The organism is Halomonas sp. LC1, from assembly GCF_030247125.1.
In the GTDB taxonomy this organism is placed as follows: Bacteria; Pseudomonadota; Gammaproteobacteria; order Pseudomonadales; family Halomonadaceae; genus Vreelandella.
In genome coordinates, this window is sequence record NZ_JASSPG010000002.1 from 1 (window position 1) to 55,711 (window position 55,711).

Annotated in this window: 54 protein-coding genes, 3 tRNA genes and 1 pseudogene (1 of these 58 cut by a window edge); 30 read left to right on the forward strand and 28 right to left on the reverse strand. The window is 59.1% G+C overall.

The window, feature by feature from the left end:
* Positions 1–232: 232 nt before the first annotated feature.
* Complete coding sequence (hisC, locus tag QIT27_RS02880; RefSeq protein ID WP_285262840.1) at positions 233–1,294, reverse strand: histidinol-phosphate transaminase; 1,062 nt, start codon at positions 1,292–1,294, stop codon at positions 233–235.
* Between the two features lie 183 nt (positions 1,295–1,477).
* Between hisC and QIT27_RS02885 the strand changes: the two genes are divergently transcribed.
* The 4 genes from QIT27_RS02885 (at position 1,478) to mnmH (ending at position 5,559) form a co-directional block, all read left to right on the forward strand.
* A complete protein-coding gene (locus tag QIT27_RS02885; RefSeq protein ID WP_044630451.1) occupies positions 1,478–1,927 on the forward strand; it encodes a copper resistance protein NlpE N-terminal domain-containing protein in 450 nt (149 codons plus the stop codon).
* A gap of 101 nt (positions 1,928–2,028) precedes the next feature.
* On the forward strand, positions 2,029–3,402 hold the full coding sequence (gene radA, locus QIT27_RS02890) for a DNA repair protein RadA (RefSeq protein ID WP_285262841.1): 1,374 nt from the start codon (positions 2,029–2,031) through the stop codon (positions 3,400–3,402).
* A gap of 31 nt (positions 3,403–3,433) precedes the next feature.
* Positions 3,434–4,474 carry a selenide, water dikinase SelD gene (gene selD / locus QIT27_RS02895; protein WP_502875177.1) on the forward strand — a complete coding sequence of 347 codons (1,041 nt, stop codon included), beginning with the start codon at positions 3,434–3,436 and terminating at the stop codon, positions 4,472–4,474.
* Positions 4,471–5,559, forward strand: coding sequence for a tRNA 2-selenouridine(34) synthase MnmH (gene mnmH / locus QIT27_RS02900; protein ID WP_285262843.1), 1,089 nt, complete (start codon positions 4,471–4,473; stop codon positions 5,557–5,559). The genes selD and mnmH overlap by 4 nt, the downstream gene beginning before the upstream one ends.
* 19 nt (positions 5,560–5,578) lie before the next feature.
* Here mnmH and QIT27_RS02905 read toward each other — a convergent pair whose 3' ends face one another.
* Positions 5,579–6,271, reverse strand: a complete 693-nt coding sequence (locus QIT27_RS02905) for a type 1 glutamine amidotransferase (RefSeq protein WP_159343229.1) — start codon at positions 6,269–6,271, stop codon at positions 5,579–5,581.
* Positions 6,272–6,412: 141 nt separating this feature from the next.
* Between QIT27_RS02905 and QIT27_RS02910 the strand changes: the two genes are divergently transcribed.
* Positions 6,413–7,021 carry a YjaG family protein gene (locus QIT27_RS02910; RefSeq protein WP_253017410.1) on the forward strand — a complete coding sequence of 203 codons (609 nt, stop codon included), beginning with the start codon at positions 6,413–6,415 and terminating at the stop codon, positions 7,019–7,021.
* Between the two features lie 26 nt (positions 7,022–7,047).
* Here QIT27_RS02910 and hisF read toward each other — a convergent pair whose 3' ends face one another.
* The 4 genes from hisF to hisB form a co-directional block, all read right to left on the reverse strand.
* The gene (gene hisF / locus QIT27_RS02915) at positions 7,048–7,821 is read right to left on the reverse strand and encodes an imidazole glycerol phosphate synthase subunit HisF (protein WP_253017411.1); all 774 of its coding nucleotides are present in this window, start codon (positions 7,819–7,821) and stop codon (positions 7,048–7,050) included.
* On the reverse strand, positions 7,818–8,564 hold the full coding sequence (gene hisA / locus QIT27_RS02920; protein WP_285262844.1) for a 1-(5-phosphoribosyl)-5-[(5-phosphoribosylamino)methylideneamino]imidazole-4-carboxamide isomerase: 747 nt from the start codon (positions 8,562–8,564) through the stop codon (positions 7,818–7,820). Before hisA ends, hisF begins: the two co-directional genes overlap by 4 nt.
* Positions 8,565–8,575: 11 nt before the next feature.
* Positions 8,576–9,217, reverse strand: a complete 642-nt coding sequence (gene hisH, locus QIT27_RS02925; protein ID WP_285262845.1) for an imidazole glycerol phosphate synthase subunit HisH — start codon at positions 9,215–9,217, stop codon at positions 8,576–8,578.
* 79 nt (positions 9,218–9,296) lie between these two features.
* Positions 9,297–9,890, reverse strand: a complete 594-nt coding sequence (hisB, locus tag QIT27_RS02930) for an imidazoleglycerol-phosphate dehydratase HisB (RefSeq protein WP_159343224.1) — start codon at positions 9,888–9,890, stop codon at positions 9,297–9,299.
* Positions 9,891–10,063: 173 nt separating this feature from the next.
* On the opposite strand from hisB, the gene QIT27_RS02935 reads away from it, so the two are divergent.
* The 7 genes from QIT27_RS02935 (at position 10,064) to QIT27_RS02965 (ending at position 14,854) form a co-directional block, all read left to right on the forward strand.
* Positions 10,064–10,543 (forward strand): acetyl-CoA sensor PanZ family protein, encoded by a 480-nt coding sequence (locus QIT27_RS02935; RefSeq protein WP_159343223.1) that lies wholly within the window; start codon positions 10,064–10,066, stop codon positions 10,541–10,543.
* Complete coding sequence (locus tag QIT27_RS02940) at positions 10,544–12,877, forward strand: AsmA family protein (RefSeq protein WP_253017414.1); 2,334 nt, start codon at positions 10,544–10,546, stop codon at positions 12,875–12,877.
* 103 nt (positions 12,878–12,980) lie between these two features.
* Positions 12,981–14,072: an A/G-specific adenine glycosylase gene (gene mutY, locus QIT27_RS02945; RefSeq protein ID WP_285262846.1), complete on the forward strand. Its 1,092-nt coding sequence runs from the start codon at positions 12,981–12,983 to the stop codon at positions 14,070–14,072.
* Positions 14,073–14,121: 49 nt separating this feature from the next.
* Positions 14,122–14,397 carry an oxidative damage protection protein gene (locus tag QIT27_RS02950; protein WP_159343220.1) on the forward strand — a complete coding sequence of 92 codons (276 nt, stop codon included), beginning with the start codon at positions 14,122–14,124 and terminating at the stop codon, positions 14,395–14,397.
* A 152-nt stretch (positions 14,398–14,549) separates the two neighbouring features.
* Positions 14,550–14,625, forward strand: a tRNA-Phe gene (locus QIT27_RS02955).
* 6 nt (positions 14,626–14,631) lie between these two features.
* Positions 14,632–14,706, forward strand: a tRNA-Gln gene (locus tag QIT27_RS02960).
* Positions 14,707–14,778: 72 nt separating this feature from the next.
* Positions 14,779–14,854, forward strand: a tRNA-Thr gene (locus QIT27_RS02965).
* A gap of 115 nt (positions 14,855–14,969) precedes the next feature.
* Here QIT27_RS02965 and QIT27_RS02970 read toward each other — a convergent pair.
* From QIT27_RS02970 to QIT27_RS02980, 3 genes and pseudogenes are all read right to left on the reverse strand, one after another.
* Positions 14,970–15,209, reverse strand: a pseudogene (locus QIT27_RS02970) (tyrosine-type recombinase/integrase); the annotation flags it as partial.
* Positions 15,210–15,295: 86 nt separating this feature from the next.
* Positions 15,296–15,622 carry a DUF4124 domain-containing protein gene (locus QIT27_RS02975; protein ID WP_285262847.1) on the reverse strand — a complete coding sequence of 109 codons (327 nt, stop codon included), beginning with the start codon at positions 15,620–15,622 and terminating at the stop codon, positions 15,296–15,298.
* A gap of 176 nt (positions 15,623–15,798) precedes the next feature.
* On the reverse strand, positions 15,799–16,245 hold the full coding sequence (locus tag QIT27_RS02980; protein WP_285262848.1) for an META domain-containing protein: 447 nt from the start codon (positions 16,243–16,245) through the stop codon (positions 15,799–15,801).
* A gap of 274 nt (positions 16,246–16,519) precedes the next feature.
* Between QIT27_RS02980 and QIT27_RS17020 the strand changes: the two genes are divergently transcribed.
* The 4 genes from QIT27_RS17020 (at position 16,520) to QIT27_RS03005 (ending at position 18,521) form a co-directional block, all read left to right on the forward strand.
* On the forward strand, positions 16,520–16,801 hold the full coding sequence (locus QIT27_RS17020) for a con-10 family general stress protein (RefSeq protein ID WP_159343217.1): 282 nt from the start codon (positions 16,520–16,522) through the stop codon (positions 16,799–16,801).
* Between the two features lie 81 nt (positions 16,802–16,882).
* Entirely contained in the window at positions 16,883–17,086 is a 204-nt protein-coding gene (locus QIT27_RS02995; RefSeq protein WP_159343216.1) for a hypothetical protein, read from the forward strand.
* Positions 17,087–17,138: 52 nt separating this feature from the next.
* On the forward strand, positions 17,139–17,975 hold the full coding sequence (locus QIT27_RS03000; protein WP_159343215.1) for a manganese catalase family protein: 837 nt from the start codon (positions 17,139–17,141) through the stop codon (positions 17,973–17,975).
* A 42-nt stretch (positions 17,976–18,017) separates the two neighbouring features.
* The gene (locus QIT27_RS03005; protein ID WP_159343214.1) at positions 18,018–18,521 is read left to right on the forward strand and encodes a ferritin-like domain-containing protein; all 504 of its coding nucleotides are present in this window, start codon (positions 18,018–18,020) and stop codon (positions 18,519–18,521) included.
* A gap of 153 nt (positions 18,522–18,674) precedes the next feature.
* On the opposite strand, the gene QIT27_RS03010 is transcribed toward QIT27_RS03005, so the two are convergent.
* Together QIT27_RS03010 and QIT27_RS03015 are read right to left on the reverse strand one after the other, a co-directional pair.
* Positions 18,675–20,699 carry a CocE/NonD family hydrolase gene (locus QIT27_RS03010; protein WP_285262849.1) on the reverse strand — a complete coding sequence of 675 codons (2,025 nt, stop codon included), beginning with the start codon at positions 20,697–20,699 and terminating at the stop codon, positions 18,675–18,677.
* A gap of 10 nt (positions 20,700–20,709) precedes the next feature.
* Positions 20,710–22,002, reverse strand: a complete 1,293-nt coding sequence (locus QIT27_RS03015; protein WP_285262850.1) for an ATP-grasp domain-containing protein — start codon at positions 22,000–22,002, stop codon at positions 20,710–20,712.
* Between the two features lie 428 nt (positions 22,003–22,430).
* Here QIT27_RS03015 and QIT27_RS03020 point away from each other — a divergent pair, with 428 nt between their 5' ends.
* The 3 genes from QIT27_RS03020 (at position 22,431) to QIT27_RS03030 (ending at position 25,333) form a co-directional block, all read left to right on the forward strand.
* Entirely contained in the window at positions 22,431–23,234 is an 804-nt protein-coding gene (locus tag QIT27_RS03020; protein WP_285262851.1) for a Crp/Fnr family transcriptional regulator, read from the forward strand.
* A gap of 322 nt (positions 23,235–23,556) precedes the next feature.
* Positions 23,557–24,540, forward strand: a complete 984-nt coding sequence (gene thpD, locus QIT27_RS03025) for an ectoine hydroxylase (RefSeq protein ID WP_285262852.1) — start codon at positions 23,557–23,559, stop codon at positions 24,538–24,540.
* Between the two features lie 127 nt (positions 24,541–24,667).
* Positions 24,668–25,333, forward strand: a complete 666-nt coding sequence (locus tag QIT27_RS03030) for a fumarylacetoacetate hydrolase family protein (protein WP_253017430.1) — start codon at positions 24,668–24,670, stop codon at positions 25,331–25,333.
* Positions 25,334–25,414: 81 nt separating this feature from the next.
* Here the strand turns inward: QIT27_RS03030 and speA are convergent, their stop codons facing one another.
* Complete coding sequence (gene speA, locus QIT27_RS03035; protein ID WP_285262853.1) at positions 25,415–27,337, reverse strand: biosynthetic arginine decarboxylase; 1,923 nt, start codon at positions 27,335–27,337, stop codon at positions 25,415–25,417.
* Positions 27,334–28,293, reverse strand: coding sequence for a homoserine kinase (locus tag QIT27_RS03040; protein WP_159343208.1), 960 nt, complete (start codon positions 28,291–28,293; stop codon positions 27,334–27,336). The genes speA and QIT27_RS03040 overlap by 4 nt, the downstream gene beginning before the upstream one ends.
* Before the next feature lie 173 nt (positions 28,294–28,466).
* Between QIT27_RS03040 and polA the strand changes: the two genes are divergently transcribed.
* On the forward strand, positions 28,467–31,232 hold the full coding sequence (polA, locus tag QIT27_RS03045; protein WP_285262854.1) for a DNA polymerase I: 2,766 nt from the start codon (positions 28,467–28,469) through the stop codon (positions 31,230–31,232).
* A 112-nt stretch (positions 31,233–31,344) separates the two neighbouring features.
* Here the strand turns inward: polA and QIT27_RS03050 are convergent, their stop codons facing one another.
* Complete coding sequence (locus tag QIT27_RS03050; protein WP_253017436.1) at positions 31,345–32,370, reverse strand: Fe(3+) ABC transporter substrate-binding protein; 1,026 nt, start codon at positions 32,368–32,370, stop codon at positions 31,345–31,347.
* 239 nt (positions 32,371–32,609) lie between these two features.
* Here QIT27_RS03050 and QIT27_RS03055 point away from each other — a divergent pair, with 239 nt between their 5' ends.
* On the forward strand, positions 32,610–33,707 hold the full coding sequence (locus QIT27_RS03055) for an ABC transporter ATP-binding protein (RefSeq protein ID WP_285262855.1): 1,098 nt from the start codon (positions 32,610–32,612) through the stop codon (positions 33,705–33,707).
* Positions 33,708–33,732: 25 nt separating this feature from the next.
* Here the strand turns inward: QIT27_RS03055 and QIT27_RS03060 are convergent, their stop codons facing one another.
* The 4 genes from QIT27_RS03060 to dctP form a co-directional block, all read right to left on the reverse strand.
* Positions 33,733–35,433, reverse strand: coding sequence for an ABC transporter permease (locus QIT27_RS03060; RefSeq protein ID WP_285262856.1), 1,701 nt, complete (start codon positions 35,431–35,433; stop codon positions 33,733–33,735).
* A 162-nt stretch (positions 35,434–35,595) separates the two neighbouring features.
* Entirely contained in the window at positions 35,596–36,924 is a 1,329-nt protein-coding gene (locus QIT27_RS03065) for a TRAP transporter large permease (RefSeq protein ID WP_159343203.1), read from the reverse strand.
* Positions 36,921–37,424 carry a TRAP transporter small permease subunit gene (locus QIT27_RS03070; RefSeq protein WP_159343202.1) on the reverse strand — a complete coding sequence of 168 codons (504 nt, stop codon included), beginning with the start codon at positions 37,422–37,424 and terminating at the stop codon, positions 36,921–36,923. The genes QIT27_RS03065 and QIT27_RS03070 overlap by 4 nt, the downstream gene beginning before the upstream one ends.
* A gap of 77 nt (positions 37,425–37,501) precedes the next feature.
* Positions 37,502–38,605, reverse strand: a complete 1,104-nt coding sequence (dctP, locus tag QIT27_RS03075) for a TRAP transporter substrate-binding protein DctP (RefSeq protein ID WP_139526297.1) — start codon at positions 38,603–38,605, stop codon at positions 37,502–37,504.
* Positions 38,606–38,937: 332 nt separating this feature from the next.
* Between dctP and QIT27_RS03080 the strand changes: the two genes are divergently transcribed.
* Both QIT27_RS03080 and QIT27_RS03085 read left to right on the forward strand, forming a co-directional pair.
* The gene (locus tag QIT27_RS03080; RefSeq protein WP_285262857.1) at positions 38,938–41,139 is read left to right on the forward strand and encodes a tRNA(Met) cytidine acetyltransferase TmcA; all 2,202 of its coding nucleotides are present in this window, start codon (positions 38,938–38,940) and stop codon (positions 41,137–41,139) included.
* 32 nt (positions 41,140–41,171) lie between these two features.
* Complete coding sequence (locus tag QIT27_RS03085; RefSeq protein WP_285262858.1) at positions 41,172–42,629, forward strand: aminoacyl-histidine dipeptidase; 1,458 nt, start codon at positions 41,172–41,174, stop codon at positions 42,627–42,629.
* Positions 42,630–42,730: 101 nt separating this feature from the next.
* Here QIT27_RS03085 and QIT27_RS03090 read toward each other — a convergent pair whose 3' ends face one another.
* Positions 42,731–43,207, reverse strand: a complete 477-nt coding sequence (locus tag QIT27_RS03090; protein WP_159343198.1) for a Dps family protein — start codon at positions 43,205–43,207, stop codon at positions 42,731–42,733.
* Between the two features lie 247 nt (positions 43,208–43,454).
* The gene (locus QIT27_RS03095; RefSeq protein WP_253017448.1) at positions 43,455–44,588 is read right to left on the reverse strand and encodes a glycerate kinase; all 1,134 of its coding nucleotides are present in this window, start codon (positions 44,586–44,588) and stop codon (positions 43,455–43,457) included.
* A 117-nt stretch (positions 44,589–44,705) separates the two neighbouring features.
* Here QIT27_RS03095 and QIT27_RS03100 point away from each other — a divergent pair, with 117 nt between their 5' ends.
* Genes QIT27_RS03100 through QIT27_RS03115 form a run of 4 tightly spaced genes read left to right on the forward strand, consistent with a single transcriptional unit; the run spans position 44,706 to position 47,361 of the window.
* A complete protein-coding gene (locus QIT27_RS03100) occupies positions 44,706–45,269 on the forward strand; it encodes a hypothetical protein (RefSeq protein WP_285262859.1) in 564 nt (187 codons plus the stop codon).
* Positions 45,266–45,640: a hypothetical protein gene (locus tag QIT27_RS03105; RefSeq protein ID WP_285262860.1), complete on the forward strand. Its 375-nt coding sequence runs from the start codon at positions 45,266–45,268 to the stop codon at positions 45,638–45,640. Before QIT27_RS03100 ends, QIT27_RS03105 begins: the two co-directional genes overlap by 4 nt.
* Positions 45,640–46,311 (forward strand): DUF1007 family protein, encoded by a 672-nt coding sequence (locus tag QIT27_RS03110; protein ID WP_159343194.1) that lies wholly within the window; start codon positions 45,640–45,642, stop codon positions 46,309–46,311. The genes QIT27_RS03105 and QIT27_RS03110 overlap by 1 nt, the downstream gene beginning before the upstream one ends.
* A 57-nt stretch (positions 46,312–46,368) precedes the next feature.
* Positions 46,369–47,361: a nickel/cobalt transporter gene (locus QIT27_RS03115; protein ID WP_285262861.1), complete on the forward strand. Its 993-nt coding sequence runs from the start codon at positions 46,369–46,371 to the stop codon at positions 47,359–47,361.
* A 2-nt stretch (positions 47,362–47,363) separates the two neighbouring features.
* On the opposite strand, the gene QIT27_RS03120 is transcribed toward QIT27_RS03115, so the two are convergent.
* Positions 47,364–47,783, reverse strand: coding sequence for an HIT domain-containing protein (locus tag QIT27_RS03120; protein WP_285262862.1), 420 nt, complete (start codon positions 47,781–47,783; stop codon positions 47,364–47,366).
* A gap of 166 nt (positions 47,784–47,949) precedes the next feature.
* On the opposite strand from QIT27_RS03120, the gene QIT27_RS03125 reads away from it, so the two are divergent.
* A complete protein-coding gene (locus QIT27_RS03125; RefSeq protein WP_044630151.1) occupies positions 47,950–48,081 on the forward strand; it encodes an entericidin A/B family lipoprotein in 132 nt (43 codons plus the stop codon).
* Between the two features lie 117 nt (positions 48,082–48,198).
* Entirely contained in the window at positions 48,199–48,558 is a 360-nt protein-coding gene (locus QIT27_RS03130) for an I78 family peptidase inhibitor (protein WP_254436402.1), read from the forward strand.
* On the opposite strand, the gene QIT27_RS03135 is transcribed toward QIT27_RS03130, so the two are convergent.
* Complete coding sequence (locus QIT27_RS03135; RefSeq protein ID WP_159343191.1) at positions 48,555–49,160, reverse strand: LysE family translocator; 606 nt, start codon at positions 49,158–49,160, stop codon at positions 48,555–48,557. The two genes, QIT27_RS03130 and QIT27_RS03135, sit on opposite strands and share 4 nt — an antisense overlap.
* Positions 49,161–49,256: 96 nt before the next feature.
* Between QIT27_RS03135 and QIT27_RS03140 the strand changes: the two genes are divergently transcribed.
* Positions 49,257–50,651, forward strand: coding sequence for an aminotransferase-like domain-containing protein (locus QIT27_RS03140; RefSeq protein ID WP_285262863.1), 1,395 nt, complete (start codon positions 49,257–49,259; stop codon positions 50,649–50,651).
* Here the strand turns inward: QIT27_RS03140 and QIT27_RS03145 are convergent, their stop codons facing one another.
* The 6 genes from QIT27_RS03145 to coaD all read right to left on the reverse strand — a co-directional run.
* Entirely contained in the window at positions 50,652–51,656 is a 1,005-nt protein-coding gene (locus QIT27_RS03145; RefSeq protein ID WP_285262864.1) for an ion transporter, read from the reverse strand.
* Positions 51,657–51,689: 33 nt separating this feature from the next.
* A complete protein-coding gene (locus QIT27_RS03150) occupies positions 51,690–52,208 on the reverse strand; it encodes an acyl-CoA thioesterase (RefSeq protein WP_285262865.1) in 519 nt (172 codons plus the stop codon).
* An 80-nt stretch (positions 52,209–52,288) separates the two neighbouring features.
* Entirely contained in the window at positions 52,289–53,599 is a 1,311-nt protein-coding gene (locus QIT27_RS03155) for a short-chain fatty acid transporter (RefSeq protein ID WP_285262866.1), read from the reverse strand.
* A 166-nt stretch (positions 53,600–53,765) separates the two neighbouring features.
* Positions 53,766–55,079, reverse strand: a complete 1,314-nt coding sequence (locus QIT27_RS03160) for an MATE family efflux transporter (protein ID WP_285262867.1) — start codon at positions 55,077–55,079, stop codon at positions 53,766–53,768.
* Positions 55,080–55,131: 52 nt separating this feature from the next.
* Positions 55,132–55,380, reverse strand: coding sequence for a YfhL family 4Fe-4S dicluster ferredoxin (locus QIT27_RS03165; protein WP_039182874.1), 249 nt, complete (start codon positions 55,378–55,380; stop codon positions 55,132–55,134).
* A gap of 72 nt (positions 55,381–55,452) precedes the next feature.
* A protein-coding gene (gene coaD / locus QIT27_RS03170) for a pantetheine-phosphate adenylyltransferase (protein ID WP_285262868.1) crosses the window boundary here: on the reverse strand, positions 55,453–55,711 show its 3' portion. It continues 236 nt past the right edge of the window; only the last 259 of its 495 coding nucleotides appear in the window; its start codon lies off the right edge, out of view; its stop codon occupies positions 55,453–55,455.

Consider the following 55,711-nt stretch of genomic DNA (forward strand, 5'->3'; position numbering starts at 1 on the left):
AGAGTAGGTCATTGTCAGGCACTTATACCGCAAAGAACCCAGCCAAACGGCTGGGTTTTTTGTTGCGCGCTCGAAAGCGTGCCATGACCAGCCCCGGGCACCCTGTGCTCGGGGCTTTTGGGTTGTGTGAATGCCGCGTCAAACAGAAAATGTGTACCGCTCAATAAAAACCCAGCCACATGGCTGGGTTTTTGCGTTCAAGCACTCAGTGCACCAGCAGTATGGTGAGCTATTAACCGCAAAAAGCTTCAAGCGCTTCGATAAAGCTATCCATCTCGTCATCGGTGCCGATGGAGATGCGCAGGAAGTTGTTGAGTAGCTCGGTATTGAAGTGGCGTACCAAAATACCTCGCTCACGAAGCCCTGCAAACAGCTGCCCTCCGGCAACATCGGGGTGTTGGGCTAGCAGGAAGTTAGCCTTAGAGGGGAGTACTTCGAATCCAAGGGCTTCCAAGCGCTGACGTGTGCGCTCCCGGGTGGTGATTACGTTGTTTCGGCAGGCGTCGAAGTGTTGGGTATCCTTTAGTGCTTCGATACCTACGATGCTGGCTAGACTGTCGACTGGGTAGGAGTTGAACGAGTCCTTCACTCGCTGTAAGCCCTCGATCAGCTCTGGCGAGCCAATTGCGTAGCCCAGGCGAAGCCCGGCCAAGCTGCGTGACTTTGAAAACGTACCGGTGACCAGCAGGTTGGGATAACGCTCGACCAGTGCCACCGCGCTCTCTGCGCCAAAATCGACGTAAGCTTCGTCGACCAGCACCACGCGATCCGTCACGCGTTTCAGCAGCGCTTCGATATTGGCGAGGGGGTGGGCGTGCCCGGTCGGTGCATTAGGGTTAGCGAAAATCACTCCGGCACGCTCGGAGGCGCTCGCCAAAGCTTCTAAGTCGACTTCCCACTGGTCGTTGAGGGCGTGCTTACGCAACGCCACACCGTACAGATTGGCATAGACCGGGTAGAAGCTGTAAGTGATCGACGGCACATCCAGTGGAGCGCCTTGGCAGAAAAAAGCCTGAAAAGCGAAGGCCAACACCTCGTCGGAGCCATTCCCGACGAAGGTTTCCGCTACGCTGACGCCATACGTCTCTGCCAACGTTTCTCGCAACGCCAGCGAGGTGGGATCAGGGTAAAGGCGCAGATGATCGGTGGCATAATGGCGCAGCGCATCACTTACCCCGGGAGCGGGCGGGTAAGGGTTTTCGTTGGTGTTGAGTTTGATAACGCGTTCGCGGGGCTGTTCACCCGGCACGTAAGGCGTCAGTTCCCTAACGGCAGGGCTCCAATATTGGCTCATGAGCGTAACCTGATTATCCTAACGGTAATCGCACCATGGTCGCCTGATGGCCGCAAGAGCGCAAGCATTCCCATGAGCTAGACGATAACTGTTTGCGTAGGGGTGGGCGTCGCACCTTGTAGCGGTTATGCTGTCATAAGCGCGCGAAAGAAATGTATGTCCAACACGATAAGGAGACACCCAATGCAATTCAGGAGTTTGCTAGCCGGTTCGGCTATGTTGGCACTGTTGGCGGGCTGTGCAGCTGGACCAACGGATCAGCGCGAAGATGCAGGTATGACCGCATCACAGGCTAACTATCAAGGCACACTGCCTTGCCGTAACTGTGACGGCATTGACCTGGATGTCACGTTGGTAGGCGAAGAGATGAGTGCTCCAGAAGAGCGTACGTTCACCCTGGATGCCACCTACCGTAATCACCCCCAGACACCGCCGGACGAGAACTATGCCGGTAACTGGGAAGTGTTGACCGGTACGCCCTCTGACCCCGATGCGACGGTCTACGAGCTGACGCCGAACGGCGACGGCCAAATCTACTACTTCCAGCGTATCGATGAGCGTACCTTGGAGCTGATCGACCCTGAGCGCCGCCGTTTCGAAAATGGCGAGATGCTGCAGCTACAGCGTCAGTAAGACCTTACGCGACGCTCGAAGGCGGCCACTGGCCGCCTTTTGCATTTCTGAGCACTCTTCTAGCCTTTAGTACGTGACGCAAGAGAAGGAGCAAACAGGCAGTGGCAAAAGCGAAAAGTGCCTTTGTCTGCACCGAATGCGGTGCAGAGTATCGTAAATGGCAGGGCCAGTGTACGAGCTGCCAAGAGTGGAATACGCTGACAGAGGTCAAGCTGACAAGCGCCCGGCCGGGTAGTGGCACCTCGACGGCGGGAAGAGCCGGTTACGCAGGCGACCTTTCCCGAGACGTGGTGGATCTTAGCAATGTCGATTTAAGCGAAGTTCCCAGGCTGACCTCCACCTTTGCTGAGTTCGACCGAGTACTCGGCGGTGGTTTGGTGCCTGGGTCTGCGGTGCTTCTGGGTGGTAACCCCGGAGCTGGTAAATCGACCCTGCTGCTGCAAACTGCCTGCAAGCTTGCCCAGCAGCGGCGTATTCTCTACGTCACGGGGGAAGAGTCGCTGTCGCAGGTCGCCATGCGCGCCCACCGCTTGCAGCTTCCCTCCCACGGATTGAAGATGCTGGCAGAAACCAGCGTCGAGACGATCCTCGCGGTGGCCGAGCGGGAAAAGCCGGAGATATTGGTCATCGACTCCATTCAAACCATGCATTTGGAAGATATTAGCTCGGCTCCTGGCGGCGTTGCCCAGGTGCGCGAGTCTGCTGCGGCACTGACGCGCTTTGCCAAGCAGACCAATACCGTTCTGTTGCTGGTGGGGCACGTTACCAAAGATGGCACGCTGGCGGGCCCTAAGGTGCTCGAACATATGATCGACGCTTCGCTGCTGCTGGAAGGCGGTGCCGATTCTCGCTTTCGTACGCTACGTGGCCAGAAGAACCGTTTTGGCGCGGTCAATGAGCTGGGTGTGTTTGCCATGCTCGAGCAGGGGCTCAAAGAGGTCAAAAACCCCAGCGCGATCTTCCTTTCGCGCCAAGAGGAGCAGGCGCCAGGCAGCCTCGTCATGGTGGTGTGGGAAGGCACTCGGCCGATTCTGGTGGAGGTGCAGGCGCTGGTGGATGAATCAGCGCTGGGCAACCCGCGCCGCGTGGCCGTTGGTGTCGATCAGAACCGCTTAGCGATGCTGCTTGCCGTCTTAAACCGTCACGGTGGGCTGTTTACCGGTGACCAGGATGTGTTCCTCAACGTCGTGGGCGGTGTCAAAGTGCTGGAGACCAGTGCCGATCTCGCCGTGCTCTTGGCGGTCGTGTCGAGTCTGCAAAACCGCGCTTTACCGAAAGAGCTCGTGGTGTTTGGGGAAGTGGGTTTGTCCGGCGAGATTCGTCCGGTACCCAGTGGGCAAGAGCGTATTGCAGAAGCTGCCAAACACGGTTTTCTTCGCGCCATCGTACCGCGTGCCAACGCTCCCAAGCAGGCACCCAAAGGCATGGAAGTGATCCCCGTGGACAAATTGAGCGATGCGCTAGAAGCGCTGTAACTTCGGCTATGCTTATCTAAAAAGGAGAGGGATGATGAGTTCGATTCGATTAACCCAATATAGCCACGGAGCGGGCTGCGGCTGCAAGATCGCCCCGGATATTCTCGATGGCATTCTCGCCAAAGCCGGACCGGCAGCCGGGCACCAGCGGCTGATCGTGGGCAATCAAGGCCGTGAAGATGCCGCCGTCTATGACTTGGGCGATGGTCGCGGCATGATTGCGACTACCGACTTCTTCATGCCCATCGTCGACGACCCCTTTGATTTTGGCCGCATCGCCGCGACCAATGCCATTAGCGATGTGTACGCCATGGGAGGCACGCCGGTCATGGCGCTCGGCATTTTGGGCTGGCCGCTGGATAAACTTGGCCCAGAAATCGCCGGTGATGTGGTAGCGGGTGCCCAAGCCGTCTGCCGCGAGCTGGGTATTGCCTTGGCCGGCGGTCACTCCATCGATGCCCCTGAGCCGATGTTTGGCTTAGCCGTGAACGGGTTGGTGGATCTCGAGCATTTGAAGCTCAACAGCCAAGCCAAGCCCGGCGATCTGCTGTTTCTCACCAAGCCGCTTGGTGTCGGGATGCTCACTACGGCCGAAAAGCGCGGCTTGCTGGACGCCGGGCACCATGGTCTCGCCCGGGAAACCATGCTCAAACCCAACGCCATCGGGGTTGCACTCGCGAAAGTGAAGGGCGTCAACGCCATGACGGATGTTACCGGCTTTGGTTTGGCCGGCCATCTCACCGAAATGTGCAGCGCCAGCGGCGTGATGGCCGAGATTGACTTCCGCCGTTTGCCAAAGCTCGCCGAAGCGGAGGGTTATCGTCGCCGAGGGGCCGTGCCCGGCGGCACCGTACGCAATCGCGACGCCCTGGGTAGCGCGTTGCCCGTCATGGATGAAGCCCACTGGCAGTGGCTGTGCGACCCGCAAACGTCGGGCGGCCTGTTGATCAGCGTCGACCCCGCCTGGGAAGATGACGTGGAACGCATTGGCCGTGAACATGGGCTGACGCTGGAGCCGTTCGGCACCCTGAAAGCGCCCCAGGGTGACGCTAAAATCGAGGTGGTTGGATGACCTTGCCGACCACGCCGGCTTCTCTTGAGATCATTGCGGCCAACACGCCGCTGATCGATGTCCGCGCCCCGGTCGAGTTTGCCCAAGGCAGTTTACCAGGAGCGGTCAATTTGCCGTTGATGGTGGATGAAGAGCGTCATCAGGTCGGCATTGCCTACAAGCAGGAGGGCCAGCAGGCGGCCATCGCGTTAGGTGAACGGCTGGTCAGCGGGGACGTGAAGCAAGCCCGTGTCTCGGCTTGGCAGAGCTACTTGGCTCAGCACCCAAATGCGATTATTTACTGCTTTCGCGGCGGTCTGCGCTCGCAAATCGCTCAGCGGTGGCTAGCCGACGCTGGGCTGCACCGCCCGCGTATCGAAGGGGGGTGGAAGGCGTTGCGCCAACGGCTCTGCCAGCGCATCGATGATGCCGCCCACCAACCCATGCTCGTGATCGCTGGGCTTACCGGCTGCGCTAAGACGACGCTGATTAACCAACTGCCCAACGGCATTGATTTGGAAGCCTGCGCGAATCATAAAGGCTCCGCGTTTGGGCGGCAGCCTGACGAGCCCACGACGCAAATCGACTTCGAGCACGCGCTGGCCCAGCGCTTGATTGGGCAGCCGGGTAAACTTGTGTTGGAAGATGAGTCCCGACAGATTGGCAATGCCAATCTCCCACTCGATTTTTGGCACGCCCTGCAGCGGGCCCCGCGTATTCGCATCGAAATGCCGCTCGATTGGCGGCTAGACCAACTGCGTCGCGACTATATCGAAGCGCTGGAGCAAGGTTATACCGCGCGTTTTGGCCCAGAAGAGGGATGGCAGCGTATGCAGCGTCAGTTGGCAAGCGCGCTAGAGCGGCTAGCCAAGCGCCTGGGCAATGCCCGGCTACAGCGTTTGCAGCGTATGCAGGCCATGGCTTTCCGTGCCCATGCCGCCGGGGATATCCAAGCCCATGAGGCGTGGCTCGCCCCGCTGCTGACCGAGTATTACGACCCGCTTTACCGCTACCATCTAGAGAAGCAGCAGGGCAGTCGACCAGCGGAACTGCACGTGGGCGATTGGGAAAGCTGTCTTGCTGCCGCTAAACAGTGGAGTGCTTAGCGGCCGCCGAAGGTGGGGATTAAGCGCGTTTGAGCCACTGGGTCATGACGCGATCCAGCAGCGGTGCCAAGCGCTGAAAACGCGTGGGATCTTCTAGAATCTGCTCATCGGTTTGCACAAAGCGCCCCGTGGCGGGGCTTTTGGCCGTGGGCCGACCGGAGGCGTTGAGCAGCGGCGCGAGACTCGCTTGAGTCGTCTCGATGTGGCATAGCAGGCCCACCACGCGGCCTGCGTCCCAGCTAAACCCTTGCAGCGGGGACGCGGCACTGCCGCCTAATGGTAGTGCGCCATCGGGTAGGCTAAATACCAGGCGGTGCCACATAAAGGCCTCAAACTGCTCGGGCAAGTCGAAGGTGCTTTCCGGGGCTAGAGTGACGGTATGCCAGCCGGTTTCGGGGTAGGTGCCAGGGGCGACGACCGCCTCAAGCGCTTCCGCGATCCATAACGCTCCGAGGCCAATGCCCAGAATAGGTTTTTGACCGTCCAAGTAGCGATTGATCAGTTTGCGCTCCGCTTTATACCAAGCGGGAGGGGCACTAAATAGGGCATCCGCGCCATCTAGCACGATGAGCGCATCGCTCTCCCCTGGGCGGGGCGTGAGTTCCCCCGCGTAAAGATGAAAAACGGTGTAACTATGGCCCATACTCTCAAGCCAGTCGGTCAGACGGGCGGGGCCATGGTCAGGGCCGTGCTGTAGCAGATGAATATGCATGGTAATCTCCTCGCCGGCCGAGCACATCAAGCGTTGCGGGGGTCGCCCGCCACGTGGGTGCGACGATAACGCATCGTGTTCGATTCACCAACTCAGTTTCATCCACTTACTTTCACCAACAGAGTGACTCAGGACATCAGCATGGTGGCTAAACCCCAAGGATTCTATCAGCGGCTGCAACTGCTGCCGCTGCCCGCCCAACAAGCATTCATGGCAGCGCTGTGTGAGCGTCTACTGCCGAATTACGCCCTGTACGAGCAAACCAGTGGCCATGGCGATGGGCATACCCTGCGCACCGTGCTGAACCTGGTATGGGAGCGCCTTAGTGTACCCAACGCCAGCATCGATTTTGCCCGCCAAGCGGAAAAGCTGGCCGAATGCGAACCGCCAGAGGGCGATGAGAGTTTCGGCGCACGTCGGGCGCTGGATGCGGTGGTGTCCATCTCTGCGCTACTCGATACGCTGCAAGGCGAATCCCCCGAAGCGGTGCTGGATGTCAGCCGCACCTCGCGAGCTGGCGTGCGGGCGTTCATCGAACTCACCGAAGGGGAAGTGGATGCTCAAGCATTGGCATTGATCATTCGCGACCATCCGCTGATGGAAGACGAAAACGACTTCCAAGACGCGGTGCTGGAAGCGGTCAGCGGTCCGATCAATAAAACAACGCTCAAAGAGATTCGCACGCTTGGGCGCAATAACGGCATCAGCAATTTGGGGCTAACACTGGATGAGGAAGCCGGGGCAGAGTAACCGCCCCAGCCTAAGTGCCGCGCGGCTTATAAACGCATGTCGATGCCGCGCTCGGCCATGTAGCGTTTTGCTTCTGGAATGGTGTACTCGCCAAAGTGGAAGATACTCGCGGCCAATACCGCATCGGCACCGCCTTTGAGCACGCCATCGACCAAGTGATCTAAATTGCCGACGCCGCCGGAAGCGATCACCGGCACGCTCACCGCCTCAGAAATGGCATGGGTGACACCCAGATCAAAACCAATTTTGGTGCCGTCACGATCCATACTGGTAAGTAGCAGCTCGCCTGCGCCAAACTCGACCATTTTCTTGGCCCACTCCACCGCATCCAGACCGGTGGGGCGGCGGCCGCCGTGGGTGAAAATCTCCCAGCGGTCGGGCTCGCCTTCCTTAGACACTTTTTTGGCGTCAATCGCCACCACAATGCACTGGCTGCCAAAACGCTCGGCGGCTTCACGCACGAACTCAGGGTTCGTCACTGCCGCGGTGTTGATCGAGACCTTGTCCGCCCCGGCATTCAGCATGGTGCGGATATCGTCGCAGGTACGGATGCCGCCGCCCACGGTCAAAGGAATGAACACCTCACCGGCAATGCGCTCGACCATATCCACCGTGGTGGCGCGGTCTTCGTGGCTGGCGGTGATATCGAGAAAGGTGATCTCGTCCGCACCCTGCTGGTTGTAGCGCTGAGCGATCTCTACCGGGTCGCCCGCGTCACGTATACCCACGAAGTTGACACCTTTCACCACACGCCCGGCGTCTACGTCCAGGCAGGGGATAATCCGCTTGGCTAGGCTCATGCGTGACCTCCGCTGAGTTGGTCGCTCAAACGCTGGGCTTCAGCCACGTCCAGGCTGCCTTCATAAATGGCACGGCCGGTAATGGCACCCAGAATACCGCTGTCGGCGACGTCGCACAGTGCACGAATGTCGTCCAAATTAGTGACGCCACCAGAAGCGATCACCGGCAGGCCACCTTCACGAGCCAGTTCGGCGGTGGCGTCCACGTTGACCCCCTGCATCATGCCATCGCGGGCAATATCGGTGTACACAATGCTGGAAACACCATCGTTAGCGAAGCGCTTGGCAAGCTCGGTAGCTTTGGCGGTGGAGACTTCTGCCCAGCCGTCGGTGGCGACGTAACCATCTTTGGCATCCAGGCCAACAATAATATGGCCGGGGAAGGCGCGGCACATCTCACTCACAAACTCAGGCTCTTTGACCGCTTTGGTGCCGATGATTACGTAGGAAACACCAGCGCTCAAATAGTGTTCAATGGTCTCTGCCGAGCGGATGCCGCCGCCAATTTGGATCGGCAGGTTAGGGTAAGCGCGGGCAATGGCGGTGACCGCCTCACCGTTCACCGGCTTGCCTTCAAAGGCACCGTTCAAATCCACTAGGTGCAAACGGCGCGCGCCGGCTTCTACCCAGCGCGCGGCCATGGCAACCGGGTCGTCGCCGTAGGAGGTCGCATCGTCCATGCGGCCCTGCTTCAAGCGCACACACTGGCCGTCTTTGAGATCGATCGCGGGAATTACCAACATAGTGAAACCTCTCAGGGCGTCCAGGTGACAAAATTTTCCAGCAGGCGCAGGCCCGCACGGGAGCTTTTTTCCGGGTGGAACTGCACGGCAAAAGTGGCGTCGCGGCCAATCGCTACGTGAGCGCTCACACTGCCGTACTGGGTGGTGCCGAACACTTGGGCGTCCTCGGCGGCATTCACGTAATAGCTGTGCACGAAATAGAAGTGCTCATTATTATCGATACCTGCCCAGAGCGGGTGGTCGTGGTGTTGATTCACTAGGTTCCAACCCATGTGCGGTACTTTCAGGCGCTGCTCTTGGGCATCGCGCATATTGGCCGGAAAGCGGTCAACGCTGCCTTGGAAAAAGCCCAAGCAGTCCACGCCGCCATTCTCTTCGCTGCGCTCCATTAGCATCTGCTGGCCCACACAAATGCCCAGTAGCGGTTTAGCTTGGCGGGTCAAAATATCGTCCACCAGCTCGCGCAGTTCAGTACGCTCAAGTTCGCCTACGCAGTCACGAATCGCGCCCTGGCCGGGCAGTACTAGGCGGGTAGCGCCCAGAATACGCCGTGGGTCGCGAGTGATAATCACATTCTCATGGGTGACGTGCTCAAGCGCCTTAGCCACAGAGTGTAGGTTGCCCATTCCATAATCGATTACCGCAATGGTCATGAAGCGCTCCTTAAGGTCGTGGGCGATAGATTCGTAGGCGAGAGGCGTGCCACTGCGCCGCTAATCGCAACGATCGGCATTATAAGCTGCCTTTGGTCGAGGGCATTTGCCCAGCCATGCGCGGGTCTTCCGCCACGGCCATGCGCAGTGCGCGGCCAAAGGCTTTGAAAATGGTTTCGGCCTGATGGTGAGCATTAAAGCCTTTCACGTTGTCGATATGCAGCGTCACGCGAGCGTGATTTACGAAGCCTTGGAAGAACTCCCAGAATAGCTGCGTATCCATACGGCCGATGGTATCGCGGGTGAACTCGACATTCATATAAAGGCCGGGGCGGCCGGAGAAATCAATCACTACCCGAGAGAGCGCCTCATCCAGCGGTACGTAGGCATGACCGTAGCGGTAGATGCCGCGCTTATCGCCAATGGCCTCGTTGAATGCCTGGCCCAGGGTGATGCCCAAGTCTTCGACGGTGTGGTGATCGTCGATATGCAGGTCACCTTTGGCATGAATATCGAGGTCCACCATTCCATGCCGAGCCACTTGATCCAGCATGTGGTCTAGAAACGGAACGCCAGTGTCGCAGTTCAAGCGGCCTTCGCCGTCAAGGTTGACGCTGACCGTAATCTGCGTTTCGTTGGTGTCACGGCTTACCGTGGCAATACGCGCTGACATGTTGCATCTCCTGCGCCGTGGCGCACTCTGAGGAATAATCGGCGGGCGGCAACTGCGGCCAAAACAACCATTATAGAGAATCGGCGCCCCCATCCGCTACAATGCGGGGAATGTCGCCGCCGTTTGCGGCGCAAACATAGCAGCCTAGCTGCGTTGGCAACGAGGATTTCACCATGCCGGTGACACTGCAATATGTCGACCAGGCCCGTTGGGAAGCAGACGAGCAGGTGCGCATCGACCTGGTGCGCATCTATGAAGATGCGCCACAAGAGCGCATGCCCACCCCCACGGTTTTACCTTTTATCGAACAGCATTTGAGCGGGCCGCACTTTTTTGCCTGCGCGCATTTCAATGACCGCTTGTTAGGCGCAGTGGCCGTGCAAGCAGCCGACGACCGGGCGTGGTGGCTCTCCGAGCTATGCGTGCGTAAAACCACTCGCCGTCGCGGTGTGGGGTCACGTCTAATGGCGTTATTGGGTGAACAGGCCAAGCAAGAAGGCCGCGTGCTGCGCATTGCCACGACGACACTGCCACTAGCGGATCGTGTGTTGCTATCGAAACTCGGGTATCGGCCCATGGCCGATGAGTCCTCTGAGCCGGATTTACCGGCGACCAGTGAGTTTGTTGAGCTAGACCCACAAGGGAAAGGGTAAATGAAACAGCTATTACGCATTTTGCTGGCGGCAGTGGGCATTCTCGCCATTGTGGGCGTGGCCGCCGTGGTGTACGTCACCACCTTTTTGGACCCCGAAGATTTCAAGCCACGCCTGACCGCCGTGGTCGAAGAGCAAACCGGCCTGAACCTTGCCCTGGAAGGCCCTATCACGTGGTCGTTCTACCCGCGCATCGGCGTGAGCGTCGAACAGGCCCGTGCCTGGCTGCCCGAACAGTCCCAAGACGATACCGCGTTTGCCGCCATCAATCGTGCGGAAGTGAGCGTCGCGTTCGCGCCGCTGCTACGCGGCGAAATTGCCGTGGATGGTCTGACACTGGATGGCATGCGCCTGAACCTTGAAAGAAATGCCGACGGGGCTGGCAATTGGCAGCCGCTGTTGGAGCGTCTTTCCGAGCACAACAACGAATCTGCCGAGACCGTTTTGGCTCCGGCCAGTGCAGGCCCGAATGCCGATGCGGGCAGCTTGTCCGTGGTGCTTAGCATTGCCAGTGTCGAAGTCAAAGACGCCGACATTCGCTACCGTGACGAGCAGAATCAAGCGCTCTGGCGGGTACAGCCGCTGAATATTTCCGGCACCAACGTCAACCCGGTACGCTCTTTCCCGCTCAAAGCGATGTTTACGGTGACCAAACACGACCGCTTGGATGCCGAAATGTTGGAGCGCGCGCCGGATCTGTCCAGCGAGGTCAATCTGGAGACACGCCTGCGTCTGGGCCTGGAAGATGAGCAAATCATTTTTGAGAACACCCAGCTCACCACGCACACTCGCCAAGGCGATGCCAGCGAGCCGCAGCAACTCAGCTTGAAAGCGGCTGAAGTCGTCGCCCGTTTGGCGGATCAACAGCTCAGCGTGACGGAAGGTGTACTGGAAGCCGGGCTGCGCCACCCTGAAAATTGGCAGGGTAGCCTCGCGCTGGCGCTGGCGTTCGGGCTGGAGACCGACTTTGCCGCTCAAACCGCCCAGTTGAAAGATGTGCAGCTCACCGGGCCGGATGGCCTGCGTGTGAGCGGCCATCTGAACGTCGAACAACTGCTCGATGCTCCCCAGTACAGTGGGCAACTCACCGCTGCCCCGTTTACGCTTCGGCCCTGGATGGCACGCACAGGCGTCACACTCAACACGGCTAGCGAAGCGGCACTCAGTGACGTGGCACTCACCAGCCCCGTCGAGGGCAGCCTGGCGCGCATTGCGCTGCCGCGCCTCTCGCTGGTGGTCGATGACAGTACCTTTACCGGGGATATTAGCGCTGCACTGGATGGGACGCAGCTCACCTTCAACCTAGAAGGCGATACGCTGAACCTGGATCACTACCTGCCTGGCCCGGCCACCGCCCAGCAGGCTAGCCGTGGCCTCCTGCGTAAAGCCTTTGCCCAAAGTGACGAAGCGCTGCTGCCGCAAGCTTGGTTGAGCACGCTGACGCTGCAGGGCGATTTGAGCGTCGACCAACTGCTGCTCGCCGGGTTGACCTTTGACGATACCCAGCTTGCGTTGCGCGGCGAGAATGGACGTCACCGCCTCACGGCATTCGAGTCCCGTTTCTATGAAGGAGAACTGAGTGCCACCGGCCAACTGGACGCCACAGGGAGCGTGCTCGAGTGGCAGCTTGCGCCTAACGTAAGCAACGTACAGGTGGCACCGCTGATCGAAACTTTCAGTGAAGAGGAAGCCCCACTGCGCGGTCGCTTCAACTTGGAGGGTGCACTGACGACCCAAGGCAACCGCCGCGACGTGCTGGTCAGCAATCTCAACGGCGAGCTGAACGCCCGCCTAAACGACGGGGCGATTTTGCGCACCAACGTCTCCCGTGAGATGTGTGAACTGGTGGCGCAGCTAGAAGGTCAGCAGGTAGATCGCGAATGGCATCCCGATACTCGCTTCGAGCGTTTCGACGCGACGTTTCAAGTACGCAACGGCGTCGTCGAGAGTGACGACCTGCTGATTACCCTGCCGGGGATCGACGTTCAGGGGGAGGGCGATTTCAACCTCAACAGCCTTAACTTCACCACCCAAGCCAACGCCCGCTTGGTGGATACCGCCGATGCCGCTTGCCAGATCAACCCACGGCTTCAGCAGCTACCACTGCCGGTACGCTGTGAAGGCCATGTAGGCGATGACAAAACCCAGTGGTGCCGTTTCGACCGCACCGCCTTTGAAACATCGGTGGTCGATCTGCTGCGTAACGAAGCCGGGAGCCGTGTAGAAGAAGAGCTAGAAGAGCGGATTGATGAATCCATCGACCGCATTGATGAGCGCTTAGGCGAAGGCGCAGGCCAAGAGCTGCGTGACGGTATTCGTCGCCTGTTTAACTAATCAAAGACTGCTTAACGCCTAACCGCGTTAACGCAACACGCACCGCACGCGCCGGCCTCACCGCCGGCGCTGTCGTTCATAGCGAGTGTTTTAAGGAATTACGATGGCCGATATGCCCACGCCGTGCCTACCGGCGCAAGAGTTTCAACAGCGGCTGCTTACCTGGTTCGACAAGCATGGCCGCCACGACCTGCCCTGGCAGTCGCCCCGCAGCGCCTATCGCGTGTGGGTGTCTGAAATCATGCTGCAGCAAACCCAAGTGGCTACAGTGATTCCCTACTTCGAGCGCTTTATGGCCCGCTTCCCCACGCTGGAAGCCCTGGCCACCGCGCCCCAGGATGACGTGCTGCACCACTGGACGGGCCTTGGCTACTACGCTCGTGCTCGCAACCTGCACAAAGCGGCTCAGCTCGCCATGGACGCGTATGGCGGCGCGCTACCCACCGATAGCGTCGAAACGCTGATGGCGCTACCCGGTATTGGCCGCTCCACCGCTGGCGCCATCATCGCCCAAAGCACCGGGCAGCAGGCGGCAATTCTAGATGGCAACGTCAAACGCTCGCTCACCCGCCTGCACGCGGTGGCAGGCTGGCCGGGCAAGCCTGCAGTAGAACGCTCGCTGTGGGCGCTGGCCGACTACTTTACGCCCACCACGCGGTTGGCGGATTACACCCAAGCGGTGATGGATTTCGGCGCGACACTGTGTAAGCGCAGCAAACCCGACTGCCCGATATGCCCGTTCAATGACGTATGCCGCGCTTACGCCCAAGGCGAGCCGCAGCGCTACCCGGAATCCAAACCCAAAAAAGCCAACCCCACTCGCGACACCATCATGCTGTTGCTGCGCGACCCCCAAGGTCGCGTGTGGCTAGAGCAGCGCCCACCTAGCGGACTGTGGGGCGGTTTATGGAGCCTGCCGCAGTTTGAGCGCCACAGTGAACTCAACGACTGGCTAGAAGACAACACCGAAGCCCCCGAGCGCCACGCTGCGCTGCCCAGCTTCACCCACACCTTCAGCCACTTTAAGCTGATGATTACGCCGCAACCTGTTACCTGCGAACGAATCAGCGGCGTTCGCGAAAGCGGCGTATGGTATGACGTTAATCATCCGCCTGCGTTAGGCTTAGCGGCACCGGTCAAATCGCTGTTAAGCCAGTTGGCACCATTTACCCTAGTCCCGACCCCTGGGCCTTAGCCGTTAAGCACACGCTGGCCTTCACAGACACACGCCATAGGAGCATTCCATGAGCAACACGGTTTTCTGCCGTAAGTACCAACAAGAGCTACCCGCGCTGCCGTTCCCGCCACTGCCGGGCAAGCAGGGCCAAGAGATTCAGGCCACGGTATCGAAACAAGCCTGGGAAGAGTGGCAGGCGCTACAAACCCGCCTAATTAACGAGAAGCATCTCAACATGTTAGAGCCAGAAGCACGCGCTTATCTGATGGATCAGATGCAGCGCTTCCTCGATAACGAAACCACCGACCAAGCCGAAGGGTACGTGCCGCCCAGCCAGGCATAAACCTAGAAACGCAGCGCAAAGCCACGAATGGCGTGGCCTTTGCCGCTTTTGGTTCAACACCGGATGTGCCCTAAGCACGTGACTAGAAAGAAAGTTTCACAAAGGTGTTGACGAAAAGAGGAGCTTTTGGTTTAATACGCACCGTTGGCAAGGGCCAGATAGCTCAGTTGGTAGAGCAGGGGATTGAAAATCCCCGTGTCGGCGGTTCGATTCCGTCTCTGGCCACCACAACGTTGGGGTATCGCCAAGTGGTAAGGCACCGGTTTTTGGTATCGGCATTCCCAGGTTCGAATCCTGGTACCCCAGCCATTGCCAACAAGATTTCTTGTTGATTGGCTAGTCTAACGGCAACCCAATCAAGTTCTCAAGAAAATGCGAAGCGCCGACATAGCTCAGTTGGTAGAGCAACTGACTTGTAATCAGTAGGTCCCGGGTTCGACTCCTGGTGTCGGCACCACTTAAGTGGTTGATAAGCAAAGCATTTGAGACAGTGACTAAGCCGCCTTTCGAGGCGGCTTTTTCGTATGTGTCCATAAAGTGTCCAACGGTTGGACACTTTTACCCGGTAGCTTTCATCCCTGCATGGCGAGGGGGTTGAGCTTGGCCGCTTCCTCTAGGTGGTCTGGTGCAAAGTGCGCATAGCGCATGGTCATGGTGATCGACTGATGACCGAGTATCTGTTGTAGCACCAGGATGTTTCCCCCGTTCATCATAAAGTGACTCGCGAACGTGTGACGTAGTACGTGGGTTAACTGTCCTTCCGGTAGTTCTATCTTGAGTTTCTTTATGCCTCTATCCCCCTCGGACAGCGAGCAAGGCGTGTGGGGTCTGCACAAAATAAAATATAGAAAGCTATGACAAGCGCGGTTTGTAATAAAGAGTGATGAATACTCCCACTTCACCAGCCACGTCTCAACGGGTAGCGAGCACGCGTCTTAACTCGACTATTACGAAGTTCCAGAGCCGTTTGATGTTGATTTCTGTACGGCACAGCAATGCGTGGGAAGGCGGGAGCATTTGCGGATAGGGAAGCCGCAGGGCGAGACGATACCGCAGGCACGGAAATAATTGTGAGGTTGTTGGTATTCACCGTTTCAGAGTTGCCGCCCGCACAGGGGGAGTCCTGAAAGGTGGTGTGGCCGTTGTCGACGCATTTATAAATTTCAGCGTGGGCCGCCAATGGCATCAGTACCAACAGAGCAATCAGCGCGGGTGTTTTCATCATCCATGAACCCTAAGCAAATATCGGTAACGGAATGTTATCAAGAATCGTTAGGTGTGGGTATCCCGTTGTGACAATAATCGCCTGGAAGTGATTGCGTTTATCAACTTCTATCAAGTTGCTAAGCGATATTCAAAGTAGCGGCGTTCAAGACGCTTTCTTGCCTTACTTAATGCCTACTAATAAAGATGCACAGCCTTCAGCACCGCCAGCGGTTCTCCACGGGCGTTAGTTAACTCAAGGAGGCTGCCGTTAATGTTCCAACGCCTGGTTTGCTTAAGGGCAATTAACATGGCCTGTTCGCTGTGCATTTGTGCAGTAGGGCAAGCCATTTTCGTGGTGGCGATGGGATGGAAGGTGAGCTGCTGGCCGGTGTGTTGGTAGCGTCCGCTGAGCGTGTTGCAGCCGGTGGAACCTGCCAAGCGGGTGCGTTCCACGTGCAGCACTATATGCGCTTCGCGAACGTTATCTGCGGCCACCTCGGGCTCGTCGTTTACGGTCAGTAGCTTCCAGTAGGTATTGATGAGCGATTCATCTGGGGCGGTATGTGCGTACTGGGCTACGTGGCGTTGGCAGCCGCCTAGCCATAGGCAGAGGGTAACGGTAATCGCGAGAGAGATACGCATGGCGGTAGCCTTTTACTCTGGGTGGTGATGTTTTAAAGAAGTGTGTTGGCAATAGATGGAGTTAGTCAATTATTTTATCTTTCGTTATCCAATCACCAATGAAAAGTTATTTGATACATATCTGATTACGCCGTTATAAAGATTAAAGATGCTTCTTTGTGTTTCTGTTGGCTTGATAAGAGAGTGAGGTTGGCTAATCTCAAGTTACTCGAGTGACACACCGAGTACGAGTAAATGAGTTGGTTTTGCCGAATTCATGAAAAGGAGATTTATCATGGCGAATAACCGCAACGATAATGGAATGAGTCGCGAAGAGGCAGGACAAAAGGGTGGTGAAACGACCGCCAAAACCCACGATAAAGAGTTTTATCAAGATATCGGTCAAAAAGGCGGGGAAGCCACTGCTGAAAGCCATGGCAAAGAGTTTTACGAGGATATTGGCCAGAAAGGCGGTGAAAACAGCGGTGGTAACTTTGCCAACGACCCCAAGCGTGCCTCGGAAGCCGGTAAGAAAGGCGGCGAAAACAGTCACAGTGGCGGTGGTAACAACCGCTAACGCGCGCACCCGACACTGTTTTGTCTTTACACGTTCAAGTGTGCCTTGCGTCGTTTAGACGGAAGGCACAAGGAGACAAGGATGAATCGTCCGGTGAACGATAAGAACTTCGATATGGTGAGCACGCTGTATCATGCCTCTCAAGGTGTTCAGCTAAGCCAGCAGTTTTCTCAAGATGCGAAAGAGAAGTCGGATCAAGATGCGCAAGCGTTCTTTGATCGCGTCGCTCAGCATTACGAGGACATTGCCGATGAAGCACGGAAGCTGTTAAAGCAAACGCTTTAAATGCGTTGCCAGGGAGTGCACTCCCTGGCAATTAATGAAGGAGAGTCGCGCTATGTTCCACCACTCTGGAAAGCTACAGTATCCCGTGAAGGTCGATACACCCAACCCTGAATTTGCCATGTTACTGCAGCAGGCCATTGGCGGCATCGAAGGTGAAATCCGTGTGGCCATGCAGTACTTCTTCCAGGCGATGGGCGCCCGCGGCGATGATCGTATTCGCGATATGCTGATGTCCACCGCCACCGAAGAGCTATCCCACATTGAAATGCTGGGCCACGCAGTGGCGCTTAATCTAGAAGGCGCACCGGTCTCCTACCAAGAGGCCACGGCCAAAGACCCGGTCATGAATGCCATTCTGGGCGGTGCTAACCCGCGCCACCTGCTCTCATCAGGCCTTTCAGCCATGCCGGTAAACTCAAACGGCGTGCCGTTTGATATGAGCCACGTGTACGCCACGGGCAATATCGCCGCTGATATGCTGGCTAACGCCACGGCGGAAGCCGGTGGCCGCGTATTGGCATCGCGCCTATACAACTGGACCGATGATCACGGTATGAAGGATTTTCTCTCCTTCTTGATTGCTCGCGATACGTACCATCAGCAGCAGTGGTTGGCGGTGATCGAAGAGCTGGGCGGCTTCGAGAAACAGCTGCCGATTCCCAACGCTACGCCGGAAGATAACGAGGCGATGCAGCACTCTTACTACTACCTCAACACGCTGTTGGATAAAGAGGCGCCGAAAGGCCGCTGGTCGGAAGGCATATCGCTGGATGGTCGCAGCCAGTACAGCGTGCGCAATCAGCCTGCGCCCGAAGGCCAAGAGCCGAGCCTGGGCAGTGCCAAAGAGAAGTCGGGGGCGCAGAAAGAGCAGATCGACCCCAACAAGTAAGAGCGATTTACCCACGCCGTGAATGAACAAGGAGAGCGCACGATGGAAGCCAAGTATTTGGAAGATTGGTTACGCGATGCTCATGCGATGGAAAAGCAGGCGGAAGAGATGTTGAAAGCGCAGGCGAAACGAATCGAGCACTACCCGACGCTGCGCGCCCGCATTGATCAGCATCTTCATGAGACCGAGCATCAGGCTGAAAAGTTGGAGCGGTTGATGAATGAGCTGGGGATCGACACCTCTGCCGTCAAAGACATGGGCGGTAAGCTGACGGCCTTTGGCCAGTCGCTGGGTGGCATGATGGCAGGCGATGAGGTGGTCAAGGGCGGTATTGCGAGCTATGCCTTCGAATGCTTTGAGATTGCCAACTACAAGGCGCTGATTGCGGCGGCCGAGCAGGCCAATCAGCCAGAGGTGGTGCGTGTGTGCCGTGAGATTCTGCAAGAGGAGCAGGCCATGGCGGACTGGTTGGATCAGCATCTGGACGATACTACCCGCACCTTCCTGGCACGCGCGGACGACAACGACGTGCAGGCCAAGAAGTAACCACGAGCGTCGCTATACGGAGCGCGTCACCTAGCCACGCCCTTTTCCCCGGTAGCCCTGACCGGGGTTTTTTGCGCCCATTAAACACCGCCCCTGACGTATCGCAACGTGGGGCGGTGATGGTGCGTGTAGCCCTCGGGCTGGCGGGGATGATTACAGATGATCGCGAGGAATCTTCGACGACCAGTTCTTGGAAAAGACCCGGTAGGCGTTTTCGTAGGCGTCTAGCTGGGCGTGGACCAGAAAGTGACGCGCGGTGCAGGTCAGCACCGTGCGGGTATACACTTCCGTGTCCCAACGGCCGCGCTTGAAGTGGCTCTCGGTGAGCGTCTCGCCACGGGCGGAGGTGAAGTCATCGGTCACGGTGCTGTAGTACTCCCGTGCGCTGCGGTGAATCTCGGTGCCCGTATCGTCGATGCGAAAGCATCCTTGGTCGTTGATGACTTCTAGTGTAGAGCGTTTGGTGGCCAAGTCGCGGTGCAACAACCAGTTATGCTGGCTGGGCGCAAGCGTGGTGATGGACAGCGGTTTGGCCGCTTGGGGTGGTTCAAAGGTAACGGTGTTGTCATCATCGGTGGCGGTGCGCACGGGTAGGTGGAGCGTGCAGTTGTCCAGGGTGAGATCGACCTGGGCGGGCGCGGGCGACAGCCACGCCAATGGCCAGTAGGAGGTCGAGATCGACAGGCGAAGCTGATGCCCCTTGGGAAAGCGTTGGGCAATGCCGTTCATGGAGATCTGCACTGTGTACTGTTGGCCTGGCACTAGGTCGCTGGGGTACTCATCGCTCTCTCGATGGGTGAGGTTGAGTAGCCCGTAGGTGACACGGGTGGCTTTTCCATCCGGCGCTACGTCAGAAAGGCGCACCGCTAGCATCGCCTGAGGTTGATCGCAAGAAACCGTTAGCGACAGTGTCGCCACGCCGAAGATGTCCAGCGCTTCCTCTAGGGGGGCGCTGCTGAATACCAGCGAGCCGCCATCCTCTTCACGCTGGTCGCCGGGAAGATCGGGCGTCGCAGCATAAGAGCACCATTTGCCCGCCGACATGCCCACGCTGATGGGCGATTGCAGGCCGAGGGTGGGCGGCGCGGTATGACGGGAGCGTGGCTCGAGGGTCAAGCGGTTGGGCTGAAGGTAGTAGCGCTGCGTTTGAATCCGTGGCGAAGGCCACTGAGCTTCACTCAGCCAGCGCCCTGGCCGGTCGGCGTAGCTGTTATCCGGTGGGACGCTATCCTGCTGCCAGACGCGCAGCATCGGCTCCTCCATGATGCCGTTCTCCTTACCTTTCAGCCAGTAATCCCACCAGCGCAGCGCCTCCTGTAAAAAACCGATGGCCGGGCCGGGAATCCCTTGGTGGGGATATTTATGCCCCCAAGGGCCAATCAGCCCTTTGCGCGGTACCGCCAGATGCTCCATCAAGCGCAACACGGTATTGGTGAACCCATCGGCCCAACCGCCGATGGCATACACGGGGCACTGAATCGCCCCGTAGTGTTCGCCCACCGAGCTGGTGGACCAGTATGCATCGCGGCGCTGGTGACGCAGCCACTGGTCGATCCATAGTCCACTGTGCTCCATACGGTCGAACCACATCTCCCGCCAGCGCTCCCCTACGATCTCTGGATCGGGAGGAAGCGCATTGAACGCGAACATCACGGTCGCCTCGGACAGGTTGTCTCCCAAAAGGCAGCCGCCCATGTAGTGCATGTTGTCGGCATAGAGGTCGTCGCTCGAGCACAGGCTGATGATCGCCTTGAGGGCAGGAGGCTGTTTGGCCGCCACTTGCAGGCTATTAAAGCCGCCCCAGGAAATCCCCATCATACCGACGTGGCCATCGCACCAGGGCTGCTCGGCCAGCCAAGCGATGGCATCCACGGCATCCTGCTGCTCTTGTTGGGTATACTCGTCGGTGAGCACACCGTCGGAATCGCCGCTGCCGCGCATATCCACCCGCACACACACATAGCCGTGGCCTGCTAGGTAGGGGTGGTTGCTGGCATCGCGGCCCCGTGTTACGTCGCGCTTACGATAAGGAATGTACTCCATGATGGCGGGGAACGGCGTGGCGTCAGGGGTGACGGGGAGCCACACCCTGGCCGCTAGCTGTTGTCCATCGCGCATGGGGATGAACAGGTTTTCGATCTCACGGATGGGGTAGGGGAAATCGTCAACGATCTCCATGTTGGTCTCCTTACGCATCGATGGGCTCGATGTCGAAGTTGAGAACATCGAGGCAGTACTGGTAGTTCTGCTCGATCTCCTCGTGGGTGTTGCCGGTGACGTAGAGCGTGCCTAGGCGATAGCAGAAACTATCTTGGTGCATCAGGTGGCTGAGCTGCTGGCCAGGTTCGACATCGATCACGACATCGGTATGTGGCAAGCGCGCCTTGAGCGCGGCGATCTCTGCCTGGCTGGGAATGCGTTTGACCACGCCATCGTGGTGGGCAAAGGGGATGAAGCACTTGGCAGCAATGGGCGCGACCCCCTGACGGTTGAGCAGCGATGGCCGCTGACCCAGGGCAATATCCACGGCGATTTCATGATTCGACATGCCATCGACCAAGACGAAAATCTCACTATGAGATTGCGAAATGCGCGTATTGACTTCGATGAGCCAGAGCTTTTCTCGCGCCTCGTCCCACATGAATTCCACGTTGAAACAGCCGTTGTTGTAGCCAATATGGGCCAGGAAGGTTTTGGCGGTTTCCACCATTTTGTGGTGAACGTGCTCAGGCAGGTTGCTGGGATACTCCAGGCGATCAAAGAGGGCAATGGAGTTCTCGGCTTTAGGTTGGGAAATAATGCCGTGAATATTAAATTCGCCATTAAACACCGAGCCTTCCGGGGCGCCTTGCACACCGCTAATGATCTCTTCGGCGATACACGCATTGCCATTTAAGTGAATAATCTCCTCGGGTACGTCTATATAAGCAAGTGCTTCATTAAAGGCATCGCCAAGTTGACGAATGCCCGCGCGTATTTCCTTAATGGCCTGTTCGAAGTGTAAGGACGACTCAATCTTGAACCCTAAATGAGAAGAGAACGCCTTCACTGGTTTCAGCCAAAATGGATAATCGAGCGTTACCTGGGAGAGTGGGTCCTCCGCAAAAGGGTCGATGCCGCAAAACTTGGGGACCACGTCGGGCACGACCTTTTGCTGCTCTAAACGGCTCCAATACTTATGTTCGCATTTTAAAACGCTGGTGATTGAGGGGGAGGGGAGGTGGTGCTGCTGACAGAGAATCGGCACGATGACGCTCGTGGGAAAGTCCCACTGTGCAATGATCGCATCGACGGTGCCGGGGTAAGCGGTGAGTTGTTCGTTGGCTAGTGACAGCAGATGATTAAAAGAGACGTTATCTGACTCTACGGCAGTGCTGACGTCTAGTAATCCATGTATCTCCAAGTCCTTGCGCTCTCTCAGTGTTTGCATGGCGCGTGTTTGCTTATCTTCTAAAGCAATGACGAAAACGTTGCGTTTCATGTGCGACTCCCTGAATGGTTGAGTGGGCTATCGATCCCTATAACCCCAGACTGGAGCCTATGAAAGACGTTTTTTACTTTCCAGTATTTAGGTGTTTAAAGTGGCGATAATTAATGTATATCACGAGAATACTTGATAAGATTCACCCATGAATGTATCTCTAGGTTTTTTTGTTCTTTATTTTGTTAAGGTCGATAGTTGATATAAGATTAGCGTCAAGCGGCCGACGAGAATGAGGTGTCGATAGTTTAACAAATGTTAATAATCAATGTTTTGCTGGCTTTTATGGTGGCGTGCTATAGAAACTGTCTTGTTTAGTTATTTACATTTGTCTATATTTCTGTCGCGTTATCTTCCTTTCTATATATCAGTATTATAACTGGTTCCTGGTGAGTATAGCGTTTGTCTAACTACAAAGGAGTGTAGAGATGAATAAGATTACTGCAGAAGAGTATAAGCAAGTGGAAGATGGAAATCGCAAAGGTTTACACGGCATCGACGGTGATGACAGCTCTTGTATAGATATCGTCGGTGTCTTGAATCTATATGGTGAATTAGGGGCCGAGGCTCGGGAGTCGTTGGCCCATATCAAGCACAAACCGGTGGAGCTGCGGCGCAATCAAAAGGTGTTTTCGCTCTGCGAAGGGCGCGCTGACATCTTTGTCGTGAAAGAGGGATGGTTGAGCCTGTCTCACGCCACCAGTACCCGCGGTCAAGACATCTGCAATGTCTTCATGCCCGGTGATATTATCGGCATGCGAGAGAGCTTTTTCGAAAGTCACGATATCGTGATCGTCTCATTGACGCACTGCAAACTCGAAAAAGTATCGGTGGATGATTTGCACGACCTGTTTAAACACCATGAGGAAATACGAAAAGCGATTACGTCGTATGTCATGGTGAACGATAATATTACTATCGAGCGGTTAAGAAGTTGTACGCATCATCGGTCGGAAGAGCGCGTGGCACACTTTCTTCTTGAAGTGTATGCGCGCTTTGACTTTAAAGGTCTGCTAACCAGTAATGTGTTTTCGTTCCCGGTAACGCAAGATGTCGTAGGAGAGTTATTAGGAATGACGAGTGTGCATGTCAGCCGTTGTATGACTGCGTTAGAGCAGAAAAAGCTGATACGCAAAACACGCAATAGTGTGAAGTTGTTAAAGCCTGAAGAGATGGTGCGCAATACCGGATTTGATCGGGATTTTATTTACGGGCATTTGTGCCTTGGTTAGCACACCGTAGAGTTAAAATAACCAGAGTGGCGCTTGAAAAGGCTATTCTGGTTTTTTTAGGTCGACTGTTTGATGGCGGCTGCCACGATAGGTGTGTTTAGTAAGTGTTAAAGTTATAAGAAATAGCGATAATTTATAAGCGTATTTTGCAGCAGCGACTGGGCGCATTGTAAGATGCCCACGAATAAATGTCATAACCCACGTTATGAAAGGAGACATCCTAGGTTGCAAGCGCAGAGGGGTTGGCTACCCTATCTACTGCGCTGTGTTTCTAAATGAGACACGTTTTAACTGAAGTTTAATCATACAAGGAGTGGATTAGATGACAGTCAGCAATACACCGCTAAAGAACGTAACCGCCCACAAACAGTACAGCGAGATGGCCGATGTGCCCACGGCGGGCAATGCCAAGGTGGCGGATGCCTATCCCACGCGCCTTGCCCAAGCGCCTGAATCACTCACCCAGCCCCGCCAGGATGGTGTCGTAAAAGGGCGTACGTTGCCGGGGCCATTGAGTCAAGCTCAGCTCGACGAGTTCGAACGCAACGGGTATCTGTTCATCCCCAATCTGATCGAGGGCGAGGAGCTGGAAGCGCTGCGCCAGGAGATGAACGCGCTGTTGAGTAACGACGCCTACCGGGACAAGGCGTTCAGCATCACCGAGCCCGAAAGCCATGAAATTCGCTCGCTGTTTGCCGTGCATCAGCTCTCTGAACGCTTGGGGGCATTGGCCAGCGACGAACGCGTGGCCGGCGCGGCCCGGCAGATCATCGGCGACAATCCCTACGTGCATCAGTCGCGTATCAACTACAAGCCGGGCTTTGCCGGTAAAGGCTTCAACTGGCACTCGGACTTCGAGACGTGGCACGCCGAAGACGGCATGCCGAACATGCACGCCGTCAGCGCTTCGCTGATCTTGACCGACAACCACGAGTTCAATGGCCCGCTAATGCTGATCCCTGGCTCGCATATGGAATTCGTGCCCTGCCTGGGAGAAACCCCGGAGGATAACCATAAACACTCGTTGAAAGCCCAGGAGGTGGGCGTTCCTAGCCCGGAAGCGTTGACCCATCTGGTCGACAAGTACGGGATCGAGGCCCCGAAGGGCAAGGCGGGCGGGCTGCTACTGTTCGACTGCAACACGTTGCATGCCTCCAACGCGAACCTGTCGCCAGACCCGCGCAGCAACGTGTTCTTTGTGTTCAACCGGCCCGATAACCGCTGCGTCGCGCCGTTTGCCGCGCCGAAACAGCGTCCCTCGTTCTTGGCGCATGGCCCCGAGGAGCGCGGGTACCCTGAGGCTTAAGCGTCTCAAACGTCGACGCCGAGTGGAAATGCGCGGATGACACTGTGGAACATGGGCATGGCTGGGGTAGACTAATGCGCCTGTCGTTGCGAATGCGGCACGCATAATGAGAAGGAGAAGACCCGCCATGCGTTTTGTTCCACAGTTTACCGATGGTCAGGAATTTCCCCACGCGCTGGGCAAGGTCGTCTGTGTCGGCCGCAACTATGCCGACCATGCCAAAGAGTTGGATAACCCGGTTCCCAGCGAGCCGCTGCTGTTCATCAAACCCGGCACTAGCGTCGTGGATTTAACCAAGCCGCTCGACCCGCCGTTTTCGCGGGGAGATGTGCATTACGAAGTCGAGCTGGCGCTGCTGGTGGGGGAGCGTCTGACCCACGCCACGCAGGATGAAGCCGAGCGTGCCATCGCCGGTATTGGCTTGGCAATGGATCTTACCCTGCGCGATGTGCAAACCAAGCTAAAAGAGAAAGGTCACCCTTGGGAAATTGCCAAGGCCTTTGATGGCGCTTGCCCGCTGTCGCCTTTTTTGCCGCTGAGCCGCGTGCCTAACTGGAACGCGCTGGCTTTCACCTTGGAAATCGACGGTGAAGAGCGTCAGCACGGCGAAGGGGCGGACATGATTTTTGCCATTCCCACGCTGGTGGCGGAGATGAGTCGTCACTTCACCCTGGAGCCGGGCGACGTGATTTTGACCGGAACGCCAGCCGGCGTTGGCGAGCTGCCCCGTGGGGCCTCGCTGCGTTTGACACTCACTGGCGGCCTGGAGATCGTCACCAGCGTCGTCGAGTAAGGCAGCTGAGCTGCTCGCTAGTGACGCAAAAGCCACCGAGATACTCGGTGGTTTTTTTTATCGCCGGACGTGCCGGTGGGGTTACTCCAGGTAGGTGTAGCCCTCGAGCCCCTCGGTCAGGCTGGCAGCAAAGTGCGCCTGCTCTTCAGGGGAGAAGCCGCTGGTGACCAACTGCTCGGTGAGTTTCTGTTTCAACACGCGGGCGTCGAAGTTCACGTACGCCAGCACGTTGGCTACCGTGTCCCCCGCCTGCGGGTTAGAGAGCACCCACTCGCCGTCCGCGCCGAGCGCCGCATCGACGGAATCGGTGTCGCCGAACAAGTTGTGCAGGTCACCCAGGATCTCTTGGTACGCCCCCACCAGGAAGAAGCCCAGCCAGCGCTCGTCCTCGTTGGCCCACTCGGGCAGCGGTAGGGTGCTTTCCACCCCTTGGCCATCCACGTAGCTATCGATCCGGCCATCGGAGTCGCAGGTGATGTCTTGAATCACCGCGCGACGGGTCGGCGCTTTGTCCAGCCCGGTGAGCGGGAGCACCGGGAAAATCTGTTCGATGCCCCACACGTCCGGCACCGACTGGAACAGCGAGAAGTTGACGAAAAGCTTATCCGCCAGCTTTTCGGCCAACTCGTCCATGATTTCCCGGTGGGCGCGGTTGCGGGTATCCAGCTTGCCGCGCAGGCGCGTGCAGGCGGCCATGTAGAGCCGCTCGCCCTCGGCGCGGGCATTGATGTCGCTCAGCCCCAGAACGAAACGGTCGTGTAACTCGCTGACCGCTTGCAACAGGTCGTGCCATGCCTCGACCAGCACCCGGGGTTCTTGGGTATCGGCCAGCTGCTCGAACACCCGCCATAGCTCTTCAACCTGCGGGTCTTCTTCCTGGGTGGCGCGCTCAGGCGGCGTGTCGTTGACGCGCTCTTCACCAATGACATTGGTGATCAGCACCGCATGGTGAGCGGTCAGCGAGCGGCCGGATTCGCTGATCAGGTGAGGCTGGGGCAGATCGGCTTCTTGGCAGAGCTGGGAGAAGGCGCTGACGACATTGCGGGCGTACTCCTGCATGGAGTAGTTGGCCGAACAGTAGCTGCGCGAGCGAGTGCCTTCGTAGTCGATGCCCAAGCCGCCACCTACGTCGACGGTGTCGATGGGCGCGCCCAGGCTCATCAGGTTTTGATAGAAGCGCGCGCACTCCCGCAGGCCGCGCTGAATGTCGCGGATGTTGGCGATTTGCGACCCCAGGTGGAAGTGCACGAGCTGCAGGCTGGCCAGGGCATCTTCGGCGCGCAGGGTGTCGACCACTTCCAAAATCTGGCTAGCGGTGAGACCGAATTTCGATTTCTCACCGCCGGTGTTCTGCCACTTCCCTTTACCCACCGAGGCCAGCCGTGCCCGCAGGCCAATGCGCGGCGTCACGTCCAGCTCGCGAGCCTCTTCGAGAATCAGCGCCAGCTCGGAGAGTTTCTCCACCACCAGATACACTTTGTGGCCGAGCTTCTCGCCCAGTAGTGCTAGGCGCACGTACTCGCGATCTTTATAGCCATTGCACACGATCAGTGACGAGCCGCCATCCGACAGCGCCAGCACCGCCAGCAGCTCCGGCTTGCTACCGGCTTCCAGGCCGACGCGGCCGTTACCGCGCTCGGAGGTCGCCAGAATCTCTTCCACGACGCGGCGCTGCTGGTTCACTTTGATGGGGTAAACGGCGGTATAGCCGCCCTGATAGTCCACGTCCTGCATGGCGGCATCGAAGGCACCGCAGAGCTGCTCGACGCGGTCGTGGAGAATATCGCTAAAGCGCACCAGTACCGGCAAGCGCAACCCGGCAGTTTGCAGCTGGCGCACCAGCGCGCTGATAGGCAGCGCTGGGCCTTCTGCATCGCTGCCTAGCGGACGCACCAGGGCTTGGCCGTGATCGTCGACGTCAAAGTAGCCGCTGCCCCACTGGTCCATGTTCCAAGTGCGGCGGGCACGTACGGCGGGACTGCTGGTCGTTGCCATGTCACTCATGAAGATGCCTCTGGAATGGGAAGTGCGCCCCACGCGATGCGTGCCTTGAGGATCACGCGGAAGCGTTCGGGGTCATGGGGGGTCAAGTCGTGGGCCGGCGGGTCGACATACACCACCAAAAGCCGCGACAGCCAGTAACGCAGTGCCGTCATCCGCAGCATGGTCGGCCAAAGGGTGCGCTCGGTCTCGGTGAGCGGACGACGCGCCTGGTAGGCGCTCAAGATCGCATGGTAGCGCTCGGCATTCAGCGAGCCATCCTCGTTGGAGGCCCAGTCGTTGATCACAATGGCGAGATCGAACAGCAGGTCGCCGGTGCAGCCGTTGTAAAAATCGATGATGCCGCCGAGGCTGTCGCCTTCGTACAGCGTGTTGTCACGGAACAGGTCGCCGTGCAGTGCCCCCTGGGGCAGCGCGCCATGCTGGTTGAAGGCGCTTTCGTAGTCGTCCACTTCGTTTTTCATCAGCGTTTGATCATCCGGGCTGATGTAAGTGAGCACTTTGTGGTGGACCGCCCGCAGCCAGTGCAGGTCGCGGGGATTGGGGCGGTGTCCAGGGAAGCGTTGCGACACCTTATGCAGCCGCCCCAGCGTCGTGCCCAGCGCTTGGCACTGAGCTAGATTGGGCGCGCTGGGGTGTTTGCCCGGTAGGCGCGGGAACAGCAGGGCGGGCTTGCCCGCCAAACTGTGCAGGGCAACGCCTTCACGGTCGTGAATGGTGCCCGGCACCGGCAGGCGGTGCTCGTCTAGGTAGTCGAGCAGTTCCACGAAAAACGGCAGCTCTTCGTGCTCGCCCTGTTCGAACAGGGTCAGCACCAGCTCGCGGCGGTCGGTGGTCACGAAAAACGTCGAATTCTCCGTACCGCCTGCCACACCCTGAAGCGCGACAAAGCTGCCAACATCAAATTTTTCCAAAAACGCGGCGACCTGTGCGTCGCTAAGCGGGGTGAATACTGCCATGAGGATCTCGCCCAGGTTGCTAAGCCCATTATTGTAGCGGCTTGCCGCGCGAGTTGGCAGCGTTGTGTGGCGATGCGCCTCGTGTTTTACGGCTCTTTTCTGCAGCCCCGGCGCTGAACGCGTATCATAGAGAACAGACATCCTTACCGTTTTGCTGACTATGGAATTTGGTTATGGCCCGTGCCCCAATCGTGCTCGTCGATGGCTCTTCGTACCTCTACCGCGCGTTTCATGCGCTGCCGCCGCTAACGACCTCTAACGGTCAGCCGACCGGGGCCGTGAAGGGCGTGCTGAACATGCTCAAACGGCTGATGAAAGACTACCCCGATAGCCCCATGGCGGTGGTGTTCGATGCGCCGGGTAAAACCTTCCGCGATGAGCTGTACAGCGACTACAAGGCCCATCGTCCGCCCATGCCAGACGACCTGCGTAGCCAAATCAAACCGCTGCACGCCTGTGTCAAAGCCCTCGGCCTGCCGCTGCTATGCATCGAAGGGGTCGAAGCGGATGACGTGATTGGCACGTTGGCGCACCACGCCACTCAGGCTGGCCGTGACGCGGTGATCTCCACCGGCGATAAAGACATGGCCCAACTGGTGAACGGCCACATCACTCTGGTCAACACCATGAAAGAGGAAACCCTCGATGAAGCGGGCGTGGAGGAGAAGTTTGGCCTGCCCCCCGCACTGATCATCGACTTTCTCGCGCTGATGGGCGACAAGGTGGATAACATCCCCGGCGTGCCGGGGGTGGGCGAAAAAACCGCCATCGGTCTGCTGCAAGGTATGGGCGGCGGTTTGGACACGATTTATGGCGATTTAGAACGCGTGACCACCCTTGGTTTTCGTGGCGCGAAAACGTTACCCAAAAAACTGGAAGAGCACCGGGAGCAGGCGTTTCTCTCTTATCAGCTGGCCACCATCAAAACCGACTGCGACCTGCCGGTGGGATTGGATGATTTGGACATTGCCCACCCAGACCGCGAAGCGCTGGTCGAGCTGTACAAAGAGATGGAGTTCAAGCAGTGGCTCGCCGAGCTGCTGGAAGGTAACGACGAAGGCGTGGACGATGTGGCAGGGGGCGAGCCCGTCTCGGAAGCAGCCGACAGCGCGACGGAGACGGCGCCGACCGAGCGCCATGATCATGTGATTACCGAGCAGGCCGAGCTGGAGGCGTGGCTCGAACGGCTCAACGAGGCCGAACGCTTCTGCTTCGATCTGGAAACCACCAGCCTGAACTATATGGATGCCGATATCGTCGGCGTTGGGATTGCCCTAGAGGCAGGCGAGGCCGCCTATATTCCGTTGGCTCATGATTATCTGGACGCCCCGACCCAGCTGGACCGCCATACGGTTCTTCAGGCGTTGAAGCCGCTACTGGAAGACCCCACCAAGACCAAGATTGGCCAGAACCTAAAGTACGATATCTCCGTGCTCGCCAACGTGGACATTCATGTCGTGGGGCCGCTTGCGGACACCATGCTGGCCTCCTACGTGCTCAACTCCACCGCCACGCGTCACGACATGGATTCGCTGGCGTTGAAGTACCTGGGCGAGAAAACCATTTCCTTCGAAGAGATCGCAGGCAAAGGCGCCAAGCAGCTCACCTTCAACCAGATCGCCCTGGAGCAGGCGGCGCCTTACGCCTGTGAGGACGTGGACATCACCCTGCGTCTGCAAGATACCTTGCGCCCGCAGGTCGAACGGGAAGGGCGGTTGGCCGAGGTGCTCGACCGCCTCGAGCTGCCGCTGATCAACGTGCTGTCACGCATCGAGCGCAACGGCGTCGCCCTCGATGCCGAGCGCCTGCACGAACAGAGTCAGCAGCTCGAACAGCGTATCCGTGAGTTAGAGAGCAACGCTTTCGAACTGGCGGGCCGCGAGTTCAACCTGGGCTCGCCCAAGCAGTTAGGGCAAATTCTGTTCGACGAGCAGAAAATCCCGGTCATCAAGAAAACCCCGAAAGGCGCGCCGTCGACGGCGGAAGCGGTACTCGAAGAGCTGGCGCTGGACTACCCGCTGCCTAAAGTCATCATGCAGCACCGTGGGCTGGCCAAGCTGAAATCCACCTACACCGATAAGCTGCCACGCCTGCTTAACAAGACGACTGGGCGGGTTCACACCAGCTACCATCAGGCGGTCACGGCGACTGGGCGGCTGTCGTCGTCGGATCCCAATCTGCAGAACATCCCCATCCGCACCGAGGAGGGGCGCAAGATTCGCCAGGCGTTCGTGGCGCGCCCTGGCTACCGCATCGTCGCGGCGGACTACTCTCAGATCGAGCTGCGCATCATGGCGCATCTATCGGAGGACAAAGGGCTGCTGGAGGCGTTTGCCGAAGGGCGCGATATTCACACCGCGACGGCGGCGGAAGTCTTTGGCACCTCGCTGGACAAGGTCTCTGCCGACCAGCGCCGCAGTGCGAAAGCCATCAACTTTGGCTTGATCTACGGCATGAGCGCTTGGGGGCTTTCCCGCCAGCTGCACATCGACCGCAACCAGGCGCAGACCTACATTGATCGCTACTTCGACCGCTACCCCGGGGTGGCTCGCTACATGGACCGTATTCGTACCCAGGCGGCGGAGGATGGCTTTGTCGAAACCGTGATGGGGCGGCGGCTCTACCTGCCGGAGATCCACTCGCAAAACCGCAACCGCCGACAAGGCGCCGAGCGTACGGCCATCAATGCGCCCATGCAGGGCACGGCGGCGGATATCATCAAGCAGGCCATGATCGATGTAGATGCGTGGCTAGCGGAGGGGGAGTTCGACGCGCTGATGGTCATGCAGGTGCATGATGAATTGGTGTTCGAAGTGGCCGAGGCCCAGGTGGATAGTTTTATCGAGCAGGTGCAGACACGCATGCAGGCGGCGGCATCGCTCAACGTCCCGCTGATCGTAGAAGCGCAAAGCGGCGCGAATTGGGATGAAGCTCACTAACGAACGAGAGAGCACTCGCCCATAACACACAACCCCCACAGCGGTCGCTGCGGGGGTTGTGTTTAGTGCGTTACTTAAGCACCGGCTTCAAAAGCGTGTGCCCAAGCCGCGCTTAACGCCAGCTAACGCGGTCGAAGATACGTACCGCTTCCGGGTTGTTCTCACCCAGAATGCTGATGTTGATGTCGTCTTTGGCGAAATCGCCCCAAGACTCCAGCACCGGGTTTTTCTTCACGCCTTCGACCACCGGGAACTCGTAGTTGCGCTCGGCCAGCACTTCTTGCGCTTGGTCAGAGGCCAGGAACTCCAGGAAGCGAATGCCGTTTTCCGGGTTTTGCGCGTTGGCGACCAGGCCAGCACCGCCGACGTTCACGTGGGTACCGCGATCATCCTGGTTGGGGAAGATCACGCCCACTTTACGCGCGGCTTCACGCTCGGCGGCATCGTCAGAGTGCAGCAGACGCACGTAGTAGTAGTGGTTACCGACCGCGAGGTTACACTCACCGCTAGCAACGCCCAGAATCTGGTCGGTGTCACCGCCTTCCGGGTCGCGAGCCATGTTGTTCACGACGCCCTGGGCCCACTCTTGCGCGCCCTCTTCACCGTGGTGCTCGATCATCGACGCCAGCAGGGACTGGTTGTAGATGTTGTTGGAAGAGCGGATGCACACTTGGCCTTCGAACTGCGGATCGGCCAGGTCTTCGTAGGTGGCGATCTGACTCGGGTCGAAGTTTTCGCGGTTGTAGTAGATCACACGGGCGCGCTGGCTAAAGCCAAACCACATGCCTTCCGGGTGACGCATGGACTCCGGCAGGCGCTCGTTGAGCACGTCAGAGTCTACGCTTTGAAAAATGCCGTCTTGCTCCGCGCGCCACAGGTTGCCCGCATCCACGGTCAGCATGACGTCGGCAGGGCTCGCGACGCCTTCACGCTGCATACGCTCCATCAGCTGGTTGGCGTCGCCTTCCAGTACGTTCACTTCAATACCCGTCTCGTCGGTGAACGCTTGGTAGAGAATCTCGTCAGAGTCGTAGTGACGAGCAGAGTAGATGTTGACTTCGTTAGCGAGTGCGCTGGTGGCAAACGCGGAACCGGCCATGATGGCGGCAACGGAAGCCGAAAGACGTGCCTTTTTCATAAAAAATACCCTGAATGTTTATGATAATAAGTTGCATTAGCGCCGTAGCGTATTGAAACGCCTTGGTCGGAACGCGTCAAGTGAAATGATAATGACACGCATCTATTTTTGTAACGCGGCGCATTGCCGGGCAAACGTGCATCTCTTGCCAATAGAAAATAGAATGCAAATACCTTTTAACCGTGTTTGCAACGGCTTCGCCCCTGCGTACTCGTTGTGAACAAACTATGGGTGAACGAATGACGGCAACAGTCTCCCTTTCTGACGTGGCCGCTCCCGCACCGGCGCTGTCGCTGCGCGGTGTGCAACACACGTTTGCAGCCAATCACGTCGTCAAAGGCATCGACCTCGACATTGCCCAGGGCGAGGTGGTCTGCCTGCTTGGCCCGTCTGGCTGTGGTAAAACCACGCTACTGCGCATCGCCGCAGGGCTCGAAGTGGTTCAAGAGGGCACCGTCAGCTTAGAAGGGCAGGCCATCGCTGCCCCGGGCAAGCGTCATGTGCCGCCGGAGAAGCGCAATGTCGGGCTGGCGTTTCAAGACTCTGCCCTTTTTCCGCACTTGAGCGTGCTGGAAAACGTCACCTTTGGTTTGAAGCATCTGCCCTCTGGCCAGCGCCGCGCCCGGGCACTGGAGCTATTAGCGCAGCTGGGCATGGCCGATTACACCGAGACCTATCCTCACATGCTCTCGGGCGGCCAGCAGCAGCGGGTGGCGCTCGCCCGCGCCCTGGCGCCTACCCCCAAACTGATGCTGCTGGATGAGCCCTTCTCTAGCCTGGATGCCCGTCTACGTGACCGGATTCGAGACGATACGCTGCACGTGCTGAAAAAGCTGGGGTCTGCGACGCTGCTGGTCACCCACGACCCGGAAGAGGCGATGTTCATGGCTGACCGCATTGCCTTGATGCGCGATGGCAAGATCGTCCAAACGGGCACGCCGCGGGAGCTTTACTGCGCGCCGGTCGATCCATTCGTCGTGACCTTTTTTGGGGAGGTAAACGAGTTGGACGGCGTGGTTCAGGAAGGTGTGGTACACACCCCGGTAGGAGACGTGGATGCGAGCTGGCTGCCCGAAGGCAGCGCCGCGCAGGTGATGATTCGCCCGGAGGCGCTGCGCATCAAAGAGCGCGACCTGCCGGCCGATACCCATAGCCACAGCCACGTGGTGATGGCGAAACTGCTTGGCCGCACGAGCTTGATACACCTCTGCGCCCACGGCGTGGATGGCCAGGAGGCACACCTCCACGCCCGTGTGCCGGGTGTCTTCCTCCCCCAGGAGGGTCAGCCGATCGATATCGATCTCGACCACTCCCAGGTGTTCATCTTCCCGCGTTAAGCGCCTGGTGTTGTAAGGCGTCTACTTACTCGGCTTGGCTGCCTGGGCGCGCCCGGCGCATCGCCAAGCTGAGTAGAATCACCGGCAAAATACCCACTACCACGATGGTCAACGAGGCCGTGGAGGCCTCCGCCAGACGTTCATCGGATGCCAGGCTATGGGCGCGCACCGCCAGGGTATCGAAGTTGAACGGGCGAAGGATGATCGTAGCGGGCAGCTCCTTCATCACGTCCACGAAGACCAGAATGCCGGCAGCCAATAGGCTGCTGCGCATCAGCGGCGTATGAATGCGCCGCAGCGTCCCCCCAGCGGTTTGCCCCAGCGTGCGTGAGGCGGCGTCCATGCTCGGGGTGACCTTCCCCAGGCTTGCCTCGACCGCGTTGAACGACACCGCCAAAAAACGCACCACGTAAGCGTAAATCAGGATGAATGCCGTGCCGCTGAAGACCAGCCCGATGATGGTGTCGTAATGAGTATGCAGCCAGGTATTGAGCGCGTTATCCAGCCAGGCGAATGGAATCAAAATGCCCACGGCCACCACCGACCCCGGAATGGCGTACCCCATCGCCGCGATGCGGGTAAACAGCCGTGCACTGGGGGAGTCGTGTAGCCGCACGCCGTAACTCAGCAGCACCGCTAGCCCCACGGCAATCAGCGCTGCTACCGTCGCGAGGCTCAGGCTGTTCATGGCAAAGCCGATGAAGCGCGTCCCAAACAGGCTGTCGCCGGTGGTGATCGCCATCTCCAACAGAATGCCGCTGGGCAGCAAGAAACCAGCGCCGATTGGCAACAGGCAAGCCAGCGTTGCCCCGGCGGCGTGCCATCCGTGCAACCGATATTCGGGTAACTGCTGATAGCGGTTGGTGGTGTGGAAGTAACGGCGTTTCCCCCGCGACCAGCGCTCCAGTAGCACGAAGGCAATCACGAAGGTAAGTAGGCAGGCGGCCAGCTGGGCCGCAGCAATCGGCTCGCCCAAGCCAAACCACGTGCGGTAAATACCGGTGGTAAAAGTGTCCACACCAAAGAACTGGACCGCGCCGAACTCATTGAGCGTCTCCATCAACACCAACGAGACGCCGCCCACCAGCGCCGGGCGCGCCAGCGGCAGCGCCACGCTGCTGAATAGCCGCCAGGGCCCGCGTCCTAGTGTACGCCCGACATCCAGTACGCACACCGACTGCTCTAAAAACGACGCCCGGGCCAGCAGGTAGACATACGGGTAGAGCACGAAGGTGATCAGCGTAGCGGCACCGCCCAGCGAACGCACGTTGGGGAAGTAGTAATCGCCCACCTGCCAGTCGAACCACTCCCGCAGCAGGCTTTGTAGCGGCCCGGCCACTTGCAGAAAGTCGGTATAGGCGTAGGCGATCACGTACGTCGGCACGGCCAGCGGCAGCAAAAGCGCCCACTCGAACAGACGCTTGCCAGGAAAGCGACACATGACGACCAGCCAGGCGGTGCCGGTGCCGATCACGAGCGTCCCTAGCCCTACCCACAGCGCTAACCAGAAGGTGTTGGAGAGGTAGCGGGGTAGGACCGTGCTGGCCAAATGCTGCCAAACACCCTCGGTGGGCATCACGATATGCGCCAATACGACCAAGATGGGGAGCGCCACGATCAGCGCGATCAAGAACAGCGCAACGGACCACGGGCTGAGCGACAGCGTAAAGCGTGAAGCGAAACCTGACAGCAGAGCCGAGGGTGAGCGGCGAGCAGGCGTAGACACGTCGTGGACTCCTTGGACGAGAGGCAGCGTGGCTCGTCAATGCGAAAAAATAGCGGCTGCAAATAGTATCACCTGGGCTAGAAGGGTGCAGCCAGCATTCCTATGGGCAAAAAAAATCCCTCCGCGGTGCGGAGGGATGCGTAGCGTCCGAGGATGACGCGATCAGTAACCGACCATCAGGCTTGGCAGCCCGGTGATCAGGCCAGGGAAGATCGACATCAAAATACACGCCAAGATGATGATGATCACGAAGGGCACCACCGCTTTGTAGAGATCGACGATCTCGACGCCAGGCGGCGCGACGCCTTTCAAGTAGAACAGCGCATAGCCGAACGGCGGGGTCAGGAAGGAGGTTTGCAGGACCACGGCCACCATCACCACGAACCACAGCACGTCCACGCCCATCTGAGAGATGATGGGGAGCATGATCGGGAAGCTCAGCAGCACGATACCGGTCCAATCCAGGAACATGCCCAAAATGAAGACCAGGAACAGCATCAGCAGCAGCGCGCCAAAGGTGCCTCCCGGCATGGCCAGCACGAAGTCGCTGATCACCGTCATGCCGCCACCAATCGAGAACACGCCGGTAAACGCCGTGGCGCCTACCAGGACCAGCATCACCATGGTGGTGGTTTTGCCCGCTTCGATCAGCGTGTTGTAGCAGGTCGAGAGCTTGCGGTCACCGAAGATCAGGAACAGCAGGAAAGCGATGAACACACCAATCGCCGAGGCTTCGGTCGCGGTGGCGATCCCGGTGAACAGGGCGCCGAGTACGCCCAGAATCAGCGACATCGGCGGTACGACGTATTTACCCAGCATGATCAGCAGCTCTCTGGTGCTGACCTCGGCGCGCTCCTCTTTCGGCACTTTGGGGCCATAGCTGGGTTTCAGCCAGCAAATCAGCACCACGTAAAGCGCGTACATCACCCCCAAGAGCAGCCCAGGAATCAGCGCTCCGGCAAACAGCGCGCCCACGGACACTGGCGAGTAGCTGGCCATCAAGATCAGCATGATGCTGGGCGGAATCAGAATGCCCAGGCAGCCGCTCGCCATGATCACGCCCGCGCTGAGCTCTTTGTTGTAGCCATACTTGAGCATCGGCACCAGCGCGATCATCCCCATGACCGCAATGGACGCCCCGACGATGCCGGTAGTGGCCGCCAATAGTACCGACACCACCACCACGGTCAGCGCCAGGCCGCCGCGCACGTTGGCCAACAGCAGACGCATGGCGTCGAACATCTTCTCCGTCACGCCGGAGTCGTTGAGAAAGCGTGCCATCAGAATGAACAGCGGAATGGCGACCAGCACATAGTTGTCCATGGCGTTGCCATAGACGTTGTTGATGATGATGCCGAGAGTGTTGATACCGGGGCCTAGATACGCGCCGATGACCGCCATACCGCCTAGCACAAAGGCGAGCGGATGGCCCATAAACAGCCCCACCAGCAGTCCGCCAAACATCACTAGCGTTAGTAGTTCTGCACTCATGCGGACTTCTCCTCACGCAGTTGCATGATGGCGCGTAGGACGATGGCAATCGCCTGCAGCAAAATCAGCGCGGCGGCCACGACGATCACCCCTTTCACCGGGTAAACGGGAATCGAGACCATGCCGTAAGTCGTTTCACCACGGCTGAAGGAGCGCTCGAAGAAGCGCCAGCCGTAGGTCAGCAGCAGCCAAATGAACGGCACGAAAAAGACCAGGTAGCCAATGAGATCCAATACGGCCTGTTTCTTGCGGGATAGCAGCCGTTTCACCACGTCGACTTCCACGTGGGCATGATGGCGCAGCCCGTAGGCGGCCATGAGCATGAAGTGGGCGCCAAACAGCATTTTCGTCACATCGAACGCCCAGTCGCTGGGGCGGCCAAAGAAAAAGCGCGACACGATGTCGTAAAGCACGATAAGGGTAATGATGGCAATTAACGGCGCAATGATGCGGCCAAACAGCTCGTTAATCGCATCGATCGCCTTGGCAATCGCATTCATGGAAGATCTCCGCAACTGAGCTAAGGCCGCCCCAACAAGGGGAGGGGCGGCCGTGTTACGCTTTTATAGTGAGTGCCTTACAGGCAGGCTTCGATCTCTTCCAGTGAGGGCAGGTTGTCCATGGTACGGCTCATGTTGAACGGGGCCGTCACATCACGCCATGCGGCGTACTCTTGCAGGTAGGTGATCATGGAGTGGTAGACCTTGGCGTGGTCTGGGTTTTCACAGGCACCGCGTACGATGACCTCGTTGGTGATCTCTTGGATACGCGCCAGGTCCTCTTCCGAGAACTGATTGATGGTCACGCCCGCGTCGATGAACTTCTGGGTCGCTTCGGTGGACTCGCGCTCAGACCAGGAGAGTGACCACGCCATGGTGGCTTCGGCAGCGATACGCAGTTTGGCCTGGGTCTCTTCGGAGAGTGCGTCCCACGCGTCTTTGTTGATCATGACGCCGAACACGCTCGCCGACTGGTGCCAGCCGGGGGTGGCCCAGTAGTCGGCGACTTCGGCAAAGCCTGCATTGAAGTCAACGCCAGGGGTGGAGAACTCACCTGCGTCGATCACCCCACGCTCGATGGCTTGGTACACTTCGCCACCGGCTAGCGTGACCTGGGAGCCGCCCAGCTCTTCGAGCACGCGGCCCTGGTCACGGCCGGAGAGACGCAGACGCTTGCCTTCCAGGTCGGCGATGCTCTCGATGGGCGTGCGACCCATGAAACCCGATTCGTTGTTGGTGATGCCGTAGGGCAGGTACACCATGTTGTACTGGCCGTAGATCTCCTGGTAGAGCTCGAAGCCACCCCACTGTTGGATCCAGTTCAGATAATCGACACCGTTGAACAAACTGGTGGTGGTGGCTAGCGGCGAAAACGCCGGATTCAGGCCCGCCCAGTAGCCGGGCCAGTCGCCTGCGGCTTGAATGGCACCGGTTTCGGTCGCATCGAAGACCTCGGTACCAGGCATCAAGGTGCCGCCTGCGCGGAAATTGATTTGGACTTCATCGCCCGCCAGTTGATTGACCAGCTCGGCCCAATGCTGATCGATCTTGATCAGGTCGAGGTTCTCCGGCCACGTGGTGGTCATGGTCCACTGCTCCTGCGCTTGAGCGGTAGACGTGAGGGCGGCGAAGGCGACGCCAGCGGCAAGGCTGGTGAGTGCGAATTTTGTGGTCTTTTTCATTGTATGTTTCCTGGTACTTTGGCGGTTAGCGTTATTAGTGTTGGAGACCTGAAAGCAGGAAAGTACAGCGAGCAGGCTGACGTTTACGTAAAGTAAAACAACGCTGCGCTGCATCGCTAAGCTAGCACACTCCACCCGCTGCAACGCAATATCAGTAAATCAAGGAAGTTAACGCGGCGGCCATCGCAGAGAAAATGTGAAAAAAGCCGTTAAAACATTGCTTTAAAAGGTACTTCTACGCTCTTTACTCTGTCTTGAAGGGTGAGAAAACGTTGAAAAGCCCGGGTTTGTTCAACCAAAGTTGTAAGAGAATTCTTGCCTAAGGAGCCGCTATGGGCGGGTCACGCCACGCCGACCCCACCTCACCCCGCAAACACGTCGACAGGGAGGCTGCCACGCTCGTTTGTCATGCCCACCGTTTAAAGCAGCGGGGCTGGCGCGGGCTGGTGTGGTTAAGCGGTGCACCAGCGCAGGCCCGTCAGCAGGCACTGGCGCTGTGGCAGGCCGCCGACTGGCAGGCACCCCTTTGGGTGGGCGATGCCCAACAGTCCGCCGTCGCTGCCAGTTTACCTAGCCGTAAAGCGCGTACCCGGCTGGGTGCCGAGCACCAGCTAGTGATCCTCGATGCCAGTGGCCACGAAGGGCTAGACCCCGATGCGCTGGGTGCGCTGGCGGGGACGGTGAGCGCGGGCGGCTTACTGGTACTCGTCACGCCATCGTCATGGGGCTGCCAGCCCGATCCCAACTACGCTCGCTTTGCCGATTACCCCTGGCCTTGGGAGCACCTCAGTGCCCACTACCTCACGCGTATGGCCCGCTTGCTGGGGGCGTCGACCGAGGTAGTGCGCTGGCCGGTGGGAGGAGCGCTGCGATTGCCGACCTTGGCCAAACGGCCGAGCGCCCCTGAGTCCTGTGAAGACACCGACTGTCTTACTGCGGACCAAGCCTTGGCGGTGAGCGCGCTGGTCAAGCTCAAGCGCCGTCGACCGCTGGTGGTGACCGCCGACCGGGGGCGGGGCAAGAGTGCTGCCCTGGGCATTGCCTGCGCACGGCTACTGCAACAAAGCGACGGTGGCGAGTGGCTGCTCACCGCGCCTCGGCTGAGCGCCGTGGAGAGCGTCTTTAGCCGTGTGGCGGCGCTGTGCCCGGCGCTACAGCGCCACGGCCCTGCCGAGGTGTCGCTTGCCAACGGCAGTCGGCTGCGCTTCTTGCCGCCGGATGTACTGACAGAACAGATCGAGCAAGGCGCGCTAGGGGGCAGCGGCAGTACGCTGCTGGTGGATGAAGCTGCCGCCATTCCGGCGTCGTTGCTGGCCCGCTGGCTGGCGGCTTTTCCGCGCATTGCGTTTGCCACGACGGTGCATGGCTACGAAGGCTCGGGGCGCGGCTTTGCGCTGCGTTTTCGCGATGTGCTAGACCGCCAAGCGCCCCAGTGGCGTGAATTGACGCTGCAAACGCCAATACGTTGGTCAGCCGGCGACCCGCTGGAAGCCGTCATTCAACACCTGCTTTTACTCGATGCACCGCTGCCCAAAGCAGAGCCACACCAGGGCGAGCGGCTTCCCAGCATGGTGATTAGCCAAGCACAGCTAGCGGAGCAGGTCATTCTGCTGGAAAAGCTGTTTGGCCTGCTGGTGCAGTCCCACTACCGCACCACGCCGAGCGATTTACGCCAGCTGCTGGATGGCCCCGGCACGTCGCTGCGCATGATGCTAAGCAGCGATGGGGCTGACCCCCAAGCGGTACTGGTCACGCGAGAGGAGGGCGGCTTTGATGCCGCGCTTGCCGAGCAGGTAGCGCGAGGCGAGCGCAGACCTCAGGGGCATTTGTTGGCGCAGTCGCTGGCGGCCCATTGCGGCAGCCGTGAGGCGCTAACCGCCCGCTGGCGGCGGGTGGCGCGTATTGCCACGCACCCTCAGCGCCGCCGAGAAGGACTAGGAAGGCAGCTCCTAGAAGAGGATATCGATAGCGCCACCCAGCAAGGGGTGTCCCTGTATGGCGCCACCTTCGGGGCGGAAGCGTCGCTGCTGCGCTTCTGGCGGGCGCTAGGGTTCGTGCCAGTGCGCTTAGGCATGACCCGCGAAGCGGCGACCGGCGAATACGCCGTGATGGTCGCCAGGGCGCTCAACCCGGAGGGGCGCGCGGTGCTGGACACCTTGAGGAGCGGCTTTGCCGCTTCGCTGCCTAGCCTGCTGGCCTTCGAGCTGGCCGCATTGCCTGCGTCGGTCGTGGCGCTGCTGCTCGCTGCACTGCCCGCCCAGCCGCTCGGCACGGCCGAGCGCCAAGCCATTCATGACGTAGCTTATGCCCGTCGCGACCCCGCTCTGGCCCGACCCGCGCTACAGGCGCTGACGAGAGAAGCCAGCCGTCAGCCGCTGGGCGAGGCGCAGCAGGCACACCAGCAGCTCGCCGCTTGGGCCTACCAAAATCAACCACTGGCCAAGGCGCAGAACGACGCCGTGCAGCGCTTGCGCGATGCAGCTCGACAGGTGATCACCGCGTGCGCGCTTTTCCCCAGTGAGCCAGAGCGGTAAAGTAAGCCGGTTATCGATAATGAAGAGTTTCCATGAACGCACATCTAGCAGCGCTCGAGCCACGCCTTGTATGGCAGCACTTTCGTACTCTGTGTAACACGCCGCGGCCCTCCGGTCATGAGGCCGCGTTGGTCGCTACCTTGGAAGCCTGGGCGGAGGCGCAAGGGCTTGCCCACGACCAGGATGCCTTCGGCAACCTGCGTATCCGCAAGCCTGCCACCCCTGGCTGTGAAGGCGCGCCGGGAATCGTGCTGCAGGGCCATCTGGATATGGTGGCCCAGGCCAATGCGGGGCATGAGCACGACTTTACCCGCGACCCCATTCGCACCGTGGTCAAAGAGGGCTGGCTTCACGCCGAAGGCACGACGCTGGGCGCAGATAACGGGATGGGCGTAGCGGCCATTTTGGCCGTGCTGGAAGACCCAGAACTGATCCATGGCCCGCTAGAAGCGCTGTTCACCTTGGAGGAAGAGACCTCCATGGGCGGTGCGCTGAATCTTGCTGAAAACTGGTTGGAAGGCTCGCTGCTGCTCAACTTGGATAGCGAAGACCGTGGTGAGGTGTATATCGGCTGTGCGGGCGGCGCGGATGTGGTGGTCGATGCGCAGCTGCCCAGCGCCGCGCTGCGAGACGATGAGCAGCTGCTTTCCCTCTCGCTCACCGGCCTGAAAGGCGGCCACTCGGGCATGGATATCCATCAGCCGTTGGGGAACGCTAACCGCCTGCTGGTGCGCGTGCTGTGGGCACTGGAGGCGTACGATGCCCGCCTGGTGAGCTACCAGGGCGGCACGCTGCGTAACGCTATTCCCCGCGAAGCCTTTGCCCAGGTGGCACTGCCCGCCGACGACATGGACGCCGCTCTGGCAACTGTCGAGAAGTTGGCCGCTACTCTCAAAGCCGAGCTAGGCAGCGGTGATAGCGGCTTGGTATTGACCGCCGCCCGTGCCGAACAGTGCGACGCTGAGCCGCTGACCCTGGACGCTAGCGCCATGCTGCTGGCCGCGCTTCATGCCGCCCCGTGCGGCGTCGAACGTATGAGCGCAGACGTGCCCGGCGTGGTCGAAACCTCCAATAACCTGGGCGTGTTAAGCGTCGAGCAGGGGCGCTTCCACCTCTGCGCTTTGGTACGTTCACTGCACGACAGCGCTGCCCAGGCAATGGCCGGGCGCTTTCAGGCGCTGTTTGGGCTAATGGGTGCACGGGTGAAAGTCGAGAACGGCTACCCCGGCTGGGCACCCAACCCGGATAGCCCGCTGCTGGCCACTTTCAAGGCGCGCCATGCGGCGCTGATGGGCCACGCACCCGAGGTGAAAGTGATTCACGCAGGCCTTGAGTGCGGCATTTTAGGCAGCAAATACCCCCACCTGGACATGATTTCCTTTGGCCCGCTGATTCGCGGCGCGCATTCACCGGATGAGCGAGTGGAAATCGCGTCCGTGGCGGAGTTTTGGGCCATGCTGCGCGATCTGGTGGAAACGCTGGCGAAGTAGCGCCGCGCTCAATCAGCAAAAACGCAATAAAAACGGCACCGCAAAGGTGCCGTTTTATAGGTATCTACAGTCCCAGACTTCATCGAGGCTGTTGAACTCGCTTATTTTCCCAAATAGGCGTTAAGCATCCACACGGTTTTTTCCTGCTCGCGGATGTAGTCGCCCGCCTGGGCGGCGGTGCCTTCGTCGTCGGCGTCAGACGCCAGTGCCAGCAATTCGCGCTGCAGTTCGATCAGCGTTTGATAGCCGGTGAGCACACCCTGCACGCAGGTTTTACCGTCGTGAACGTCTTTGTCTTCCTGAATGCGCGACAGCTTGGCGTAATCACTGTACGCATGAACCGGCTTGTGGCCCAGGGTCAGAATACGCTCTGCGACTTCGTCCACTTTGGTGAGCAGGTCGGTGTAGAACTCTTCGAATTTGGCGTGCAGTTCGAAGAAGTCATTGCCTTTCACGTTCCAGTGATAGCCACGCACGTTCATGTAAAAAATTTGGTAGTTGGCCAGCAGGTGGTTGAGTTTCTCGGCCAGCTGGCTGGCACTGCCTTCGTGTAGGCCAATGCTGTTCATATCGTCCATTGTGTGCTCCTCCATGGTTGGAGCCGCGCTGAAAAAGTACGGCCATCAAATCGTTTGATGTAGCTTAGAGCGCTGTGGTGGCGCTGCAAAACAGGTTTTTTGCATCGCAGCCATAGCGCCCTACCATTAGAGCGGTGAGCTGGCGACGGCTGACTCATCGCTGATGAATAAAGAGATGTAGGCGCAGGCGCGTCATTTCAAGGGGCTTGTCTTCAAGGCTCGCTCCAAGGCCCACTCAAAGGCGCGCTCAGCGGCTTGCAAGCCATAGGCGTGCGATGCTTTCGCAGCGGTCTGCCAGAAGCTCTGCCGTGCGGGGTAGCGCCTGTTCTAATGTCATAAGGCCATCGGCCAGCGCAAAGGCAGCGGTGACGCCCTCTTCCGTGCAGGCTTGCCAGCCGTCGCCCAGGCTACCCGCGAGCACAATGACCGGCTTGCCCTGGCGTTTAGCGGCGCGGGAGACACCAATCGGCGTTTTGCCCGCTAGGCTCTGGCCATCTAGGCGGCCCTCGCCCGTAATCACTACATCTGCATCGTTCAGTAATTGGGCAAAATTCGCCTGCTGCATGATCATTTCAATGCCCGGCGTTAGCGCCGCGTTCAAAAAGCAGTGCGCCGCAAACCCCATGCCGCCTGCTGCCCCTGCTCCCGGCAGTGCTCTGTCATCTTTGCCGAGCGCTTTGGCTGTTAGGTCAGCAAAGTGGCCGAGCGCGCGGTCTAGCGTTGCCACATCGGCGTCTGTCGCGCCCTTTTGTGGGCCGAAGACGGCGCTGGCGCCGCGTTCGCCCAGCAGTGGGTTATCCACATCCACGGCGGCCTCTACGCGTAAGTCGGCCAAGCGCGGGTCTAACGTCGAAAGATTCATGGTCGCAAGCTGCTGGAGTGCGGCGCCGCCTGGGGGCAGCGGTTGGCCCTGGGCATCCAGTAGCGTGGCGCCCAGCGCCTGGAGCATACCGGCACCGGCGTCGTTGGTGGCGCTACCTCCGAGCAGCAGCAGGGCATGGGTGGCGCCTGCATCTAGGGCAGCAAGAAACAGCTCGCCCACGCCGAAGGTGGTGGTATGCAGGGCGTTGCGCTCTTCGCGGGTCAGGTGCTGCAGGCCGCTGGCTTCTGCCAGCTCGATAAACGCGGTACGCTGCTCGCTTAGCCAGCCCCAGGCGGCTTGGCGTGGCCGCCCAAGGGCGTCTTGCACCGTGAGCGTACGGCGCTCGGCATGGGTGGCGGCAATTAAGGCGTCCAGGCTGCCTTCGCCGCCATCCGCCAGGGGGCAGAGCTGTGTGATGGCGTTGGGCGCTGCCCGTTGAATACCTTGTGCCATGGCCTTGGCGGCCTCTTCGGCACTCAGGGCATCCTTAAAACTATCAGGACAAAGCAGTACATTCATCGCACAACCTCCTTAAAACGTTGTCTCAGCGTGTTGTCGTTCTTTTTAATGCCTGTTGGCGAGCTTAGCGTGCTGCTTGGTGACACACCAGCCATGACGGTAGCGAGAGGATTTTTCATGAAGGCCATACCCCTTAGCATTACCTGCCTGTTGGCACTGGCGGGTTGTCAGACGGTTCCTGACCGGCTGCCCCAAGCGGAGCCTGCGCCAGCGGCGGCTTGCTACTTCCCCACCGGCCAGTCTTCGCCAGATGAAACGCTGAGCGTTTTGACGGAAAGCATCGACGTGCTGGAAGCCTGGGGATTTTCGTTGGAGACCACTGATACGGAGCTTGGGCTAGTGAGTGCCTCCCGGGAGCGCGAGCTGATCGGCTACTACGACCGCTATGACTACGACTATGGCTACGGCAGCGGCTTCCGCCTGTTTGGCGGGTTTGGTATTGGTCGCAGTGTAGGGATTGGCGTGGGAGGCGCCTTCGGCCCAGGTTTTGGCCAGCAGCCCGTTGAAGTAGAGCGGGTATCGCTGCTTGCCCGCGATGGCCATCTGCGCATCTCACGGAACATTCGCCGCTTTGACCACCTGGGCGACTTGCGAGAGTCCTATAGTGCCAGTAACGATGACTTCTGTGGCCGTTTCCAGAAAGCTTTTTCGTCATCCGTCACACCGCAGGGGGCATCATGACACCATTCCGCCATACCTCATGGGTAGCGCTCACGCTGTGCGCCGCGTTATGGCTGGCAGGCTGTGCCACCACGCAACCCCTTGAACCGCGCGAGCTGCGCTATAGCGCGCCAATGGAGCACACCTTCCGCGAGGCGGTAACACTGATGATGGAGCAGGGCTATGTGATACGCCACGCTGACTTGACCTTAGGGCGCGCCGAGGCAAGCCTGGCACGCTGGCCCGGATATCGGATTCAGCTTCAAGTAAGCGAAGCTCAAGGGGGAAGTCTGGTCAGCGTGTCAGCACTGCGCGGTAGCCAGCCGATACCGCCTTATGTGCTAGATCCCTGGCTCGTGGAGTTACAGCGCAAATTAGGAGAATTGCCGTGATGAATGCATGGTCACCTGCCACGCTGCGTCGTACCGGCCAAGCGCTGCTGGTGGGCAGCCTGTTGATCAGTTCGATGGCACAGGCCCACCCTCACGGCTGGATCGACATGAGCGTGCGTGTCATTACCAACGATGACGGTGCTGTTACCGGGCTTCATCAAACATGGCGGATGGACCCCTTCTATAGCCTGGTAGTGATGGAGGAGTTGCAGCAGGTGCCGGGCGCTAGCCTGGAGCAGGGGCTGGATCAGTTGGGCAGTGAGATTCGCGATAACTTGACTCCTCAGCACTACTTTACCGAGGTGCGGGTCGGCGACGAGCCGCAGACGTTTGGCGAGGTCACCGAGTACACCGCGATGGAGCGGGACGGCCGTTTGACGTTTATGTTCATTCTGCCGCTGGCCACGCCTCAACCCCTCAGCGGGCAGGTGCTGGAGTATCAAGTCTTCGACCCCACGTACTACATCGAGATGGTACACGAGGAGGAGGGCGACGAGCCCTCTCCACAAGCGCTGATTCTCAACGGCGAACCCGACTGCGCGCTCAGCGTACTACCCGCCGACCCCGACCCTGAGCTGGTCATGCAGGCAGCGCTGCTGGATACGGACGAAGAGGGCGAACCAGGGTTAGGCCGTCACTTTGCGGAAACGGGCCGCGTGGATTGTCGCTAGCCGCCCGTCGGTCGAGTCGTGTATAAAGTGTTACTTTATATCTTTTCTGGAGGTGGCATGCCGTTAACGCGACGACAACTCACCATCGGCGCTGTGGCGCTCATGGGCGTGGCGCTGCTGGTGTGGGCCATGCAGGTGAATTTACAGGGGGTGAGCCTGCAGCTATTGGCGTGGCAGCGAGAGCTACACCGCAGTTTGACTCTGGCGATTACCGAGCTGTCACGAACGCCCACCACCGCCACATGGATCACGCTGCTCGGCGTCAGTTTTGCGTACGGCGTGTTTCATGCCGCAGGGCCGGGACACGGTAAAGCAGTATTGGCCACCTATTTGGCGTCTCATGGCGGTGCGACTCGCCGGGCGCTAGGGCTCTCGTTTGCTGCCTCGCTACTACAGGGCGTGACGGCCATTGCGATGGTGGCGGTATTGGTACACGGGCTAGGCTGGGTGACGCGTCAAGCCATGGGCAGCGTGGCTTGGGTGGAGCAGGCCAGCTTTCTGCTGGTAGCGCTATTAGGGGCTTGGCTCTGCTGGCGGGCGGTGAAACAGCTGCGCCATGCCTATGCCGTGCAGAGTGAGCCGGTCATGGAGCACGTACATGCGCATGATCACAGCCACGACCACAGCCACTGCTGTGGCGGTGCCCATCATATTGAACCCGAGCAGGCGTTGGATTGGCGTACGGCCTTGATGACCGTCGGGGCGATTGGTATGCGCCCCTGCAGCGGAGCGATTTTGATGCTAGGTGCCGCGAGCCTTTTGGGCCAATTTTACGTAGGGGTCGCATCGGTGGTGGCGATGTCGCTGGGCACGGGCATTACCGTGTCGATACTGGCCCTGGCGAGTATCGTGGCCCGAGGATGGGCCACCAAGCGGCTACAAAAGCAGAGCCAGCAGCGGGTCGAAAAAGCCGCTGGCTGGGCGGCACTCACCGGTGGGGCGGTGATTATTGCGCTGGGGATTTCCTTGGCGCTGGCCGGTGCGGCACAGCCCGCCAGCGGCCCGTTACTCAACGAGCCGCCAGCACGAGGATCGCTTTTGGGCGGTTGAGCTTAAAGCGACAGCCCCTCAATGTGCGCTAGCAGCTGTTCCCGGCGTTCCCCCTGCTGGGCGAGCTCATAAGGCGTGGGAGTGCCGTTGCCCCACACCGGCGCGGGCCAGCTGGCGTCATCGGTATAGCGCACCACCAGATGGATATGTAGCTGGCTGACCACGTTGCCCAACGTGGCGATATTGAGTTTGTCGCCCTGGAAGGCCTCTTTCATGGCCGCGCCCAGTTGAGTGGCTTCCCGCCAAAGCTGCGCTTGCTCCGCTTGGCTCAGCTCGAACACTTCGCTGACCGAGGCCACTCTGGGCACCAGCACGACCCAGGGGTAGCGGGCATCGTTCATCAACAGCGCGCAGGAGAGCGGGAGATCCGCTAAAGGTAGGGTATCTGCTTCTAAGCGTGGGTCGAGTTCAAAGGTTGCCAAGCGGAGTGCTCCTAAGCCAAACGGTTTGGCAAGCATCATAGCAGGCAGCGGATAACTCAGCGAAAACAGGCGAAATTATTAAAATCTGTTACGCTAAAAACACTCCCAGGCGGTAAGGCTACCGCCGGAGCTTCCCGATGTTGAATGACTTGTTAAGGAGAACACGATGAAAAAACTACTGGCGACGAGCTTTATTCTGCTCATCACTGCGGGTGCTCTAGCGGGCTGCAACACCATCGCAGGGGCAGGACAAGACGTTGAAGAGGGCGGTCAAGCCGTTCAGGACGCCGCAAGTTAAGGTTCGATCTAACAGCTTGTTGTGCAACGTGCGGGCTAGGCAGCAATGTCTGGCCCGCACTGCGTATGAAGACAGCGAAACAAGTGATCAGACAAACGTCATCGAGGGAGAGCGATCATGATGCCCGTCAATCGTAGGATGACCACCCCGCCACGCCATCTAAAACGCGTGGGCAGCGCGCTGGCCGTGTTACTGCTCGCCGGATGTAGCAGCACACCCAGTGAAACCGCCGCGCCGAAGCCGCCGACGGTCGATCCCACCGCGCCGACCAACCAAACATGCGATGCCAGCGCCGTGCAGTACGCGATTGGTGCGCCCTTTGATGAGGCCAACGTGGCGACGCTCGAAGAGCAGAGCGGTGCCCGTCAGGTGCGTGTGCTGCGTCCCGGCAGCGCCGCGACCATGGACTACCGCGACGATCGGCTCAATATTCACTTGGAAAGCAACGACATGATCGAGGCGCTGCGCTGCGGCTAACGCAAAATCAGCCACACGCAGGCGGCGGTGAGTACGCCCATCGTGATGTTGAACCCGCGCCATGCTCGGTCGCTTTTGATCCACTGCCCGATGGCGCTGCCAAACGCGGCCCACAGGGCAATGCAGGGCAGCGCCACCAGCTCCGCAAACCCGGCCAGTACGAAAGCATTGATGACCGGCTGGCCGCTTTCCGGTAAAAAGCCCGCCATGAGCGCCAGCCCCATCACCCACGCTTTTGGGTTAGCGAATTGGAACATGGCCGCCTGCCAAAACGTCAGCGGTACCCCGTGCTGGCTACCGTGTAAATTGGGCGGCGGTGCGGTGGCGATTTTCCAGGCAAGGTAGAGCAAATAAGCACTCCCTATCCAGCGCAGCGTGGTTTGCACCACAGGGAAGCGTTCGAACAGCACGCCTAGCCCCAGTGCAATGCTGGCAAACAGTAAGAAACAGCCTCCTAAAATTCCCCACATATGCGGCATCGTACGTCGAAAGCCAAAGTTGGCCCCAGAAGCGGTAAGCATGATGTTGTTGGGCCCCGGAGTGAGCGTCATCGACATCATATAGAGCGCTGCTGGGCCAAGGATTAGCCATTCACTGTTCATTTTTTGTATCCATACAATTGTGATGATTGAGTTGTTGTTGGTCGTTTTTGTTAGCATAATGTGGCTAATTTTTACGTCAAAGGTTTTATTGTCACCATGACAATTTGGGTGCCTTCCATTGAACACATGAGCGGCCCACGCTATCGGGCGATTGCCCAGGCGATAGGCGATGCCATTACCAGCGGTGAATTAGCGCCAGATGACAAGCTGCCGCCTCAGCGACGATTGGCGGATGCGTTAGGCGTCACCGTGGGCACCGTCACCCGTGGCTACGCTGAAGCAGAGCAACGCGGCTGGGTGAGCGCTCGGGTAGGCAGCGGCACCTACGTGAAACAGCGCGGGCCAGCCCGTGTGTTTGGCGGTCAGCCCGCCACGCAAGCCGATGACGACACGATTGATTTAAGCCTCAGCCTACCGCCGCCCCACCCCCTGCGAGAGCAGGCGATGAGCACGGCACTGAGTGCGCTAAGCACCTCGGCGGATGCGCTCAGGCGCAGCGTTGCTTACTCAAGCTCCCAGGGTAGCGACCACCACCGCGCCGCTCTCTCTCAGTGGCTCACACGATTAGGCATGCCCCTGAACGCGGAGGAACTGCTGATTACTCAAGGCGGGCAGCACGGCATTAGCCTAACGCTCGGCACACTTTTGCGCCCGGGGGAGCTGGTCGCTGCGGATGCGCTGACGTACCCAGGAGCCATCAGTGCCGCCCAGCAGGCGCATCTCAAGGTGGTCGCCATCCCCTTTGATCAAGATGGGATGTGCATGGAGGCGCTGGAAGCACAGTGCGCTCGCCAGCCGCCCCGCTTGATTTACCTCACTCCCGATCAAAACAACCCCACCGGCCTCTGCTTGAGCGAAGCGCGCCGGGGGCAGCTCGTGGCGATAGCAAGGCGCTACGATATATGGCTGCTGGAGGATGGCGTGCAGTACCTACCCGTTGAACAGCGCGGCACGCCGCTGTATCAGCTCGCGCCAGAGCGCACGCTGTTTGTGTTTAGCACGGCGAAAGTGCTGGCAGGCGGGCTGCGTATGGGCGTGCTGCGCGCGCCGCCTGCGCTGTTGGAGCGGCTGGCGGCGGCATTGAGGGCGCAAAGTTGGATGGTGCCACCGCTCATGGTGGATGTGGTCTGCCACTGGGTGAGCCAGCCCTCCGCACACGAGCTGCTGGCGTGGCAAACCCAGGAGCTGGCGGCGCGGCAGCAGATCGTGACGGACCATCTGGCGGGCTATTCGCTGAGCCGCCAGCCAAACGGCAGCAACGTATGGCTAACGCTGCCCGATGGCGTGCGGGCGCTAGAGCTGTGCGAACGGCTCCATCAGCAGGGCGTTAAAGTGACCAGCGCGGAACCCTTCTGCGTGGGCAGCGCCCCCGCCCCCCAGGCGGTGCGGATTTGCATCGGTGCCGCCGCCGACCAAACGGCGCTCAAGCGTGCGCTGGCGATCCTTCGAGCGAGCCTTGAGCAGCCGCCCTTGGCAACCGCAACGGTCTAGTTAGTCGTAGCGGTCTTTCCAGCCTTGGTGGCGTACCTGCTCTTTAAGCATTTCGAGCACATCGTAAAGCACTTGCTCGGTCACTTTTGCGCTGGAGTCGTCGACGGTTAGCCAGCTGTCAAAGCCATTTTCAGCCGTGCGCTCAACGAGCTGGCGGAAGGCGGGGGAGTGCATGCCCTGGGCCATTTCATCCACCAAACGCTGGGCCACGTTGCTAATGGATGCCTGCATCGCACTGGACGCGGTCTGCCCCATGGGTAAGCGGTGAAGCCGTCGAATTTCCGGGCTCTCCCGCAGCGTGCGACTCACCAGATCATCGATGGCCGCCATGATGGCGGTGCGATTTTGCTGATAGGCTCGGCCTGCCGTGGCCTCTAAGCGCTCGGCAATTTCGTGGATGAGCTGGGTTTTACGCGGCATGATCACCCGCTCGATGACGCGCTCGGTGAGCGAGTCGCTGGCAACGATCTGCTCCTGAACATTGCCCAGCAGGCGCAGCGCAATACGGTCGGAGAGCTCTTCCAGCAAAATGTCGTAATACTTGGCAAAAAACCGATAGACCGACCAGCGCGTCACATCGATCAAGCGCAGCCGATGTAACCGGTGCAGGAGCGAGATGACGCGAAACACGCGCAGCCAACGGAACCCGCTGAGCGGAATGCAGCCCAGCACGTCGTACCAGTGCACAAACGGGTAAAAGAACCAGCGGTGATAGCGCCGCTCGGCAATCGCCACGGCCCAGCCCAGCAGCACATCGGCAATAAAGAAACTGACAAAGACCAAATCAATGGCCATGAAGCGGCTGTGAATCGCCGTATCGTAAAAACGGTGAAAACCGGGCGCGATAGCGGCAATCGATTGGTTGATCGGGCCAATCAGAAACAGCGAGTCAAACAGCAGCAGGCTAAGGTTAATAATAACGGCGGCGAGGATCAGCAGATCCCAGCCGATGTGCGCATACTCAACGGCCTTGGGCAGGTGGGGATAGCGCTGCCTGATGGGCATGATGACTCCTTGTCGTCGCGGGTAGAGCAGCGCTTAGCGCTGCTGGTGATGCTGCTGGGTCAGCTCCTCTTCACGCTCTGCCTGTTTGCGTAGCTTCTTGCGCAGCGCGGCTTTTTCGAAGCGCAGCTTCTGCAGCGGGGTCTCCAGCGGCAGGGGTGGCACCCGGGCGGGTTTGCCGTCGGCGTCCACGGCCACCATGGTGAGGTAACAGCTATTGGTATGGCGAATCAGCTTCTGGCGAATATCCTCGGCCACTACCTTGATGCCAATTTCCATGGAGGAGCGGCCGACATGGTTGACGCTGGCAAGAAAGGTGACCAGCTCTCCCACGTGAATCGGCTGTTTAAACAATACCTGATCCACCGATAGCGTGACCACGTAGTGGCCGGAGTAGCGGCTGGCACAGGCGTAGGCCACTTCATCGAGCTTTTTAAGGATAGCACCCCCGTGGACTTTACCGCTGAAGTTGGCCATATCCGGCGTCATCAACACGGTCATGGAGAGCTCATGCTGGCCGGGGAGTGCGCTGTGTTCGGAGGAAGTGTCGGACATAAACGTCACCTTAAAAGCGAAAAATGCCCGCCCCTCAGCTAGACATAGCAAGGGCGGGCGTAGATGTAATGCTTAGAGGCTTAGAACCAAACCAAGCCTACAGAAATAATGATACCGGTGATGAACAGTTGAATGAGACAGAAACCCATAATGTCCTTGGCTTTTAAACCTGCAATCGCCAGCACTGGCAGTGCCCAGAACGGCTGCAGCAGGTTGGTCCAGGCATCACCCCAGGCCACCGCCATGGCCACGCGGGCAATGTCGGCCCCCAGCGCTTCTGCGGCAGGCAGCATGACCGGCGCTTGTACCGCCCACTGACCACCGCCGGAAGGCACGAACAGGTTCACGATACCGGCGCTAATGAACGACCAGAACGGCAGCGAGTTCGCGGTTGCAAACGAGACCAGCCATTCGGACATGCTCTGTGCAAGGCCCGACTGCACCATGATCGCCATGATGCCCGCATAAAAGGGGAACTGAATCACGATACCCGCGCCGCCTTTAATGGCCTCGTTCAGGCTAGTGAGCAGGTTGCGGGGCGTGCGGTGCAGCACGATCGCCAGGAACAGGAACATGAAATTCACCACGTTCAGGTTCAGGCCGCCGCCGCGCAGAATGAAGTGGTCGAGCAGGAACAGTAGGCCCGGCACGCCCACCAGCAGCGCCAGCGGCATGCTGTTTTCGAGCTTTTCGGCAGGTCGCGTGATACGGCCTACGGGCTCTGGCTCGTCGTCGAGCAGTTTGGGGTCGACGTAGACGCTGTCTTTCTCATCGGGCAGCATCATACGGTTGACCAGCGGTACGGCGATGAATAGGCAGATGACGATAGCCAGGTTGAAGAAGGCGAAAATAGTCGAGCCAGTGCCAATGACGCCGATCTGGTCCGCAGAGAAGTGGCCTTCGGTGGCAATCGTCAGCGGCACCGAACCGGCCAAACCGCCGTGCCACACCACGAAGCCCGAGTAGGCGCTGGCCACCAGCAGGCGGTAATCAACCTTGATCACACGCGCCAGCTCTTTGGCGAACAGCGCGCCGACCACCAGGCCAAAGCCCCAGTTGATCCAGCTAGCCGCCAGTGACACCAGCGTGACGAGAATGATCGCGCCGCCGGGTGATTTCGCGGTACCGGCAATTTTTTGCAGAATGCGTTTTACCGGTGGCGAGCTTGCCAGCATAAAGCCGGTGACCAGCACGAGCAGCATTTGCATCGAGAAGGTCAGCAAGCCCCAGAAGCCGTCACCCCACATACGCAGCACGGCCAAGGGCGTTTGACGCTCTACCGCAATGGCGGCGACGGCGGCAATGAGGGTTAGCAAGAGGACGAAGATATACGGGTCTGGCAAATAACGCTCGACCAGCTTAACCGCTGGTTTTGATATGAGTTTTAGCATGGAGTGCTCACTTTATTCGTTATTAGGAAGTGCGCGGCTAATATACGGCGGTGCGGCACAATTTTCATCCCTCAACGGCCAATGCGCAGGGCGCTTAGCATTGTCGCATCACACTACGGTAGCGCAGTTAGCTAGCCCTGCCCGTTGTGGCGTTCAACGCTGCTGATCAAAGGTGAGACACGCGGGGGGACGCACGCCAGCGGGTCAGCCGGTAGTAGCGGTAGTAACCAATGAGCACGGCCGAGCGAGTCAGGGTGAAGAGCGTAAACGCCAGCCAGAGGCCGTGATTGCCCAGTCCCTGGCAGAACCACCAAGTAGGTAGGTAAACGGCGAGGCCTGCAAAAATGCTGTTGCGCATTTCCCTCACCGCCGTAGTGCCGATAAACACGCCGTCGAATAGATAGCTCCACACGGCGATGAGCGGCATGACCACCATCCACGGTAGATAGATGGCAGCGGTGGCGCGTACGTCATCGAGTCCGGTGAGCAGGGCAATGAGCTGGTTACCCCCCACTGCAAACAGCAGTGCCGCCGCAGCGGAGGTCCAGAACGAGAAGTGAGCCGTGGCGCGCACCGTAGCGGCAAACTCCCGCCAGTCGCGGCGGCCGTAAGCGCGCCCTACTAGCGATTCTGCGGCGTGGGCAAAGCCATCCAAGGCGTAGCTGGTGAGCATGATGAACTGCAGCAGCACGGCATTGGCGGCAAGCACGGTATCGCCCTGGCGGGCACCTTGCGCCGTAAAAAATGCCATGGCAAACAGCAGCCCCAGGGTACGCACGAACAGGTTGGCGTTGACGTTGAACAGTGCCGAGTACGCCTTCAGTGCCAGCAGCCGCTGGCGCTGAAAGCGGCCTTCCAAATGCCCCAGCTGGCGCAGCACCAAATAGCCGCCAAACGCCAGCGCGCTGTAGTCCGCAAACACGCTGGCCAGCGCGACGCCGTTGCTGGTCATCCCTAGACCGACGACGAACCACAGATCGAGCAGGATGTTCACGCTGTTGGTCAGCAGCAGAATCATCAGCGTGACGCGGGAGTTCTGCTGCCCTAAGAACCACCCCAGAATGGCGTAGTTGGCCAGTACGGCAGGGGCAGACCAGAGGCGAATCTCGGCATACTCGCGGGCCAGCGGCGTGGCCTCGGCGCTGCCATCCAGTAACCACAGGCCAAGAGAGATCAGCGGCGAGCCAAACACGATCAATAGGGTGCCGATGACGAGCGCCATGATGAGCGACTGGCCGAGCAGGTTGCGAACGTCGCTCGACGCCTCACGCCCAATGGCCTGGGCCACCAGCCCGGTGGTGCCCATGCGCAAAAAGCCAAAGCCCCAATAAAGGAAGCTGAATAGGGTGGCACCGAGGGTAACGCCGGCTAAATAGCGGGAATCGGGCAAGTGCCCGACCACGGCCGTGTCCACCAGCCCCAGCAGGGGCACGGTGATGTTGGAGAGTATGATGGGCCAAGCGAGGGTCCAAATACGCATTCAGAGTGACCTTCGCTTATACAGATGTTCAGGCGCATCTTGAGTGGGCGAGTTAAGCGGCAGTAATGATGCGGTACTTCTCCATCAACTGCTCTTGGGTCTCGGGGCGCTCTGGGTCGAGGGGAATACAGTCCACCGGGCACACCTGCTGGCACTGAGGCTCGTCGAAGTGGCCGACACACTCGGTGCACAAATTGGGGTTGATCACGTAAATCTCCTCACCGGGAGAGATCGCGTCATTGGGGCATTCCGGTTCGCAGACGTCGCAGTTAATGCATTCGTCGGTGATCATCAGGGCCATGGGCATACCTCACGAATGGCGTATCACTCGGGCAATCAGATACCCGAGTGTTTTACTCAACAATATCGATAGCTAGGTAGTGTAGTGCTTACGCAGCGCCTCTGCGACCTGCGGATGCACCAGCGGCGAAATATCGCCGCCCAGCTTGGCGATTTCCCGCACGATGGTCGAGGAGATATAAGAGTTTTCCACCGCCGGGGTGAGAAACACGCTCTCGAGCTCCGGGTTTTGAGCACGATTCATGTTGGCCAGCTGCAGCTCGTACTCGAAATCGGAGACCGCACGCAGGCCGCGCAGAATGATGGTTGCGCCCTGCTCGTGCATCATGGTA

Coding starts and splice junctions, on each gene's coding strand:
- thpD (WP_285262852.1), top strand. CDS start 23,557: ATGACAGTCAGCAATACACCGCTAAAGAACGTAACCGCCCACAAACAG.
- QIT27_RS02980 (WP_285262848.1), bottom strand. CDS start 16,245: ATGCGTATCTCTCTCGCGATTACCGTTACCCTCTGCCTATGGCTAGGC.
- QIT27_RS03065 (WP_159343203.1), bottom strand. CDS start 36,924: ATGAGTGCAGAACTACTAACGCTAGTGATGTTTGGCGGACTGCTGGTG.
- QIT27_RS03150 (WP_285262865.1), bottom strand. CDS start 52,208: ATGTCCGACACTTCCTCCGAACACAGCGCACTCCCCGGCCAGCATGAG.
- hisC (WP_285262840.1), bottom strand. CDS start 1,294: ATGAGCCAATATTGGAGCCCTGCCGTTAGGGAACTGACGCCTTACGTG.
- hisF (WP_253017411.1), bottom strand. CDS start 7,821: ATGAGCCTAGCCAAGCGGATTATCCCCTGCCTGGACGTAGACGCCGGG.
- QIT27_RS03040 (WP_159343208.1), bottom strand. CDS start 28,293: ATGGCAGTATTCACCCCGCTTAGCGACGCACAGGTCGCCGCGTTTTTG.
- QIT27_RS03115 (WP_285262861.1), top strand. CDS start 46,369: ATGCCGTTAACGCGACGACAACTCACCATCGGCGCTGTGGCGCTCATG.
- QIT27_RS02975 (WP_285262847.1), bottom strand. CDS start 15,622: ATGATGAAAACACCCGCGCTGATTGCTCTGTTGGTACTGATGCCATTG.
- hisH (WP_285262845.1), bottom strand. CDS start 9,217: ATGACCATTGCGGTAATCGATTATGGAATGGGCAACCTACACTCTGTG.
- QIT27_RS03050 (WP_253017436.1), bottom strand. CDS start 32,370: ATGAAAAAGGCACGTCTTTCGGCTTCCGTTGCCGCCATCATGGCCGGT.
- selD (WP_502875177.1), top strand. CDS start 3,434: ATGATGAGTTCGATTCGATTAACCCAATATAGCCACGGAGCGGGCTGC.
- QIT27_RS03100 (WP_285262859.1), top strand. CDS start 44,706: ATGAAGGCCATACCCCTTAGCATTACCTGCCTGTTGGCACTGGCGGGT.
- QIT27_RS03140 (WP_285262863.1), top strand. CDS start 49,257: ATGACAATTTGGGTGCCTTCCATTGAACACATGAGCGGCCCACGCTAT.
- QIT27_RS03070 (WP_159343202.1), bottom strand. CDS start 37,424: ATGAATGCGATTGCCAAGGCGATCGATGCGATTAACGAGCTGTTTGGC.
- QIT27_RS03135 (WP_159343191.1), bottom strand. CDS start 49,160: ATGAACAGTGAATGGCTAATCCTTGGCCCAGCAGCGCTCTATATGATG.
- QIT27_RS03010 (WP_285262849.1), bottom strand. CDS start 20,699: ATGGAGATCGTTGACGATTTCCCCTACCCCATCCGTGAGATCGAAAAC.
- QIT27_RS03130 (WP_254436402.1), top strand. CDS start 48,199: ATGATGCCCGTCAATCGTAGGATGACCACCCCGCCACGCCATCTAAAA.
- QIT27_RS03110 (WP_159343194.1), top strand. CDS start 45,640: ATGAATGCATGGTCACCTGCCACGCTGCGTCGTACCGGCCAAGCGCTG.
- QIT27_RS03020 (WP_285262851.1), top strand. CDS start 22,431: ATGAATAAGATTACTGCAGAAGAGTATAAGCAAGTGGAAGATGGAAAT.
- QIT27_RS03095 (WP_253017448.1), bottom strand. CDS start 44,588: ATGAATGTACTGCTTTGTCCTGATAGTTTTAAGGATGCCCTGAGTGCC.
- mnmH (WP_285262843.1), top strand. CDS start 4,471: ATGACCTTGCCGACCACGCCGGCTTCTCTTGAGATCATTGCGGCCAAC.
- QIT27_RS03080 (WP_285262857.1), top strand. CDS start 38,938: ATGGGCGGGTCACGCCACGCCGACCCCACCTCACCCCGCAAACACGTC.
- QIT27_RS03030 (WP_253017430.1), top strand. CDS start 24,668: ATGCGTTTTGTTCCACAGTTTACCGATGGTCAGGAATTTCCCCACGCG.
- QIT27_RS02950 (WP_159343220.1), top strand. CDS start 14,122: ATGAGCAACACGGTTTTCTGCCGTAAGTACCAACAAGAGCTACCCGCG.
- QIT27_RS03000 (WP_159343215.1), top strand. CDS start 17,139: ATGTTCCACCACTCTGGAAAGCTACAGTATCCCGTGAAGGTCGATACA.
- QIT27_RS02885 (WP_044630451.1), top strand. CDS start 1,478: ATGCAATTCAGGAGTTTGCTAGCCGGTTCGGCTATGTTGGCACTGTTG.
- polA (WP_285262854.1), top strand. CDS start 28,467: ATGGCCCGTGCCCCAATCGTGCTCGTCGATGGCTCTTCGTACCTCTAC.
- hisB (WP_159343224.1), bottom strand. CDS start 9,890: ATGTCAGCGCGTATTGCCACGGTAAGCCGTGACACCAACGAAACGCAG.
- dctP (WP_139526297.1), bottom strand. CDS start 38,605: ATGAAAAAGACCACAAAATTCGCACTCACCAGCCTTGCCGCTGGCGTC.
- QIT27_RS03160 (WP_285262867.1), bottom strand. CDS start 55,079: ATGCGTATTTGGACCCTCGCTTGGCCCATCATACTCTCCAACATCACC.
- QIT27_RS03015 (WP_285262850.1), bottom strand. CDS start 22,002: ATGAAACGCAACGTTTTCGTCATTGCTTTAGAAGATAAGCAAACACGC.
- QIT27_RS17020 (WP_159343217.1), top strand. CDS start 16,520: ATGGCGAATAACCGCAACGATAATGGAATGAGTCGCGAAGAGGCAGGA.
- QIT27_RS03105 (WP_285262860.1), top strand. CDS start 45,266: ATGACACCATTCCGCCATACCTCATGGGTAGCGCTCACGCTGTGCGCC.
- QIT27_RS02910 (WP_253017410.1), top strand. CDS start 6,413: ATGGTGGCTAAACCCCAAGGATTCTATCAGCGGCTGCAACTGCTGCCG.
- QIT27_RS03055 (WP_285262855.1), top strand. CDS start 32,610: ATGACGGCAACAGTCTCCCTTTCTGACGTGGCCGCTCCCGCACCGGCG.
- QIT27_RS03090 (WP_159343198.1), bottom strand. CDS start 43,207: ATGGACGATATGAACAGCATTGGCCTACACGAAGGCAGTGCCAGCCAG.
- QIT27_RS03155 (WP_285262866.1), bottom strand. CDS start 53,599: ATGCTAAAACTCATATCAAAACCAGCGGTTAAGCTGGTCGAGCGTTAT.
- QIT27_RS02905 (WP_159343229.1), bottom strand. CDS start 6,271: ATGCATATTCATCTGCTACAGCACGGCCCTGACCATGGCCCCGCCCGT.
- QIT27_RS02940 (WP_253017414.1), top strand. CDS start 10,544: ATGAAACAGCTATTACGCATTTTGCTGGCGGCAGTGGGCATTCTCGCC.
- QIT27_RS02935 (WP_159343223.1), top strand. CDS start 10,064: ATGCCGGTGACACTGCAATATGTCGACCAGGCCCGTTGGGAAGCAGAC.
- hisA (WP_285262844.1), bottom strand. CDS start 8,564: ATGTTGGTAATTCCCGCGATCGATCTCAAAGACGGCCAGTGTGTGCGC.
- QIT27_RS03005 (WP_159343214.1), top strand. CDS start 18,018: ATGGAAGCCAAGTATTTGGAAGATTGGTTACGCGATGCTCATGCGATG.
- mutY (WP_285262846.1), top strand. CDS start 12,981: ATGGCCGATATGCCCACGCCGTGCCTACCGGCGCAAGAGTTTCAACAG.
- QIT27_RS02995 (WP_159343216.1), top strand. CDS start 16,883: ATGAATCGTCCGGTGAACGATAAGAACTTCGATATGGTGAGCACGCTG.
- QIT27_RS03165 (WP_039182874.1), bottom strand. CDS start 55,380: ATGGCCCTGATGATCACCGACGAATGCATTAACTGCGACGTCTGCGAA.
- speA (WP_285262853.1), bottom strand. CDS start 27,337: ATGAGTGACATGGCAACGACCAGCAGTCCCGCCGTACGTGCCCGCCGC.
- QIT27_RS03125 (WP_044630151.1), top strand. CDS start 47,950: ATGAAAAAACTACTGGCGACGAGCTTTATTCTGCTCATCACTGCGGGT.
- QIT27_RS03085 (WP_285262858.1), top strand. CDS start 41,172: ATGAACGCACATCTAGCAGCGCTCGAGCCACGCCTTGTATGGCAGCAC.
- QIT27_RS03145 (WP_285262864.1), bottom strand. CDS start 51,656: ATGCCCATCAGGCAGCGCTATCCCCACCTGCCCAAGGCCGTTGAGTAT.